The organism is Stutzerimonas azotifigens (assembly GCF_013522725.1).
Classification (GTDB): Bacteria; Pseudomonadota; Gammaproteobacteria; order Pseudomonadales; family Pseudomonadaceae; genus Stutzerimonas; species Stutzerimonas azotifigens_A.
In genome coordinates this window covers 288,358-346,028 of sequence record NZ_JAAMRF010000005.1, presented here as the reverse complement: position 1 = coordinate 346,028, position 57,671 = coordinate 288,358, and the positions used below count along the sequence as shown (strand labels likewise).

Sequence of the window (57,671 nt, the reverse complement as noted above, 5' to 3'; positions counted from 1 at the left end):
GGCTTCAAGTACGTCAAGAATTCCGCCCAGCTGGACGGCGTGCCGATCGAGCCGGACGTGGAAGGGCGACGCCTGCGCTGGCCCGGGCGAACCCTGGGCGGAGGCCAGGTGATGACGGTCAAGCTGCTTTTGGTGGTGGGTTCGGGCGTCGGCTTCAACGAGTACGTCAATCAGACCTGGGCGCTTAACCTGGCGGCCGGTCTGCGGGTATCGAACGTTGCAACCGCCTCGGTCCGCGTAGTGGCCGACCCGACCTTTGATTGCTCCGACCTCATCGGCAAGGTGTTTGATGACAAGAACCGCAACGGCTACCAGGACGAAGGCGAGCCGGGCTTGCCGGGCGTTCGACTGGCCACGCCGAAAGGTTGGCTGATTACCACCGATGCGCACGGCCGCTATCACATCGCCTGCGCCGACGTACCCAGCGAAATGCGCGGCAGCAACTTCATCCTGAAAGTGGACGAGCGGACCCTGCCGAGCGGCTATCGCATCATCACCGAGAACCCGCGTGTGGTGCGCATGACCCAAGGCCGCCTGGTCAAGGCCAACTTTGGCGCCAGCATCCACCGTGTGGTGCGTCTGGACCTGACCGGTGAAGCCTTCGAAGGGCAGCGCCTGACCGCTGTCTTCCAAGCGCGGATGGATGAAGTACTGGCCGCGCTATATGCCGAACCCTCGATCCTGCGCATTGCTTACCACCTGCCGGTGGGCGGTGACATCGACACCGCACGCTCGCGTGTCGGCTACGTGAAGGATTGGATCCAAGCGCATTGGGAGCCCCACGAGTGCTGTTACGACCTGCAACTGGAGGAAGAAATCGTAGCAGCGACTGAAAGCGTGGAGGTGATCCGATGAGCATGCGTAAATTCCTGGCGTGCGGCATCGCCGCCATGGCACTCAACCCGCTGGCCGTTGCGATCGCGCAAGCCGGTGAGTACTGCGAAGTGGGCAAGGGTTGCGGCCTGCAGGGACCGCGTGGGGCGATGGAAGATGAATCGCTGGTGCAGCGCCGGCCTTTCACCCCAGGCGGCCTGCCTGTGCTACCGCACAATGCCGAGCGCGAATTGCCCCGCGAGAAACTGATCCTCTGGCAGCGCGAGGGTGCGCTGGGCGAACGCGACCAGTTGCTCGATCTCGGCGAGGAGACGATCGACACCGTCTTGCTGCGAGATGGTCTGCCTGTGGTGCGATTTGCTTCAGGCCGTTCTGCAGTGCCTGACGAAGACAGCGAAGCTCTCGACAAGCTGATGCGGCGCCTTGCTGGCAAGCGCAACCTGCGCTTGCGTCTGGTTGGCCACACCGATCCACAGCGGCTTTCACCGCGCACCCGTGCCATCTATGGGGACAACCATGGCTTGGGCATTCAGCGCGCCAAGGAAGTCGGCGCGCTGTTCGTGCAGAGGCTGAACTTGAACCCGGACCAGTTGAGGTTCGACAGCCGCGGCCCGAGCGAGCCGCTGGTGGAGGGTGACAGCCAGCAGGCGTGGGCGATCAATCGTCGGGTCGAGGTGGAGATCTGGTACGACGAATCCATCGTCAGCACGCCTTCCAAGCCGCTGGAGTGTGCGGCCGGCAGTATGTCAGAAGAGGGCATGGCGCCTTTCCGCCTGAGTATCGATGGCCAACCTCAAGGCGGCCAGGCACCCGGCAGCGCCAACACTCAGCGCTGCGTGGATGTGGCGCTTGCGCGCGACGTGCTTCAGGTGCGCTTTGACAATCTGTCGGCCAAGCCGCGCCTGAACCTGGTATCCGGTGCCCGTCTGGCGCGCATCGGCCAGCCATTGGCGTTTGCCGGCTATAGCAACTTCCTGCATTGGGTCGATCGAGCCGAGGTGCTGATCATCGGCAAGAAGCGCCTGTTCGGAGAGCCGGAAGTGCTCGAACGCGTGGCGCTCGATAAGCAGCTGCAAGGGCAGTGGACACCGTCGGAGGGCCTGCCCGAGCGCGTCTACTACCAATTGCGTGTCTATGACGCACAAGGTCGCTACGACGAAACCAGCACGCAGCTTATAAACGTCGCCCGCGGCGAGCGGGAGGCGGATGAAGAGGCCGAGAGTGAGGCTAATCAGCTCGCCGGCTATGACGGTAATCGCCTGGTTCGCCACACCATTCCCGTCTCTGGCGGAACGGTCACCGTCAATGGCAAGCAAGTGCGTGAAGGCCAGCAGGTCTTCGTCATGGGGCGACCCGTGCCGGTGGACCGCAACGGCAGCTTCGCCTCGGCGCAGATCATCCCGCGCGGCCTGCACACCGTGGAAGTCGCGGTGCTCGACGAGCAGGGCAAGGGGCGCCTGTACCGGCGCGACCTGCGTCTGCCTCAGCAGGACTGGTTCACCGTGGCCATCGCCGATCTCACCATCGGCCAGCAAGGCACCAGTGGCCCGGCTCGATTGGTGACCGGCGAAGATCGCTATTACGACGATAAGCTCTATGCCGATGGCCGCCTGGCTTTCTACAGCAAGGGCAACATAAACGATAAATACACCGTCACCGCGAGCGTGGACACCGAAGAGGAGCCGATAGGCAGCCTGTTCAGCAATTTCAACGACAAGGATCCGCGCGAGTTCCTGCGGCGCATGGACTCCGAATCCGACAAGGGCTGGACCACTTTTGGCGACGACTCCACGCTTGTTGAGGACGCACCGACCCGCGGCAAGTTCTACGTCAAGGTCGAAGACGAAAAATCCCACGCCATGTGGGGTAATTTCCGCCAGCAGATCCGCGATACCGAACTGGCTCAGGTTGACCGCAGCCTCTACGGCGCACAGGCACGTTATCGCAGCGACACATTCACAGGCTTCGGCGAACGCCGTCTGCAGGTGGAAGGCTTCGCAGCCGAGCCGGGCACCGCTTCGGCACGGGAGGATTTTCGCGGCACTGGCGGCTCGCTCTATTACCTGCGCCACCAGGATCTGACCGTGGGCAGCGAGCGGGTGCGTATCGAAGTGCGCGACCGTGATTCCGGGCTGGTGCTGCACAGCCAGGACCTGGTTGCCGGAATCGACTATGAGATCAATGCACTACAGGGCCGCGTCATCCTCAGCCAGCCGCTGTCGGCCAGTGCCGACGGCAGCGGATTGATCCGGTCGGGCGGTAGCCTGTCTGGGCATCCGGCGTTCCTGGTGGTCGGCTACGAGTACTCGCCAGGCCTGGATCGGCTGGACGACATGGCTTATGGCGGACGCGCAGCCTATTGGGTTAACGACAAGGTGCGCGTCGGATTCACCGGTAGCCAGCAGGAGCAGACCGGTCGCGAGGACCAGACGTTGGGTGGTGGCGACCTGCTGCTGCGTCACAGCGAAGGCACCTGGCTGAAGATGGAATCGGCACGGAGCCGTGGCGACAGCCTCGATCAGCGTTTCTCTTATGACGGCGGTTTTGGCTTCGGCGAGCAGATCGCCGGCACCGATTCGCGTGCGCGCGCCAACCGCATTGAGACGGCGTTCGACCTGCGTGATGTGATGGCCGATGCCGAAGGGCGCGGTACGTTCTACTACGAGAGCCGCGACGCCGGATTCTCCGCCCCGGGACGCCTCACCGATCTGGCGGCCAATCAGGTCGGAGGGAGTTACACGACGCCGCTTGGCGAGAAGACCGAGCTGACGGTCAAGGGCGACCAGACCGAGGAAAAGGGAGGGCGCTCGCGCCGCGCCGTCGAAGGCGCAATCGCGTACGACCTCAGCGAGGCCTGGCGCCTGTCGGCAGGGCTGCGCAACGACCGGCAGACCTATGGCGGCGCCTACCGCAACCTCTACACAGGCACCTACGCCGGCTACGACAGCGGCAGCTACGACGAGGGCGAGCGCAACGATGCCATCTTCCAGGCGCTTTATCACGGCGCCGAAGACTGGTCGCTGTATGGCTTCACTCAGGGCACGGTCAGCCGCGACGAAGGGCGCCAGGCAAACAACCGACTCGGTGTAGGGGGCGATTATCGCCTCAACGAACGCACCTCGCTCAACGGCGAGCTGTCGGGCGGCAACATGGGGCTGGGCGCCAAGGCAGGCGTCAACTACGACGCGTCCGAGCGCACCAACCTGTATCTGAACTACCAGCTCGACAGCGACCGCGGCGACGACGGTTTCGCCAGCCGCAGCGGGCTGGTCGGTACGGGGCGAACCGGGCAAGTGGTAACGGGCGCCCGCTCACGTTGGACCGACAGCACCAGCGTGTATGCCGAGCAGCGCATGCAGCACGGCGAACAGGCTGGTCTGATCCAGGGCTACGGTCTGGACTTCGCGCCGGACGAGCACTGGAGCTACGGGGTGACCACCGAGTTCGGCACCTTCAATACAGAAACCGAGTATGAGCTCAAGCGTCGCGCCTATGGTGCGAAGGTCGGCTACAGCAATGGTGACATACGCTACGCCAGCCGCCTGGAGTACCGCCAGGACAGCAGTCAGGTGCAGGACCTCTCGGTGTGGCTGATGCGCAACAATTTGAGTTACCAGGTGAACCCGGACTGGCGCTTCCTCGGTCGTCTGGATTTTTCAATCGGCGACTCGGACCGTGGCGACTATTTCGATGGTGACTTCGTTGAGGCCTCGGTCGGTTATGCCTACCGACCGGTGTTGAACGACCGTTTGAACCTTTTGACCAAGTACACCTATCTGGCTGATATGCCACCGCCGGACCAGGTGTCTACCGCCACCGGTTCGAATGTCGATTACGCGCAGCGCAGCCACGTATTCGCCATCGACGGCATCTATGACCTCACCGAACGCTGGAGCGTCGGCGGCAAGTACGCCTATCGCCTGAGCGAACTGCGCATGAGCCGCGACACTTCGGCGGACTGGTTCGACAGCCGCGGTCAGCTGTTTGCCGCGCGGGTCGACTGGCATGTGGTGAAGAAGTGGGACCTGATGCTGGAGCTGCGTCGTCGTGAGGAATCCGAGGCCAGGGACAGCAGAACGGGGGCTTTGGTGGGTGTGTATCGCCACTTTGGCAACCACTTCAAAGCCGGGGTCGGCTACAACTTCAGCGACTTCAGCGATGATCTGACTGACCTGTCCTACCGCAGCCAGGGCTGGTTCTTCAACGCCATAGGTAAATACTGAGGGGGTATGCGCTGGGCATGGAGCCGGCGGATCAACGGAACTGAGTGTCTTGGGACGTTCTAATCTCCGTGTCAATGCGCCGTGTCCGGGGTTTCAGGAGGGGAACACGAATCCCCCGACGTTGAAGGTCTGAGGGTCTTCAATCGAGTGTTCGAGTAGTTTGCTGGGTCACCTATAGCGCCTGGCTCCCATGGCGCCGGAGCAATTCCGGTACGCCATGGACTGCGAGACGGAGCCCTTTATCTTCATGGATAAGTGCTACGTAGATTTCATCTTTGACCTTGAGCATTGGAGCCGGAGCAACCTCTGAGGCCGTGTCGTTACATGCACGGCCGATAGTGGATGGCGGCTGGTTCATCCAAGTGACGATCAGAGGGCGGGGCAACGGTCCGTCGAGCGTTCAAGCCCCCTAGAGACTTTGCTGCACCAACAGCACCGAACGAACCAGTACCGCAGCGCGTGTTCTACGGAGGTATGCATTGGCTTTTGCCTGCCGTTAAGATGCGCGACCTCGCGCTGCGACCCGCTCCATGCCGTCGCGCTGCCGGTCGCCCTTTATTCCCCCTTAAGGACCCTCGCTCATGTCGTCACCCGCCTTGGCTGAACTCCTGAAGCAACACGAAACGGACATTCTCGACGCCTGGATTTCGGCTCAGCGTGCTGCGGGCATTCGCACTGATCTGATCGACGAAGCCTCGGTCGTAGCCAATTCCCGCGAACTGCTCAAAGCGCTGACGCTGGGCGCCGCCGAGGGTGTCGACGACTTCGGCGATGCTCACTGGAAGCCACTGAAGAACCTGCTCGATCGCCTTTCCCGCTCCCACAGCCGGCAGGGCTTCACGCCGACCGAGACCGCGACCTTCGTCATGTCGCTGAAGGAGCCGTTGTTTGCCCTGATCCAGCGCATCGGCGGTGACGATCAGTTGCAGCGCATCTGGTCGGCCAGCCAGTTGATCGACAAAGTCGGGCTGTACAGCATGGACAGCTTCGTCGCCGGCCGGGAGGCGGTGATTCGCGAGCAGCAGGAAAGCATGCTGGAGCTGTCGACCCCGGTGGTCGAACTCTGGAAAGGCGTGCTGGCCATTCCGCTGATCGGTTCGCTGGACAGCAACCGCACCCAGATCGTGATGGAAGCGCTGCTACAGAAAATCGTCGAGACCGAGTCGGACATCGCCATCATCGACATCACCGGTGTGCCGACGGTCGACACCATGGTCGCTCAGCACCTGCTCAAGACTGTCACCGCGGCCAAGCTGATGGGCGCCAAGTGCATCATCAGCGGGATTCGCCCCCAGATTGCCGCGACCATCGTCCACCTGGGCGTGGAACTGGGCGACGTGGTGACCAAGTCGTCGCTGGCCGATGCGTTCCGTATGGCTCTGAAAGAGCTGGACGTTCGTCTCGTCTCCACTTCGCCGCGCTGAGGGATCCGAGATGGCTGATCGGATTCCGATACTCAAAATGGGTCAGTACTTGATGCTGACCATCCAGGTGGACATGCATGATCAGCTCGCGTTGGATCTGCAGGAAGACCTGACCAACCAGATCGTCAAGCACAAGGCCAAGGGCGTGCTTATCGACATCTCCTCGCTGGAGATCGTCGATTCGTTCATCGGCCGAATGCTTTCCCATATCGCCAACGTGTCGCGCATCCTTGACGCCAAGGTCATCGTGGTCGGCATGCAGCCGGCCGTCGCCATCACGCTGGTCGAATTGGGCCTTTCGCTAGAAGGCATTGCCACGGCGTTGAATGTCGAAAAGGGCATGCGCTGGCTGGAAAGGACCGTCGACCAAGACCTGAGCCTGGAGCACGAGCGTGGGGAAGACACAGACCTTTCCGCTGAAGCAGGAGACTGACATCGTCGTCATCCGCCAGCAGGTTCGCAAAGCGGCAGAAGAGGCGCGTTTGGGGCTGGTGTCGCAGACCAAGATCGTCACCGCGGCGAGCGAGATCGCTCGTAACGCGCTGATTTACGGCGGCGGCGGTGAATGCCAGCTCGAACAGCTCTTGCGTGACGGCCGCGCGGCGGTGCACCTGATCATTTCCGACAATGGGCCAGGTATCGACAACCTCGAAAAGGCGATGGTCGACGGCTACACCTCGGGCAACGGGCTTGGCCTGGGGCTCAGTGGCGCCAAACGGTTGGTCGACGACTTCGCTATTCATAGCCGCTCGGGCGAGGGCACTCGGGTGGAGTTGTGGAAGTGGAGATGAACGCGGTTTACCAGAGTTTGCAACTGACGGTATCGGACCCTGCGCATGTCGACGCGGCGCGGCGCGCCGCTGTGCGCGAGGCCGAGGCGGTCACGGCCAACGAAACGCTGCTGGGCCGCCTAACCGTGGTGGTTCAGGAGATGGCACGCAACCTGGTCAACCATGCCGACGGTGGAGAGCTGCTGGTCAATGCGACCCCGGCCGGTATCGCGCTGCTCGCGGTCGACAGCGGCCCGGGCATGACCAGCGTGGCGCAGTGCCTGGCCGACAGCTACTCGACGACCGGCACCATGGGCGCAGGCCTCGGTGCGATCAGGCGCATGTCCGACACCTTCGACCTGTTTTCACAGCCCGGCATGGGGACTGTGGTCTACGCATTCATTGCGCTGGACGGCATCGCGCCCAGCGGTTTCATGAGTGGCGCGGTGTGTACGCCACATCCTTCCGAAACGGTCTGTGGCGATGCCTGGGCGGTCAAGGGCAACCGCGTGATGATCTGCGACGGCCTTGGCCATGGCCACAATGCGAATACGGCAAGCGCACTGGCGCGCAGCCTGTTCCTCGATCACGACCCACAACTGGAGCTGGAGCAATTGCTCGAGCGCACCCACCGTGCGCTGTCCTCGACGCGTGGCGGTGCGATCGCCTTTGCCGAAATCCTGCCGGACCTGGGGCAGGTGCGCTTCTGTGGCGCCGGCAACATCGCCGGAGTGCTGCTGGGAGACCGCTCGCGCAGCATGGTTTCGGCCAACGGAACCGTCGGATACCGCATAGGTCGGATCCAGAGTTTCAGCTATCCCTGGGATCGGGACACACTGCTGGTGATGAGCTCCGACGGCATCAGTGGCAAATGGGGCAGCGCCGCCTACCCGGGGCTGCATGGTCGCCATCCGGCGATCATCGCGGCGCTGATCCACCGTGATTACAAGCGGCTCAACGACGACGCGACGGTAGTGGTGGTGAGAAGTGAGTGAAGCACGCCTGTTGACCACGGTGAGCATCCGCAGCGAAATGGACGTGGTGTCCTGTCGGCAATGCGCCAAGCAAATCGCCGATTGGCTCGGGCTGAGCAAGCTGGAGCAGATACGCATCGCCACCTCGGTTTCCGAGCTTGCGCGCAACGTCTACCAATACGCCCGTCAGGGCGGCTTCGCCTTCTACCTGAAGCACAACGCCCGGGGGCAGCTCATCGCGATGGTGATCGAGTCCAGGGACAAGGGACCGGGCATTCCCCATCTGGACCGGATTCTGGACGGCAGCTACGAGTCATTGACCGGCATGGGCGTTGGCCTGGCCGGGGCGCGCCGGCTGATGGACGACTTCGACATCGAGACTTCGCCCCAGGGCACCCTGGTGCGCATCGTCAAGCGCGTGCATCCGCCCAGGCCTTACCCGAGCGACGAGCAGACCCAGGCGCTGCGCGACACGCTGACTCGCGAGGGCACCGTCGATCCGTATCAGGAAATCCAGGTCCAAGGCGAGGAGCTGTTACTGACCACGGCCGAGCTGATGACCAAGCAGCAGGAGCTCGAAGCCACCAACCTCGAGCTGGAGACCACAAACAAGGGCGTCGTGGCGCTCTATTCGGAACTGGAAAAGACTGCTCAGGAGTTGCAGCAGGCGGGCGAGTCCAAGAGCCGCTTCTTTTCCAACATGACCCACGAGTTCCGTACGCCGATCAACATCATCGAGAACATCTCCAAGCTGCTGCTCGATGGCGTCGATGGCCAGCTCAATCAGGAACAGCTCAAGCAGGTGCGCTTCATCAGCGACGCGGCCGCCGAGCTTTCGGAGCTGGTCAACGAACTGCTGGATTTGGCCGAAGCCCAGTCCGGACGCATGGACATCCACCCGCAACGTTTCAGCCTGGTGGAATTCATGCAGCAGCTGCGCCAGTTCAGCGGCGCGCTGTCCATGCGCTATCCGCGCATCGCCTGGGTGGTGCAGGTGCCCGAGCAGGATGTCTGGCTCAACACCGACCGCAATCGCCTGTTCCAGATCATGCGCAATCTGATCGGCAATGCATTCAAGTACACCCCCCAGGGCAGCGTCACCGTACGCGTGTACCAGCCCGATGCGGATAACCTCGAGTTTCTCGTCGAGGACACCGGCGTGGGTATCGCCGAGGACGACCAGCAGCGGGTTTTCGAGGAGTTCTGCCGGATTCGCTCCCAGGGGCTGACCCATATCGAAGGCACCGGCCTGGGACTCTCGTTGGCGCAGAAGATCGCCACGCTGCTCAAGGGGCAGATCAGTCTGACCAGCAAGTTGGGGGAGGGCAGCCGCTTCTACGTGCAACTGCCCTGCGAATACGACAAGCGCGAAACCGGCACCGGCCAGCTCAGCCTCGCCGATACCACGATTCTGCTGATCGACGACAACGAAGCCGACCGCTACCTGGTGATCAAGACCCTGTCACCACACGATCCGGTGATCATCGAGGCGGAGACCGCGCGTGCCAGCATCGACCGGTTGCACTCGGTGCGTCCGGACATCATTCTGCTCGATCTCGACCTGCCGGATATCAGCGGCGAGGATCTGCTGGAGAGCATGGACTGGAGCATGCATCAGCGGGTGATCATCAACACGGCCAAGCCGCTCGACGCTGCGGATCGGGAGCGCCTGCTCACCATGTGTCACGCCATTCTCGACAAGTCCCAGGTCGATTATCACGAGGCCCTGCTGCGCAGCGTTCAGCAGCTGTGCTGGAGCCAAGCCCATGAAGGCTAGCCGGCGGCGGATCCTGATCATCGACGATATGGACGCCAATCGCTACGTGTTGAAGAAGATCCTGACGGGCGAGCCCCTCTATGAAGTGGTCGAGGCGGGCAGCGGCGCCGAAGGGCTCGAACAGATCGACGACGCCACGGATCTTGTGATCATCGACATCAACCTGCCGGACATGAGTGGCTTCGAACTGATCCAGGCGATGAAGCGCAAGCTGGGGTCGGGCAAGATGCCGGCGGTGATCAACATCTCGGCGACCTTCATGACCGGCAAGGACAAGGCGATGGGCCTGAATCAGGGCGCCCAGGCCTACCTGACCCATCCGATCAATTCGGACGAGGTGCTGGCGACCATCGCGTCACTGCTCAAGTCCAGCAACCGCTTCGAGCGCATCGAGAAGCAGCGTAACGTTGCGGTCGCTCGCAGCGAGAACCTGCGCACCGAAAAGGTCATGCTCGAGCGTTTCATGCGCTCGCTCAGTCACGACCTGCGCTCGCCGTTGTCGGCGGCGGTGATGGTCGCCGGGCTGATGCGCAAGAACCCGGCGCGTCGGACCGACGACATGATCAAGGTGCTCGAAGAGAACCTGCAGCGTATCGACCAAATGATCAGCAACGTCCTGGACATCTCCCACATGAGCCTCGGTGGAGGCTTGAGGCTCCACGGCGAGGCGATGCCCCTTGGGCGATTGCTCGGCGATGCGGTGGAAAACCTGCGCTTTCAGGTGAGCAACCCGGTGCATCTGGATGCCGACGCGGACGATCTTATGGTGTTCTGGGACAAGCAGGGTTTCCTGCGGATCCTCGACAACCTGGTGATCAATGCCGCCAAGCACGGCCAGCCAGGTATGCCGATCGAGGTCACGCAACGGCAGCAGGACGGCGGTGTGCTGCTCAGCGTGAGCAACCACGGCAGCTTCCCCGAGGACGTTCTGTCCAACCTCGCCACACCCTATTTCATCTCTACCCGCAGCGAGACAAAGGGCTGGGGCCTGGGCCTGCCGATCGTCAAGGTGCTCAGCGAAAGCTTCGGCGGCCACACGCGGTTTCGCAACGAAGCCGGCCGGGTGATCGTGGACGTACAGCTGCCTTTGAGTCTGCGAATTTGATCCGTTAGGGCGCTGTACCCACACCTATTTGAAATCAACCGCAACGGCAAGCTCATGCGTGGGGCTAGGTCGTGCCCGGAGCCTGCCGAAAATACATCGGCAGGACTTCCCACTATCAGCTCCTCGCCGTTTGACGCGCCGGCTGGCTTGACAGCGCGGAGTGCTATCCGAAGAATGTTACGATATAACATCTTAAGATACGGAAACACTCATGCGAATCGGGACCTTTTCACCACGACTGTTCGGCACTGGTGCAGGCTTTGTCCTGTCGATCCTGGGCCAGGCGGTATCTGCCGAAACCGAAAGCCGGACGGAAACGTCCACGGTGCTGGACTCGGTCACTGTCACCGGCTCCCGAGAGACCGCTGACGGACCGGTAACGGGCTATCGTGCCGCCCGTTCCGCGAGCGCGACCAGGACCGATACGCCCCTGAAGGAAATTCCCCAGTCGGTCTCCGTGGTGCCCGCCAGTGTGCTGCAGGATCTCGACGCGCCCCGTATCGAACGCGCTCTGGATTTCGCCGGCGGCGTCGCCCGGCAGAATGATTTCGGCGGCTTGACGATGTTCGAATACAGCGTCCGTGGGCTGACCACCTCAGAGTTCTACAAGGATGGTTTCAGCGCCAACCGGGGCCACATGAACCCACAGGACGCGTCCAACGTCGAGCGCGTCGAGGTGCTCAAGGGACCGGCCTCGAGTCTCTACGGTCGCGGCGACCCGGGCGGCACCGTCAACATCGTCAGCAAACGTCCGCAGCGTGATGCGTTCGTTCGGCTGGACCTGAGCGCTGGGCGCTGGGACAAGTACCGCAGCAGCCTGGACGTCAACACGCCTCTGGATGACGAAGGGCGGATGCTCTACCGGATGAACCTCGCCGTCGAAGACAACGACAGCTTTCGCGACCATCGCTCCGGTGAGCGCCAATTCTTCGCACCGGCCTTCAGCTGGGAGTTGAGTCCGGATACCCGCGTACTTGTGCAGGCCGAGGTGGTGCGCAACAGGCAGGTCTTCGACCGAGGCGTCGTGGCGCCAAACGGCGAGCTGGGCAGCGTGTCGCGTTCGGCGTTCTTCGGCGAGCCCTCCGACGGCACCATCAGCAACAACAACGAGCTGCTGCAGGTGGCCGTCGAGCATGACCTGAACGACGTCTGGAGTTTGCGCCTGGCCAGTCACTACAAGCAGGGCCGGCTCAACGGTTATGCCACCGAGGCCAGCTCCTTGGCCAACGACGGCGTCACCCTCAACCGCGAGCGCCGCTACCGCGACTTCGAGTGGCAGGACAGCATCACCCAGGCCGAGCTACACGGCCGTTTCGATACCGGCTCGATCGAACATCAGTTGCTGATCGGCACCGAGTACGAGCGCTATGCAAAGGACGAGCGGTTGCTGCGTTCGACCCCGACCTACACCCTGGACATCCGCAATCCCGTCTTTGGCCAGCCCGCGCCGCCGTTCAGCACCGGACGGACCGGGCGCAGTACCGACCGTCACGAGCTTGTCCATGCCCGCGCGCTGAATCTGCAGGACCAGATGCGCTTTACCGACAGGTTGTTCGGTGTAATCGGCGCGCGCTACGACCACTACGAACATCGCCTGGACAACGAAGTGTCGGGCGCTCGTCAGAAGCAGGCCCACGAGAAAGTGACCCCCCGTATCGGTGCGCTCTATCAGTTCACCCCAGAAGTCGGTGTTTTCGCCAACGCCTCGCGCTCGTTCAAGCCCAACGGTGGCGCCGATGCCAGTGGTCAGGCATTCGATCCTGAAGAGGGGGTGGGTTATGAAGCCGGCTTCAAGTTCGATCTGCTCGACAGTCGCCTGGGAATGACCATTGCCGCCTTCCATCTCACCAAGGAGAACGTACTGACCGCCGATCCTGCCGACAGTACCTACCAGATCGCTGCCGGCGAGGTGCGCAGCAAGGGCTTCGACCTGCAGCTGACTGGCCAGTTGACCGACCAGCTGCGGATTATCGGTGCCTATGCCTATGTCGATGCGGAGGTCACCAAGGACAACACGCTCGTCAGCGGCAGCCGACTGCTCAACGTGCCGCGCAACAGCGGCAGCCTGATGACCGTTTACGAGTTCTTCGATCACGGCCTTCAGGGACTGGAAGTGGGCGGGGCGGTGAACTACGTCGGGGATCGCCTGGGTCAGTCGGGCAGCGAATTCGAGCTGCCTGCCTACACCACCGTCGACCTGCTCGCCCGCTACCGCGCAACGCCCAGCGTGACGCTGGGGGTCAACCTCAACAACGCGTTCGATCGCACCTACTACGAGCGGTCCTACAGCAACGTCTGGGTCATGCCGGGCGAGCCGCGCAACCTCAATTTCAGCGTATCGCTGAGCCTTTGATCTCAACCCAACGGGCGTCTGTCGCCCGTAACTTCAGAAAGAGAATCTGCAGATGAAAGACAACAAGACAATCACCTTGGCGCTGGCGCTCGTTCTGGGCCTGAGCGCTGCTTCGGCCGGTGCGCACGGCCTGTGGACCGAGGAGCGCCGGGGCAACATCGAGGTGATCTACGGCCACGGCGCCGAGGACGATGCCTTCGAAGCCGCGAAAGTCTCGGGCGCATGGGCGAGCGATGCGCGTGGCGCGATGATTCCGGTCACCATCGAACGGCTGGAGGACCATGCCAGGCTCAAGCCGCTGTCCAAGCCGGCGGTGCTCTCGGTCGCTCTCGACAACGGCTACTGGACTCAGGACCCGGAGAAGAAATGGCTGAACGTCGGCGAGACCAAGGTGCCTGGCGCGCTGGATTCGGGGCGCTACTACAAGTACAGCGTGGCGATCCTGCAACAGGGCGCAAAATTGCCCGCGCTGGACAAGCTGAACCTGGCCATCGTGCCGCAGCAGGACCCTCTGGCGGTGGATGTCGGCCAGGCACTGGAAGTCCAGGTGCTGGTGGACGGCAAGCCTGCCGCCGGCATCGAACTGATCGGCGACTACGTCAACCACCCCGATCGTGTCGTGGCCACAACCGATGCACAGGGCAAGGCGCGGGTGACGGTGCGCAACCACGGCCTGAACGTGATCGCCGCCTCGACGACTGTCGACAGCGACGACCCCGATGCCCGCGTACGCGGGATGTTCGCCTCGCTGACCTTCGTCAGCGAGAGCCACCAGCACTGATGGGCTGCGAGTCGCCGAGGTGCTCCCGGCGGCCCGCTGAACTCAGAGCCAACCCTTTTCTTTATAGAAACGCTCGGCGCCCTCATGTAGCGGAGCGGTCAGGCCGACACGGATCATGTCTTCGGCTTTCAGGTCGGCGAAGGCCGGATGCAGACGCTTGAACCGGTCGAGGTTGTCGAACACGGCCTTGACCAGCTGGTAGACGACCTCAGGATCGGTCTTGCTGGTGGTCGCGAGTACTGCCTTGCCGCCGATCGACGGGATGGCCGACGCAACGCCCGGATAAAGCCCGGCGGGGATCTCGGCGGCGGTGTAGTAATTGGCTCCGGCGAGCAATCGATCGATTTCCGGGCCTGTCACCGGGACGATTCTGGCCTTCACGTTGGTCAGCGCTTCCTGAATGGCCCCGCTCGGATGGCCGACCACGTAGGTGATGGCGTCGAGGTTGTTGTCACCCAGCGCGGAGGCCATCTCCGCAGGCTTGAGCTCGGCGGCCAGGGCGAAGTCGGCGTTGCTCCAGCCCTTGGCTTTCATCACTTCCTCGAAGGTGTCGCGGCTGCCCGAGCCTGGCACACCGATGTTGACCCGCTTGCCCTTGAGGTCATCGAGGTCACTGATGCCGCTGTCATTGCGCGCAACCACGGTGAGGATTTCGGTCTGCAGGGAGAACACCGCGCGCAACTCGTCTACCGCGCCGTCCTTGTCGAAAGGCGCGAGGCCTTTGAGCGCCTTGTGCTGATGGTCGGACTGGATGAAGCCGAAGTCGTATTCACCGTTCTGCATCGACACGATGTTGGTTACGCTGCCTGCCGTGGAAGGCGCGTTGCACTTGATCGCCGGCGTGCTCTCGGCGCGATTGAGAAAGCGACAGACCGACTGGCCCGCCGTGTAATACACGCCGGTCTGGCCGCCGGTGCCGATGGTGACGAAACGCTCTTGCGCCAGGACGCTGGTGCTTGCCAGGGGGCCGGCAAGTGCGCCGGCCAGGGTGATGCCGAGCAGGCCGATACGGATCTGATGGTTCATCGTGGTTCCCTCATGTGATAAGTCGGATCAGCGGTCGCCACCGTCTCGTCCGTGACGATCCCGGCGGTGTAGGGCGGTGACTGGCGAGGGTCAGGCCCGCGCTGCGATCACCATGATTTCCACCAGCACCTGCGGCGAAGCCAGAGACGCTTGTACAGTCGCCCTGGCCGGCGCGCAGCCCTCGGGTAGCCAGGCGCTCCAGACTTCGTTCATCGCGGCGAAGTCGGCATCGATATCCTTGAGCCAGATCTGCGCGCTGAGCAGACGCCCTCGGTCCGAGCCCGCGGCCTCCAGTAGCCGATCGATCGTGGCCAGCACCTCACGGGTCTGTCCGCTAGCATCCAGGCTGCGGTCGTCGGGCACCTGGCCGGCAAGAAACACCAGGTCGGCATAGGTGACTGCTGCGGACATGCGTGGGTTGCTTTCGATACGTTGCAGGGCCATGGGGCGTCCTCGTCGTGGTTGTATTCAAGTAGTAAGTGTCAGTCCGTCCAGGGAGACGGCCGGCAGGTATCCGCCGATCAGGCTGCTGAGCAGGTCGGCGCTACCGCAGGCGAGGGTGAAGCCGAGGCTGCCATGGCCGACGTTGAGCCAGAGGTTGTCGACGCCGCTGCGTCCGAGCAGCGGCGTGCCTTCCGGCGTCGCGGGGCGCAGGCCAGCCCATTGCCGGGCGTTGCGGTAGTCGCCCGCTGCCGGAAAGGTTTCGCTGGCCAGGCGCTGCAGCGTGCCGATCCTCCCCGGGTCCAGGTCGTTGTCCCAGCCGCCGATATCCACCATGGCGGCGACTCGCAACTGGTCACCGAGGCGGGCATAGACCACCTTGTTGTCGTAATCGGTCACGTTGGTCTGCGGCACGTTCGCTTCGCCGGCCAGTGGCAGGGTCAGGCTGTAGCCCTTGAGCGGGTAGATCGACAGGTCGATACCCAGGGGCCGCAGTAGCGCGACGCTGGCGGTGCCGGCGGCAACCACCAGATGGTCGACGGCAAGCTCGCCTTCGTCGAGCATGATCGCCTGCACGCGATTGCGCTCGGTACGCAGCGCCGTCACGGCCTGGCCGGCATGCAGTCGGAATGCCGGTAACCCGCAGAGCCGTTGCAACAGCTGCTGGCAGAACTGGTGACAGTCGGCCGCCTCATCGCCCGGGGAGTAGATACCGCCCTGCAGCGCTGCAGCAAGCGGTGCCAGCGCAGGCTCCACGTCGACGCATTGCCCTGCGTCCAGCAGCCTTTGCCCAGCCGTGTCGTCAACGCCGGGCGACGCCTTGCGAAGGCTGGCGCGGTCGCGATAGATCACCAGCTTGCCGTTGGCGCGCCAGTCGAATCCGTCCAGCCGGTCCTGCTCCCGCCAGGTGCACAGAATCTGTTGGCTGTGTAGTGCCAGGCGCAGCAGATGTGCCGCGTTGCGCCGGTTGACCGAGCGTCGGCAGGCGAGCAGGAAGCGCAGGCACCAGCGCCATTGATGAGGGCTCACGCGGGGCCTGAAACGCAGCGGTGCATCGTCTCTGCGCAGCATCCAGCCGAGGGCCTGGAGCGGCACGCCGGCATCGGCCAAGGGCGACACGTAGCGGTAGCTGAGTTGCCCGCCATTGGCAAAGCTGGTTTCCAGCGCTACCTCGTCGCGTCGCTCGATCAGCTCGACCTGGTGGCCCTGGCGGACCAGAGAATAGGCCGTGGTCAGCCCGATCACACCGCCGCCGATGACTGCTATCCGCATGCCGCCACTCCCCGAATCCGATCAGCTGAGCCTAGTTCGCTATCGAGCGGAGCGGCCAATGAAAGGATGGAGGTCGTCCATAACCCAGGGTTATGCTCGGGTGACGGAAGGGAGGATAGCGGCATGCGTCTGCGTCACATCGAGCTGTTCCAGGCGATTCTGCAAACCGGCAGCCTCACCGCGGCGGCCGAGCTGCTGCACATCTCCCAGCCGGCGGCGAGCAAGATCCTCAAACATGCCGAACAGCAGCTGGGTTTCGCCCTGTTCGACCGGGTGCGTGGCAAGCTCCAGCCGACGGCCGAGGCGCGTGTTCTTCAGCAACAGACCGAACGCCTGGCGATCGACCTGCAGAACCTTCGACGGCTGGCGGACAACCTCGGCCGCGGCGAGGAGTGCGCCCTGCGTCTGATCTGCACTCCGGCGTTGGCACAGGCACTGCTGCCGCAGGCGGTGCGCGCCTGGCGCGAGCGTTATCCGCGCACCCGCTGCCAGCTCGCGACTCAGCACACGGCTGAAATCGTCGAGGCGCTCCTGCTGCGCGAGGCCGACCTCGGGTTGACCCTGCAGGCGGTCGAGCATCCTGGATTGAGCACGCGGTTGCTGACCGAGGGGCGCATGCGGGTGATCGCACCGCCGGGCTGGTGGCCGGCGGAAGAACTGTCGAATCCAGTCAGGTTGCAGGCGTTAGTGGGGGTGTCGCTGATCGGGCTCGACACACGGGACGCGCTGGGCGGCCTGCTGCGCGGGCATCTCGAGGAGCTGGATCCACCGCCGCGCATCGATACCTGGGTGCAGACCTATCAACTGGCACGCCAGCTGGTGGCTTCGGGGCAGGGCGTTGCGCTGGTCGATCCGCTCACCGCGCTGGCGGCCGATGGCGGTGAAGTTCAGGCGCGGTTGCTCGAGCCGGCCATTACCGTGCCGGTTTATGCGCTGACCCGTGTCCACGAACAACCGGTGCCGGCGCAGACGGCACTGCTCGAGCAGATCCTCGCCCAAGCGGAACGCCTGTTGGCTGCCGAGCGGCCCGCTGCCGGGGTGCGCTAACATCGCGCTTTTGCACCGTAGCCCATGATCGAAAACTCGCCGCTCAGGCGCTACCAGCAGGCCATCGACAACGCCGGCTTCGTACCCGACGAGGCGCAGCGGCGTGCGGTAATGCGGCTGGAGGATTGCCATCAGGCGCTGCATTGTCCAGGCGAGCCACCCAGGGGCGTCTACCTCTGGGGGCCGGTCGGCCGCGGCAAGACCTGGTTGATGGACCAGTTCCATCAATGCCTGCGGGTACCGGCGCGGCGGCAGCATTTCCACCACTTCATGCGTTGGGTGCACAGGCGCCTGTTCCAACTCAACGGTACCGCGGACCCGTTACGGGCGTTGGCGCGAGAGTTGGGCGGTGAGGTGAGGGTGCTCTGCTTCGACGAGCTGTTCGTCAGCGACATCGGCGACGCGATTATCCTGGGGCGGTTGTTCCAGGAGCTGTTCGGCCACGGCGTTGTGGTGATCGCGACGTCCAATCACCAGCCCGATGAGCTCTATGGCGACGGTTTCAATCGAGAACGCTTCCTCCCGGCGATCGCGGCGATCGAACGCCACATGCAGGTGGTCGCGGTCGACGGTGACCAGGACCATCGCCTGCATCCGGGTGCAGTCCAGTCGCGCTACTGGGTGCGCGAGCCGGGAATCGTCAGCGGGCTGGAGGCTGAATTCGAGCGGGTGGCGGGCGCCGAGGTGGGGCAACGGGGTCCGCTCATCGTCGGGCGCCGCCCGCTCGAGGTGGTGCGCTGCAGCGAACGCACCTTGTGGTGCCGTTATGAGGAACTCTGCGAGAAGCCGTTCGCGGCGGCCGATTTCATCGAGTTGTGCGACCGGTTCACATCAATATTCATCAGCGAGATTCCGGCGCTGGGCAGCGCGCCGCGCGAAGGGCGCATCGCCCGTGGTACCGAGGACGCGGCCGTGCAGGTGCTGGCTGGCGACCGCGAGTTACCCAAGCTCGCCCCGCAGGACGACGGGGTCAGACGCTTCATCGCGCTGGTCGACGAATGTTACGACCGCCGCGTGCCGCTCTATCTGGAAGCCGAAGTGCCGCTCGAGGCGCTCTATACCCTTGGTTATCTGTCGTTCGCCTTTCGCCGTACCTCGAGCCGCCTGCGTGAGATGCAGCTGCAACGCTTCGGCGTCCGCTGAGTCACCTCACTCGCGGTAAAACACCTGCACCAGGTGATAGCCGAACTGGCTTTTCACCGGGCCGTGCACTTCACGAAGCGCCTTCTTGAAGATTACCTGATCGATGCTGCGCACCATCTGGCCGGGGCGGACCTCGCCGAGATCGCCGCCTTTCTTGCCAGACGGGCAGGTGGAATGCTTGCGCGCCAGCACGTCGAAGGCCTCGCCGTTGGCCAGGCGCTTCTTCAGCTGCGCGGCCTCGGCTTCGGTCTTGACCAGGATGTGGCGGGCCATGGCTTTTGGCATATCGGTACTCCTCGAACGCGGACCCGATTGTAGACAGGCTCACGGCAAATCCGCAGCCCTGGCTGTGTGAGTCGATGCAAAAGCGGTTTGTCATTTGTATTTGGTAGCGCTACCATCGAGCAAAACAAACACAATGCAACACCAGATGTTGCCGGAGAGTCGCCAGTGGATTCCCCTTCTCAAACCCCGCGTTCGGCGGTCTGCCGGACATTGGTGGTGATGGGCGTCAGCGGATCGGGCAAGACCGAGACCAGTCTCGCCGTCGCCCAGACCCTGGGCTATCGCCATATCGAAGCCGATCATTTCCATCCTGAAGAAAACGTCCAGCGCATGCGCGCCGGCACGCCGCTGTCCGATGCCGACCGCATCGAGTGGTTGCAGCGGTTGACGGTCGAAATGCGCCGTGCGGTCGAGGACGGCGTCGGCTTCGTTCTTGCGTGCTCGGCGCTCAAACGCAGCTATCGAAACTTGCTGCGCGAAGCCGTACCAAACTTGTGCTTCGCGCATCTCGAAGTGGATTACGACACGGCCGTGGAGCGAGTCGGCGGGCGTGCCGGTCATTTCATGCCGATCTCCCTGGTCGATAGCCAGTTCGCCACGCTCGAATCGCCTGCAGGCGAGCAGCGCGTGTTGATTATCGATGCGAGTCAGCCGCGTGAGCGCGTCCTGACCGAAATAGTCGCCTGGGTCGAATGCACACCGGGGGAGGGCATCGAGACGCGTGTCGATCTTTCCGCACAGCCAGTTGATAGCGCTAACACTTCGCCGCGCCATGCGCCGCCCTTGACCCGCGAGCCGATCTACACCGGGATGCTGGCGCAGGGTTTCGATCGGCTTACCGATTGGCTGATGGCGGCGTTGATGGCCTTCATGGTCATCGTCGTGTTCAGCAGCGTGGTGCTCCGCTACGCCTTCGGCACCGGCTGGACCGGCGCGGAGGAGCTGTCGCGCCTGGCCTTCGTCTGGCTGGTGTTCGTCGGCGTCGCCTCGAGCATGCGCCGCGGCGAGCTGATGAGTTTCGGCATGCTGCGCGATCGTTTTCCTAACGCGTTGCGCCGTCTGGTCGACAGCATCAGCTGGCTGCTGGTGGCAGGTGCCAGCCTGCTGGCGGCCATGGGCGGCTGGAACCAGATGCAGTTCGGCTGGACCATCAACAGCCCGGTGGTGGGTTACCCGCTGGCTCTGGCCACACTGCCGATTCTGGCGAGCATGCTGGCGCTGGCGATCCTGGCGCTGGTGCAACTGGTGAACGTCTGGCGCCGGGTCGACACACCGCCGGCCGCTACCGCCAACGTCACCGCCGACTGATAACAAGACGGGCACTGCCCACCGAGGATCGAACATGACCGTCGTGGTTTTTCTCTCTTCACTGCTCGGCTTCATGGCCTTCGGCATGCCGATCGCCTTCGCGCTGATCCTCACCGGCGCGGTGCTGATGTGGTACCTCGATTTCTGGGACGTGCAACTGCTCGCCCAGAACCTGCAGGCCGGTGCCGACAGTTTTCCGCTGCTGGCCGTACCTTTTTTTATCCTAGCCGGCGAGTTGATGAATGCAGGCGGCATTTCGCGCCGCATCATCGCCATGGCGCAGGCCTATTTCGGCCACAAACGAGGTGGATTGGGCTACGTCGCCATCGCCGCCTCGGTGTTGCTGGCGAGCATGTCCGGCTCGGCGCTGGCCGACACCGCCGCACTGGCGACCCTGCTGCTGCCGATGATGCGCGAGCGCGGCTATCCGTTGAGTTCGTCTTCAGGGCTGGTGGCGGCGGGCGGCATCATCGCGCCGATCATTCCGCCGTCGATGCCCTTCGTGATCTACGGGGTGGTGACCAATACCTCGATCAGCCAGCTGTTCCTCGCCGGCATGGTGCCGGGGCTGATCATGGGCATGGGGCTGGTGGTGGCCTGGACCATCATCGCCCGCAAGATCGACGAGCCCAAGCAGGAAAAGGCCAGCGTCGCGGTGCGCCGCAAGGTACTGGTCGACGGCGCGGCGGCGCTGATGCTGCCGGTGATCATCGTCGGTGGTCTGCGCGGCGGGTTGTTCACGCCGACGGAAGCGGCGGTGGTGGCGGCGGTCTATGCGCTTGCCGTATCCACGCTGCTGTACCGCGAGCTCAATTGGGCGGGGCTGGTCGAAGTACTGACCCGTGCCAGCCGTACCACCGCCTCGGTGATGTTCCTCTGCGCCGCGGCGACCGTATCGGCGTACATGATCACCCTGGCACAGTTGCCCGACGAGATCGCTGTGATGCTCGGGCCGCTGGCGGAAAACCCCAAGCTGCTGATGATTGCCATCATGCTGCTGATGATCGCCGTCGGCATGGTGCTCGACCTGACCCCGACGATCCTCATCCTCGGCCCGGTGCTGGCCCCGATCGCCATCAAGGCGGGCATCGACCCGGTCTATTTCGGTGTGATGTTCGTGCTGATCGGTTCGATCGGCCTGATCACGCCGCCCGTAGGGACGGTGCTCAATGTGGTCGGAGGCATCGGTCGGCTGCGCATGGAAACCCTGGTGCGTGGGGTAGTGCCGTTCTTCCTGATTTATATGGCCATCGTCGTGCTGCTGGTCTTTGCGCCTTCGATCATTACCGCGCCGCTGGCCTGGCTGCGCTGAGCTTCACAGATTCCGGCCCGGGCGGTAGCGCGGGCCTGTCTCCGTCGCCCTGGCGCCGGAGGTTCCACCACCATCACACAACAACAAAAGGTATAGCGCCATGAAACGTTTCCTCATCGCCACCCTGGCGGCGGCCACTCTGGGTGGTTCCTTCGCTGCGATCAGCGCCCAGGCCGCTGACGATATCCGCCCACGGATGATCCGCTTCGGCTACGGCCTCAATGAAGACAGCAACCAGGGACGCGCGGCCAAGCTGCTCGCCGAGGAGGTCGCCAAGGCCTCGGGTGGCAAGCTGAAGATGCGCACTTTTGCTTCCGCCAGCCTCGGTTCCGACGATCAGATGCAGAACGCGCTGATTGGCGGCGCCCAGGAGATGATGGTGGGCTCGACCGCGACGCTGGTCGGCATCGCCAAGGAAATGGCCGTGTGGGACACGCCGTTTCTGTTCATCAACGAGAAGCAGGCCGACCACGTGCTTGACGGCCCGGTTGGGCGCCAGGTGATGGACGCGCTGGAAGCCAAGGGCATGGTCGGTCTGGTCTATTGGGAAAACGGCTTTCGCAACCTGACCAACAACGTCCGCCCGATCGAGAAGATGGAAGACTTCAACGGCGTGAAACTGCGGGTGATGCCCAACCCGGTGTTCATCGACACCTTCCGTCAGATGGGCGCCAACGCCGTGCCGCTGCCGTTCTCCGAGTTGTTCACCGCGCTGGAAACCAAGGCGGTCGATGGCCAGGAAAACCCCTACAACACCATCCTTTCTTCCAAGTTCTACGAGGTGCAGAAGTACCTGAGCGTGACCAACCACGTCTACAGCCCCTGGATCGTGACCGCGTCCAAGCGCTGGTGGGACGGCCTGTCCAAGACCGAGCAGGACATCATCATGCAGGCGGCCGTGAAGGCGCGTGACTCGGAACGCGAAGACACTCGCGCCGAAGCGCGCGAGGCACTGGCGTCGATCAAGGAACGGGGCATGCAGATCAACGAGGTCACCCCCGAAGAGGTCGCGCGGATGCGCGAGAAAGCCAAGCCGGCGATCCAGACGGTGATCGACACGGTAGGCCAGTCGCTGTTCGACCAGGTTCAGGCCGAAATCGAAAAAGCACCGCAGTAAGCGTCTCGGCGCCTCTTCGGAGGCGCCTGCCAAACGGTAGAATCGCGCCTCCCCAGCTTCTGGATCCGTCATGAGTTCTCGTCGTCGCCGCTCGCCGGAGCGAGCCACCCTGTCCGATGTCGCCAAAAGCGCCGGCTGTTCGCTGATGTCCGCATCGCGGGCGCTGTCGCAGCCCGAGCGGGTATCCGATGCCCTGCGCGAGCGGGTCATGGAGGCGGTGCGGGCGCTGGGCTACGTGCCGCACCCGGCCGCTCGAAGCCTGGCGAGTGCGCGTTCCAATCTGGTGGCGGTGATCATTCCGTCGCTATCCAACGCGGTGTTCGTCGATACCGTCGAAGCCATCCAGCGGGTGCTGATGCCGGCAGGCTATGAGTTGATGATCGGCGTAAGCCACTACCGTCCCGAGGAGGACGAGCGCTTGCTGCGGGCTTATCTGGCGCATCAGCCGGCCGGGCTCTTGGTGACCGGCTTCGAGCGCAGCGATGCGGCGCGCGAGGTGCTTGGCAATTACGACAGCCCGATCGTCACCCTGATGGAGCTGAGCGACGCCGAAGAGGATTACTGCGTCGGCTTTTCGCAGTTCGATGCCGGTGCGCAGATGACGCGCCATTTGCTGCAGCGCGGCTATCGGCACATCGCGTTCGCCGCGGCGCAACTCGATCCGCGCACCCTGCAGCGCGCCGAAGGCTACCGCCAGGCGATGCGCGAAGCAGGGCGCCATGAGCCGGCGCTGGAACTGCTGACGCCTGCGATGTCTTCCATTGGTCTGGGCGCCGAGCTGCTCGACCAGTTGCTGGCCCGGCATCCGGAAATCGATGCGGTGTTCTTCAACAACGACGACCTGGCGCTGGGGGCCCTGTTTCGTGCTCGCCAGCTACAACTCGAGGTGCCGCAGCGGCTCGCCATTGCCGGGTTCAACGACCTGCCGGCAGCGGCCTGGATGCATCCTGCACTGACCACCGTGCGCACGACCCGGGGGCGGATCGGCGAGCTGGCCGGACAGATGCTGCTGAGCCTGATGCGCGGCGAGCAGCCGCCGCAGCGGCGCATCGATGTCGGCTTCGAGGTAGTGATGCGCGACAGCGCCTGAGGCGCTGCGCGTGCTCACTCAGCCCGGTTGGCCTGGGCGGTGACTTGCTGGGCGATCTCGATCATCTGCTCACGCATCCAGCGGTTGGCCGGATCCTGGTCAGTGCTCTCATGCCAGTAGATGTGCGTTTCCAATATCGGGATATCCACGGGCAACGGCGTTTGATGAAGGTCATGACGACGGGCGAAGCGCTCCGGCACGGTCACCGCCATGTCGGTCTGCTGGATCACCTGGGTCGCCATCATGTAGTGCTGCGAGCGCAGGGCGATCTTGCGTTGCTGGCCCATCTTGCCGAGGGCCAGGTCGACCATGCCCAAGCCGCTGCGGCGGCTGGAAATGTGGATGTGAGACAGCGACAGATACTCTTCGACGCTGAGGCGCTCCTTGGCCAGCGGATGCCCGCGGCGCATGGCACAGACGTAGCGGTCCTCCAGCAATTTGACATGGCGGACCTGCGGGTCGGTGTTGAGCGGCGCATCCATGGCGAAATCCAGTCGACCGGCGGCGAGCTCCTTGGTGGTTTCGCGACGCTTGGCCAGCATGCTTTCGATTTTCACGTTTGGCGCAAGCCGGCGCAGCCGCTGGAACAGGGGCGGCAGGACCACCGCCTCGGTGAGGTCGGTCATGCTGATGCGGAAGGTCTTGTTGGCCTGTAGCGGATTGAAGGTGCGGCTTTCCTGAACCGAAACCCGCAACAGCTGCAAGGCGTTGCGCACCGGGCCAATGATGTTCTGAGCCATTGGCGTAGGCACCATGCCTTGCGCGGTGCGTACGAACAGCGGGTCGTTGAAGGTTTCGCGCAGACGCGCCAGTGCGTTCGAAACGGCCGGCTGAGTGATGCCGACGATCTGCCCGGCGCGGGTGAGATTCGCCTCGGTGTAAATCGCATCGAACACGATGAACAGATTGAGATCGACCTTGTTCAGATTCATTTCCGTATGTGCTCCGCTTCTATTTGTTTTGCTGATCATATATCGGTGATGAATGTTAATACACACCGAAAATAGCTTAGATAAATTAAAGGCCCTCAACTAGCATTCCAGCCACAACACCCACCCGCAGAAGGTAGTTCCCATGGATTTCGCCTACTCCCCCAAGGTTCAAGAGCTGCGAGAGCGCGTCCAGGCGTTCATGGATACACACGTCTATCCGGCCGAAAAAGTCTTCTATCAGCAGGTCGGCGAGGGGGATCGCTGGCAGCCCACCGCGATAGTCGAAGAGCTCAAGGAGAAGGCAAAAGCCGAGGGGCTGTGGAACCTGTTCTTGCCCGATTCGGAACTCGGCTTCGGCCTCACCAACCTCGAATACGCACCGCTTGCCGAGATCATGGGCAGCTCGGGCCTGGGCTCCGAAGCCTTCAACTGCTCGGCACCGGACACCGGCAACATGGAGGTCCTGGTGCGCTACGGCAGTGAGGCTCACAAGAAACAGTGGCTCGAGCCATTGCTGCGCGGCGAGATCCGGTCGGCCTTCGGCATGACCGAGCCGGCCGTGGCGTCCTCCGACGCGACCAACATGCAGGCCCGCGCCGTGCGCGAGGGTGACGAGTGGGTCATCAACGGCCGCAAGTGGTGGACCTCGGGTGCCTGTGATCCGCGCTGCAAGGTGATGATCTTCATGGGGCTGACCAACCCGGATGCGCCGCGTCATCAGCAGCACTCGATGATTCTCGTGCCGATGGATGCGCCCGGCCTGAAGGTGATCCGCCCGCTGCCGGTATTCGGTTACGACGATGCACCGCACGGCCATGCCGAAGTGCTGCTGGAAAACGTGCGCGTGCCATACGAGAACGTGCTGCTGGGCGAGGGCCGTGGTTTTGAGATCGCCCAGGGTCGCCTTGGGCCGGGCCGCATTCACCATTGCATGCGTTCGGTGGGTGTCGCCGAGCGCGCCCTGAAGCTGATGTGCGAGCGCTCGGTGAGCCGCACGGCGTTCGGCAAGCCGCTGGCGCGCCTGGGTGCCAACCTCGACCATATCGCCGAGTCGCGAATCGAGATCAACATGGCGCGCATGTTGACGCTCAACGCCGCGTACATGATGGATACGGTCGGCAACAAGATCGCTGCCAGCGAAATCGCCCAGATCAAGGTCGTGGCGCCAAACGTTGCGCTGAAGGTGATCGACCGTGCCATCCAGATCCACGGCGGTGCCGGTGTTTCCGATGATTTCCCGCTGGCCCACTGGTATGCGATGCAGCGCACCCTGCGTCTGGCAGACGGGCCGGACGAAGTTCACCGCGCATCGATCGCCAAGATGGAGCTCGGCAAGTACGTACCACGCGAAATGTTGCGCAGCCACTGATCGAACGATATGAAGACAAGGCCCGCAGATGCGGGCCTTTTCATGTCAGCGAGCAAGACACCAGGCCTTGCAGCACCGCGAAGATTTTGCGTACGTCAGCCGTACAGCGCCTCGATGTGCCCCCGGTAGCGCCGGTAGGCCTCGTCATATAGCGGCACGTTGCGCTCGATTGGCCGCACCGCACTGCTCGCGTCCAGCCGCACGCATCGCTCGCAGATATCGACCAGGCTGGCATCCGGGTCGTCCTGACGGGCCAGGCACCAGGCTGCCTGTATCGCGCCACCGAGGGCGGCCGCCTCGCTGTGCTCGGTGCAGATGACCGGCATCGCCATGCTGTCGGCCACCAACTGACGCCAGAGCGGGCTTTTCGCGCCACCGCCGATCAGCCGAATGCTGTCGCTGTCGATCCCGTTGTCGTGCAGCAGGTCCAGGCCGAAACGCAGACCGAAGGTGGTGCCCTCGAGCACGGCGCGGCACAGGTTGGCGCGGGTCAGGTTGTCGGTGGTCAGCCCGAGCAGGGTGCCGGTGGTGTTCGGCAGGGGCGGTACCCGTTCACCGTTGAGAAAGGGCAGCATGCTGATGCCTTCGGCCCCGATTGGCGCCTGCGCTACCAGCGCGCTGAAACCCTCCAGATCCAGTTGTAGCAGCTCGCGCACCACGGCGTTGGCGTTGGTCAGGTTCATGGTGCAGATCAGCGACAGCCAGCCGCCCGAGGACGAGCAGAACGCGGCCACCTCCGGATGACGGCTCACCGCTGGCCGATCGGTATAGGCATAGAGCGTTCCCGAGGTGCCGAGGCTCATCGTGATCATGCCTGGCGCGATGTTGCCGGTGCCGATGGCGCCCATCATGTTGTCGCCGCCGCCGCTGGAAACCAGCGCGTGAGGATTGAGGCCAAGGCGTTCGGCTATCTCGGGGCGAAGCGTGCCGACCGGTGCGTGCGGTTCGATCAGCTCGGGCAAGGCCCGCTCGAGGCGCCCGCTGGGGTCGATCTGGCGCAGCAGCGGCAGGTCCCACTGGCGGGTGCGCACGTTGAAGTAGCCGCTGCCGGAGGCGTCACCGTATTCGGTGCAGCAGCGCCCGGTGAGCCAGTAGTTGAGGTAGTCGTGGGGCAGCAGGATGTGAGCGATGCGCTCGAACAGCGCCGGGTGATGGCGCCGTGTCCAGAGCAGTTTGGACAGTGTGTAACCCGGTGCGATGGCGACCCCGAGGCGCTGCAGGGAACCTTGCTCTCCGCCCAGCAGCGCCAGCAGCTCATCGTTCTCCGGCGTTGACTCGGTATCGCACCAGAGCTTGGCTGGACGCAGCACCTGGCCGGCTGCATCCACCGCGACCAGCCCGTGCTGCTGGCCCGAAACGCCGATGCCGAGTACGTCCAGGCCTGATCGACCCGCCTGAGCGAGCGCGATACGGGTGGCCTGCTCGAAGGCGTCGACCCATTGCGTCACCTCCTGTTCGCGGTGGCCGTTCGGCCCGCTGATCAACAGGTGAGAGGCCGAGCCTTCGCCCAGTACATGCCCGGTTTCGGCATCGAGCAGGATCGCCTTGGTGCCTTGGGTGCCGCAGTCGATGCCGAGGTACATGAAGCGCCTCCTGTTCAGTAGGTGAGCAACAGCTCGAGTGTGCCTTTGACCCCCAGGCTGCGCAGGCGCTGCAGGCCGCGTTCGAAGGCTTCGACGAAGGCGGGGGAGCGAATCAGGTGCGGGCCGAAGATTTCCTCGCGACCGAGCAGACGCTGGGCCAACCCCTCGTCCTCATCGACCAGCGCCTGGCAGAAATCCGCTCGCGGATCGGGAATCCGGTAGCGATTGCCGAGTTCGTCTACGCCCTTGAGATAGAGCGCCCAGGCGGCCACCACTAATGCAGCGCGATCGAGTTGGGCGTTATCTGCGATCAGGCGGTTGATAGTCGGTATGGTGAACTTGGGAAATTTAGACGACCCGTCCGAGCAGACGCGCTCGAGCTGATCGGCGATCGCCTGATTGGAGAAGCGTCTGATGAGGGTGTCCTTGTACTCGGACAGGTCGATGCCCGGGACCGCAGCCAGTTGCGGAGTCACGTCCAGATTCATGTAGGCGCGGATGTAGCCGACGAACAACGGATCGGCCATGGTTTCGTGGACGAAGCGGTAGCCGCGCAGCCAGCCCAGGTAGGTCAGGGCCAGGTGGCTGCCGTTGAGCAGCTTGATCTTCATCTCTTCGTAGGGGGTGACGTCATCGGTGAACTGTACGCCGACCTTTTCCCAATCGGGCCGGCCGTTGACGAACTTGTCTTCCAGTACCCACTGCAGGAACGGTTCGCACACCACCGGCCAGGCATCGTCGATGCCGTGCTCGTCATGCAGGTCGAGGCGGTGCTGGGTGCTGGTCATCGGGGTGATGCGATCGACCATGGCGTTGGGGAAGCTCACGTGCTCGGCGATCCAGTCGGCCAGCTGCGGGTCGAGCAGGGTGGCGAAGGAAATTAGCGCTTTGCGCATGACCTCGCCGTTATGCGGCAGGTTATCGCAGGACATCAGGGTGAACGGCGGGACACCGGCGTCCCGGCGAGCGGCGAGGGCGGCGCAGATCAGGCCGAACACGCTGACCGGCTCGTCGCGGTTCATCAGGTCGTGCTGGATCAGGGGCAGCTCGGCGTTGAACTCGCCGGTGCTGTCGTCCATGCAGTAGCCGCCCTCGGTGATGGTCAACGAAACGATGCGAATGGCGGGGGCGGCGAGCTTGGCGATCACCGCGCGGGAGCCGTCCTCGACCAGCAGCATGTCGCGGATCGCGCCCATCACCTGCACGTTGGTATCGGGGCGATCGTCGAGTTCGACCAGGGTATACAGGTAGTCTTGGCCGGCCAGCGCGTCGCGCATGGCGCGCTCCTCAGGGCGTGTGCCGATGCCGCAGATGCCCCAGTCCAGGCCTTCGCCGGCATTCATCAGGGCTTCGGTATAGACCGCCTGATGGGCACGATGGAAGCCGCCCACGCCGATGTGGGCGATGCCGGCGGTCACGCTGTCCAGGCGATAGGTCGGCTGGCGCACATGGGCGTCCAGGTTCGGCAGGTTGTTCTGGTTCAGCTTCATGATCGGTCTCGCTGGCGTAATTAGGTCGGTGCAGCGCCGTCGCCGGCACGGGGTTGCGGCAACGGGTCCACGAAAGACAGGCCGCCGCAGCGGCCCGGATTCAAGCGGCCTGCTCGAGCGGTTGGCCGATCGCCTGGCCTCGTTCGTCGAACAAGTGGCAGTGCGTGGCCTCGAGGGTCAGGTTCAGCTGCTCGCCATAGCGCGGGGTGAAATCGCCGCGGATGCGCATCGTCAGCGCCTCGCCCGAGCGTGTGACGACGTGGCAATAGGTGTCGCTGCCCAGGCGCTCGCTGACGTCAGTCTTCACCTGCAGCTGACATTGGCCTTCGCTGCCACGGTTCAGGTGCTCGGGGCGAATGCCGAGGGTCACCGGGGCACCGACGCTCAATGAGCCGCCGTCGACCGGCAGGAACAGGCGGCACTGGGCGTCGAGTTCGACTTCGCAGCCGCCGGACTCGATACGGGCGACCTTACCCTTGAGAAAGCCCATCTTCGGGGTGCCGAGGAAGCCGGCCACGAACAGGTTGGCCGGGCGGTGATAGAGCTCCATCGGCGAGCCGACCTGCTCGATGCGTCCTCCGTTGAGGACCACCACCTTGTCCGCCAGGGTCATGGCTTCGACCTGGTCGTGGGTCACATAGATCATGGTTGCCTGCAGCTCCTTGTGCAGGCGCGCCAGCTCCAGGCGCATCTGCACGCGCAGGGCGGCGTCGAGGTTCGACAACGGCTCGTCGAACAGAAAGATCTTCGGGTTGCGCACGATGGCGCGGCCGATGGCGACGCGCTGGCGCTGGCCGCCGGAGAGCTGGCGCGGCTTGCGCTCGAGCAGCGGCTCGAGTTCAAGAATCCGCGCCGCCTCTTCGATCTTGCGCGACACCTCCTGCTTGTCGGCGCCGGCGAGGTCGAGGGCGAACGACATGTTCTTGCGCACCGTCATGTGCGGATAGAGCGCATAGGTTTGGAACACCATCGCCAGGTCGCGCTTGGCCGGGCTCAGGTCGGTGATGTCGCGGCCATCGAGTTCGATGCGACCGTTGCTGACTTCCTCCAACCCCGCGATCAACCGCAGCAGGGTCGACTTGCCGCAGCCCGAGGGGCCAACGAAGACGACGAATTCGCGGTCGCGGATGTCCAGGTCGATGCCCTTGATGATCTCGTGACCATCGAAGCCCTTCTTGAGGTTATGAATCCTGAGGTCTGCCATGGGAGTTCCTCTTCAGAGAGCGTCATGACGCGCGGCGGCTGCCGCGAGCGATGGAGTGATCGGGCGGCCGGTCATTTCACGGCGCCGAAGGAAAGGCCGCGAACCAGCTGCTTCTGGCTGATCCAGCCGAAGATCAGGATGGGTGCGCAGGCGAGGGTGGACACCGCCGAGAGCTTGGCCCAGAACAGCCCCTCGGGGCTCGAGTAGGACGCGATCAGTGCCGTCAGCGGGGCCGCGTTGGCCGAGGTCAGGTTGAGTGACCAGAAGGCCTCGTTCCAGCACAGGATCAGCGACAGCAGGACGGTCGAGGCCAGGCCACCCTTGCTGATCGGCAGCAGCACACGGGTCATCTCCTGGAAGATCGTGGCGCCGTCCATGCGGGCCGCTTCGAGGATGTCGCGGGGGACGTCCTTGAAGTAGGTGTAGATCATCCAGACCATGATCGGCAGGTTGATCAGCGTGTAGATCACGATCAGTACGCTGCGGCTGTCGAGCAGGCCGAACTGTTTGGCCAGCAGATAGATCGGGACCAGTACGCCGACCGGCGGCAGCATCTTGGTCGAGAGCATCCAGAGCAGGGTGCCTTTGGTGCGCTTGGTTTCGTAGAAGGCCATGGAGTAGGCCGCCGGGATAGCGATCAGCATGCCCAGCGCGGTGGCGCCGAAGGAGATGGTCACCGAGTTCCAGGCGTACCTGAAGTAGCCGCTGCGGTCCTGGATGTGCAGGTAGTTTTCCAGCGTCGGGGTGAAGATGAACTGCGGCGGCGTGGCGAAGGCGTCGATCTCGGTCTTCAGGCTCGTCAGCAGCATCCAGAAGATCGGGAAGAACAGCAGCAGCGCCACGGTCCAGGCCGCGATGCCGACCAGCGTGGTGTTCAGTCGGCGGCTTTGTTTGAGCGTCAGCATGGGTTCTGGCCTCAGTATTTTTCGGTGAGGTTCTTGCCGAGCATCCGCACCAGGATGATCGCTGCGATGTTGGCGATGACCACCGCGATCAGGCCGCCGGCCGAAGCCATGCCGACGTCGAACTGCAGCAGCGCCTGGTTGTAGATCAGGTAGGCGAGGTTGGTCGAGGCGTAGCCCGGCCCGCCACTGGTGGTGGTGAAGATTTCGGCGAACACCGAGAGCAGGAAGATCGTCTCGATCATCACCACCACCGCGATCGGCCGCGCCAGATGGGGCAGCGTCAGGTGCCAGAAGATCGCGATCGGGCCGGCGCCATCGAGGCGGGCGGCTTCCTTCTGCTCCTGATCGAGCGACTGCATGGCGGTCATCAGGATCAGGATTGCGAAGGGCAGCCACTGCCACGAGACGATGATCACGATCGACAACAGCGGGTGCTGGGCCAGCCAGTCCACCGGCTGCGCGCCGAAGAACCGCCAGACCGCGGCGAGGATGCCCGAGACCGGGTGGTAGATCAGGTTCTTCCAGACCAGCGCGCTCACCGTCGGCATGATGAAGAACGGCGAGATCAGCAGGACGCGGGTGATGCCCCGTCCGGCGAAGTCGGCCGCTTCCAGCAGCGCCGAGATCAGCACGCCGAGCACGACGCTGATCAACAGGACGCTACCGACCAGGATCAGGGTGTTGAGCATGCCGGGCATGAAGCCCGCGTCGGTCAGAAAGTATTCGAAGTTCTCCAGCCCGACGAAATCGTTTTCGCCGGGGTAGAGCAGGTTGTAGCGGATGACGGAGAAGTACACCGTCATCCCCAGGGGCACGATCATCCACAGCAGCAGCAACGCCACCGACGGGCTGACCAGAAACCAGCCGGGCTTTACGCGGCGCCGGGACGCGGGCCGATCCTGCGGGGCGCCGGCCCGCTCGGTATCGAGGGTCGTGGTGCTAGTCATGGGCTGTGCTCCGGGGACAGCGACGCGCAGCGGACCGGATCGAGGCGACCCGGCCATGCGTATGTCCGTTACAGAAGTGGGAGTGGCTTATTTCGGGTAGCCGGCGCGTTTCATTTCCCGGGTCGTCGACTGCTGCACGGCGTTGAGCATCTGCTCGACGGGCATCTGGCCGGTCAGCGCCGCGGCGAACATCTTGCCGACCTGGGTGCCGATGGCCTGGAACTCGGGAATGGTCACCAGCTGGATGCCGACATAGGGCACCTTCTTGGCCGACGGATCGGCTGGATCGGCCTGCTTGAGTGATTCCAGCGTCACGCGAGCGAAGGGCGCGGCCTTCATATACTCGTCGCTGTAGGTCGACTCGCGGGTGCCCGGTGGCACGTTGGCAACGCCATCGGTCTTGGCGACCAGTTCGGCATATTCCTTGGAAGTCGCCCAGGCGGTGAACGCTTTGGCCGAGTCCTTGTTCTTGGAGCTGGCGGGGATCGCAAGCGACCAGGAGTACAGCCACGCCGAGCCTTTCTCGGTGGTTTCATGGGGCGCGAAGGTGAACCCGACCTGATCGGCGACGCGGCTCTGGGAGGTGTCGGTGACGAACGAGCCGGCCACGGTGGCGTCTACCCACATGGCGCACTTGCCACTGTTGAACAGGGCGAGGTTTTCGTTGAAACCGTTGCTCGAGGCGCCGGGCGGGCCGTACTTGCGCAGCGTGTCGACGTAGAAGTTCGCCGCTTTGGTCCATTCCTCGCCGGTGAATTCCGGTTGCCACTTCTCGTCGAACCAGCGCGCGCCGAAGGCGTTTGCGACGGTGGTCACCAGCGCCATGTTCTCGCCCCAGCCTGCTTTGCCGCGCAGGCAGATGCCGTACTGGTCCTTGTCGGGCTGGTGAAGCTTTTCGGCGAACTCGGCCATTTGCGTCCAGGTCGGGCGCTCGGGCATTTCGATACCCGCCGCCTCGAACAGGTCGGTGCGGTAGTAGGTCATCGAGCTTTCGGCGTAGAACGGCAGCGCGTACAGCGTGCCGTCGACGGACAGGCCTTCGCGCACGGAGGGGAAGACGTCGTCGAGCTCGTAGTTCTGCGGCAGGTCCTGCATCGCTTCGAGCCAGCCTTTGGCGCCCCACAGCGAGGCCTCGTACATGCCGATGGTCAGCACGTCGAACTGGCCACCCTGGGTGGCGATATCGGTGGTCAGGCGCTGGCGCAGCACGTTCTCCTCGAGCACCACCCAGTTGAGGTTGATGTCGGGGTGCTGTTGCTCGAAGGTCTTGGAGAGGCGCTGCATGCGAATCATGTCAGCGTTGTTGACGGTGGCGATGGTCAGGGTTTCTGCCGACGCTGTGCTGGCCAGAACCAGGCAGACGGTGCCAATGCAGGCGGTACCGAGAAGAGTTTTGCCGATATGCATGTCGGACTCCTTTTCCACGCCGACCTCGGCGTCGGAAGTTTTTATTGTTGTTGTGGATGCCACGCTAGAAGCGCGGCCCTCTCGCAGCCATTACAACGCTGGCGGCTCTCGGCAACAAAGCCGTGAATACACTCGAACTAGTACTATTTTGCACTCGTCAGCAATTTGGCTTTCGCGCGAATACGCAGTCTGAGCCGCAGCGCGGGGCGGCAAACGAATTTTTGACGGGAAATGCGTATCAGGTCGCCAGCGCCCGCTCCGTCGTACGCACCATCGCAAGGCGTCGATAACGCGACGGGGTCATGCCCTTGAGCTGCTGGAAGCGGCGATTGAAGTTCGAAAGGTTGTTGAAACCGGATTCGAAGCAGACATCGGTAACGGGCTTGTCACTCTCCACGAGCAATTCACAGGACTTGCTGATGCGTAGGCTGTTGACGAACTCGACGAAGCACCGGCCCGTGGCGCGTTTGAAGAAGCGAGAGAAGTAGGTTGGCTTCATGCCCAGGTGGGCGGCGACTTCTTCGAGCGGCAGCTCGCGCATGTAGTGCTCGAAGATGTAGTTCACCGCGAGGTTGGTGCGATCGGCGTGGTGTTCGTCGCCCAACTGCGCGGAGGTGGCGCCGGAGAGCAGCTGATAGTCGTCGCAGCGAGCCAGCAGCTCGAGCATGATCAGGAAGTAGCCCAGGCGGGTGACGCCCTGGCTGTCGGCGACCTGCTGCATCAGCTCTCGAGCCAGGCGGATGGTACGCGGGCAGCGGAATTCGATGCCGTAGCGCGACCGCTCGAGCATCGGCGCGAGCAGCCGCAGTTCCGAAAAGACGCTGTTGCCGGCCTCGAAGAGTTCGTCGGTAAAGTTGACCAGCATGTCGCGCTTATGGACGACTTCGCCGTCGTCGACCTGGCTGATCCAGTTGTGCGGCAGGTGGGGGCCGGTGAGGAACAGGCTGTCAGGCCCGAAGTTGCCGACATAGTCGCCGATGAATACCTTGCCGGAGCTGGCGACGATCAGGTGCAGCTCGTACTCCTTGTGGTTGTGCCAGCGCACCAGCGGACAGGGGAAGCCGTGCTCCCGGTAGATCAGGGAGTTGCCGTTGTGGTCGTCCATCAGTTCGTAGGACGGATCAGTCGTTCTTATATTTTTCATGGCGCCACTGTCATGAGCCCAATCCGCAGAGGGTATAGCGCTTTTACCCATGATTTCCAGGCGGGTGCTCCAGGGTTGTGAGTTCGCGGCGGTAGGGCAGCTCGGGGCCGGTCCGCGAGCAGGTGATCGCCGCGGCCTCCATGGCGAAGGCGAGCATCTGCATGAGGGTCTCTCGATCGAGCATGGCCAGTGCTTCGGGCCGATCGAGCTGGCGTTCGTAGAGGAACGTCAGCATCGCCGCCTGGAAGGTATCGCCCGCGCCCACGGTATCGCGCAACTGCACCGGCAGCGCCGGGCTGTGCAGCATGCCAGCGCGTCGACTGAACGCTTGCGCCCCGTCGGCACCGCGGGTGAGTACGACCAGCTGGCAGCGGTCGGTCAGCCAGTCTTGCGCGACATCCTCTGCGCTGCGGTCGGGGTAGAGCACTTCGAGATCTTCCAGGCTGACCTTGATCAGATGGGCCTGCTGCGCCAGGTGCTCGATGCGTTCGCGCCAGATCGGCAAAGCCGGCTCCACGTTCAGGCGCACGTTGGGGTCGAGCGAAATCAGTCGACGTCCGCTCTCGCGTGCCACCAATGACGAAATCGTATCGGCGACCGGCTGTACGACCAGCGAGTAGGAGCCGATGTGAATACCCCTGACTCGCTCGTCGAGCATCGGCAGATGCTCCTCGCGCAGCAGGCGGTCGGCACACCCTTCGCCGCGAAAGCTGTATTGCGGAGAGCCGTCGAGACCTACCGCGACCATCGCCAGCGTGGTGGGTGCGTCGAACGGGATCAGGTATCGCTCGTCGACCTGTTCGTGCGCGAGTACCTGGCGCAACTGGCGGCCCAGCGAATCGCTGGAGAGGCCGCCGAAGAGTGCGGCGGGGACGCCGAGACGGCTAAGACCGACCGCGACGTTGAACGGCGATCCGCCCGCGACGGCTTCGAGGGACAGACGATTGCTGCGCTCCGAGGTGGGTGCGCCAGCAAAGACATCGAACAACGCTTCGCCACAGACCAGGTACATACAGGTGCTTCCATCCGCGATAGGTGCGGGGAGCTTAGTCCGGGCATGGCTCGGACAACAGTACGAAACGGCTGTGCCAGTGATACGTTCTTGTCATTAGAGCAGCGCTGTTTAATTTAAAAACAGCACGAGATTAGTCTTATAAGTTACTGAAAAATAACGATTCTGGTCTAATTACTAGAGAAAATCTAGAAGATCCTTCTATCTCCTTGAAAATACAGCATTAATCGAAATTGTTACCTGCCCCCGACTGGATGCTTTGCGGGACTTCAATAGACCCAGATTTCAACTCGCCGGTTGCGGATTCGCCCGTTCGCGTCGTCATTCGAAGCGACTGGAAGTTCGTCTCCCAATCCGCTGATTTCCTTGAATATTACGCCACCTTTTGCGAGCTCACGCCGGACTGCCATGGCCCGCAGACGGGATATCAATGCGGCGCGAGAGGGATCCGAATTGGAGTCGTCGAAGCCGACCAGTACTGCACGCTGGCGGAGCAGGTCATGTTCGCGCAGGTAGGCGATCACTCGTTCGATGTCACGCTGGGCCTTGTTGTCGAGGCGCGCACTGCCATCGTCGAAACGAAAGTTGACGGTCAACCGCTTGGCTTCGCGCGCCATCTGGCGATAAGCCGCCGGCATGCTCGGAGCCGGTGTCTGGCTCACGGCCTGGACACTCTGGGCGATGTAACCAGCCTTTATCACGACCGCCTGGCCAGCATCGCTGTGGGCAAAGTCGATGAAACGGCGGACCCAGGCGGAACTGCCAGATGGGTCTGCGTAAAAGAACAGGCGGCGCGACAGCGGGTAGTCTTCGGTGGCAACGGTCGTCGTCTCCGGCAGCATCGGCAGCGAATTGCCGTCGGTAATCGCCAACGCCTTGGCCCGGCCGACCGACGCCAGCCCGACGAAGCCAACGGCTCCAGGATCACCCACCACGGCGGCGGACAGTTCATCGTTGGACTCGTAGCGCAGTGCGCTGCTGTGCAGTGATGTCGAGTGGCTGGCCAGGACCAGCTCCTTGAATGTGTCATAGGTGCCCGACATGTCGTCGCGTGCGTGCAGCCTCACGGAGAGATCGGCGCCGCCGATCTCGGACCAGTTCTTTACCTGGCCGGCGAACAGACGCGCCAGTTGAGCAGAAGAGATGCTTTGCATCGGGTTGGAGGGGTGCACGATGATCGCCAACCCGTCGATGGCGACGACCTGCTCGGCCTGCACGCTCTTGAGATCGCCGAGAAACGCCAGGGCGGCCAGTTCGCTGTCCTTGATCGGTCGTGAGGAGGCCGCAAGATCGGTTGTGCCGTTTTTCAAACCGACGAAGCCGGTGCTCGAACCATGTGCGGCAACGGTCGCTATGATCGGCTGACCCTGCGCGTCCCTGGCGCTGACCTGTTGCTCGTTTTCGACCCCGCTGGGGCGGATGGCTACGTCCGTGAAGCCTTCGGATCTGAACAGCTCCGCAACGAGCATCGGGGCGAGCTTGGCGCCGACGGTGTTGGAGCCTTGAATGCGCAGTACCGGCTGGGCAAGGTTCTGTGCCGCCGCCTGGCCTAGCGGAAGCAGTCCCAGCAGCGCCAGCGACAGGCTGCGCAACGTGTTGTGCCAACTGCGACCCTTATCCCCGTTGATGTCCATGCCGAGCTCTCTCCTCCCAAGAAGGCGGGGAGAATAAGTCAGAACGATGACCGATTCATGACGGGGTGCGGCCTGTCGGAAGGGCGTCACATTTCTCGATCAGGCCAGTTCGACCCAGACCGGGCAATGGTCGGAGGGTTTGTCCATGGCGCGGATCTCGTAATCCACCCCGGTGTCCTTCAGGCGTGGGCGCAAACCGCTGGAGGTCATGATCAGGTCGATGCGAAGGCCGCGCCGAGGCGTGTCTTCGAAGCCGCGGCTGCGGTAGTCGAACCAGCTGAAGCGATCGTTCACCTCGGCATTGAGCGTGCGGAAGCTGTCTTCCAGGCCCCACGCCTTGAGTTTGCACAGCCATTCGCGCTCTTCGGGCAGGAAGCTGCATTTGCCGGTGCGCAGCCAGCGCTTGGCGTTCGCCTCGCCGATGCCGATGTCGCAATCCTCCGGCGAGATATTGAAGTCGCCCATCACGGCGATGGCCTGATCGGGCGTGAAGCGCTCCTCGATGAAGGCTTGCAGGTCGGCGTAAAACTTTGTCTTGGCGGGGAACTTGATGGGATGGTCGCGGCTTTCGCCTTGGGGGAAATAACCGTTCATCACGGTGACGGGCGAGCCGTTGGCATCGGCGAAGCGGCCCCAGATGAAGCGCTTTTGCGATTCCTCACCGTCGTTTGGCAGCCCCTTGTGGATTTCCAGCGGCGCCTGGCGCGAGAGCAGGGCGACGCCGTAATGACCCTTTTGGCCGTGGTAATGGACGTGGTAGCCCAGCGCCTCGACCTCCGCCTGGGGGAACTGCTCGTCGGAGACCTTGGTCTCCTGAAGGCCTATGACGTCGGGCTGGTGTTTGTCGATCAGGGTGGCCAGCTGATGGGGGCGAGCACGCAGGCCGTTGATGTTGAATGAAACGAGTTTCATGGGCTGTCCGGTTCGCAAAAGCGCAGATTCTAGAGGCTCAGGGCCCTGTCGGCGAGCCCGACAGGACGGCTTGGGCTTCATCCGACGCCGGTCCGGACGCGTGGCGAGCCACCTGTCGCGGTGCTACCGTCCCTGTAACCCTCATGCGAGAACTGCCATGCCGACCACCGCCGAAATTCGCATGCTCGATAGCGGTTATGCCCGGGAAACCTGCTCGCTGCTGTATCACGCCTACCGGCATGAACCGACCTTCTCCTACCTGTTCGAGGCCGACCGTCCGGGTTACGACCACCGGGTACGGGCAACGGTGCGTGAGCTGGTGCGTCAGCATTTCTTTCAGGACCAGCCGGCGTTGGGGCTGCTGGTGGATGATCGTCTGGTGGCCGCTGCGCTGATCGTGCCGCCGCAGCGCAGACTCGATGTCACCGAAAGCTGGGCCTGGCGTATGCGCATGCTGCTGTCGGCCGGTTTTCGCTGCACTCGGCGTTACCTCGACTACCGCGCCGCCGTGCTGAGCTGCCTGCCGCCAGGCGCCTTTCACGTCCTACCGCTGATGGGCGTGCACCCCAAGTACCAGGGGCATGGTTACGGCGAGCAGTTGCTCGAGGCGTTGCATGACTGGTGTGCCGACGATCCCAATTCCGAAGGCCTGGTGATCGACACCGGCAACAGCCGATACCGAAATTTCTACGAACGCCAGGAGTACCAAGAGGTGGGCGAGGTGGCCATCGGGCCGGTAGTCGAGCAGTTGTTCTTTCATCCCGCGCCGCGACAACGGCAGACGGCAGGCGGCTGAGCCATTGCCGCACCGAGAATTTTCGTCGACCGCGGCAGTCTCAAGCTGCCGCATACCTTCAAGATGTACATCATGTCCTCCATGCGGCCGCCGCTTTTGAGCCTCCCACGCGCCCCAGCGGCAAGCGCCGTGCTAGCATCCGCCGCCATGTGGTTATCGAACAGAAGCCGTCTGGCAGTCCTCGGCGTGCTATCCCTTTTTGCTGGCAACCTGATCGCCGCAGAACTTGAGGTTCGCGTGCAGCCTGGCAGCCGCGCGGTGCGTGAGAACATCGAGAATTACATCGGCGGCCTCGGCGAGCGCGACGAACGGGAGCTGCTGCGCTACAGCCGTATCGCCCAGCAGCAGGCCGAAAAAGCGCTTCAGGCGTTGGGCTATTACCGCAGCGAAATCATCAGTGAAGTGGTGGGTGGCGAGAATCCTCGCCTGATCCTGACGGTCAAGCGTGGCGAGCCGGTACGCCTTCGCCACGTGACACTGAAGCTCGAAGGCCCAGCTTCGGAATTCCAACCGTTCACCGTGCCTCGCCGCGTGCTGGTGGCGGGGGAAGTGCTCAATCATGGGCGCTACGAAGAGGTGAAGCAGCAATTTCTCAACCAGGCCTCCCGCTACGGTTACTTCGACGGGCGATTCTCCGCGCAACGGATCGCCGTCGATCCAGCGGAGAATGTCGCGGACGTGGAGCTGGTGTTCGTCAGCGGACCGCGCTATCGGCTCGGCGATGTCCGCTTCGAGGGCGACGCGCCCTTCGATGACGACCTGCTCGAGCGCATGGTGACGTTCGAGCCCGACACTCCCTACGATTCGGAGCTGATCGCGGAATTGAGCCGCGCCTTGCAATCGAGCGGCTATTTCGAAGGCGTGCGTGTCGATGCCAATCCGGCCAACAGCGAGGCGCAGCGCATCCCGGTTGCGATCCAGCTGACCACGCGACGCCCGCGAACCCTTGGCGTCGGGCTTGGCTATTCCACCGACATCGGCCCGCGCGTGCGGCTGAACTGGACGCGTCACTGGGTCAACCCGCAGGGCCACAGCTACGGTGCGGAGACCGAACTCTCTGAACCCCGGCAGAATGTCGGCTTCTGGTACGACATTCCGGGCGATCCGCCGCTGACCGACAAGCTCAGGCTGGCCGGCGGTTACCAATATGAAGAGCTCGCCGGTACCGACACCCTGAGTCGCCTGCTGACGATCGGCCCGGAGTGGCACAGCCAGCGACCCAACGGCTGGCAGCGGGTATTTTCGGTCAAGTGGCTGCGTGAGGAGTACCGACTGGGTGACGACTCGGGTCTGAGCACGCTGTTGATGCCGGGCGTGTCCTACAGCTACCTGCGCAGCGACAACCGGGTCGATCCGAGCCGGGGGTACCGGTTGCAGTTCGAGCTGTCCGGGGCCAAGGAAGGGCTGTTGTCGGATGCCGACCTGATCCACGGCAACGCGATGTTGCGCGGGTTGACCACCCTCGGTGGGCGGCACCGCTTTCTCGGCCGCGTACAGTTTGGCGGCAACCTCACCGACGAGTACAAGGCCGTCCCGCCCTCGCTGCGCTACTTTGCCGGCGGCGACCAGAGCGTGCGCGGTTATGACTACCAGACCCTGTCGCCGACCAACAGCGATGGCGACCGCATCGGCGGGCGCTACATGTTCGCCGTCAGCGCCGAATATCAGTATTCGGTAGCCGAGCGCTGGCGTATCGCGACGTTCGTCGACCAGGGCAACGCGTTCAATTCCCTCGATTTCCCCACCCTGAAAAGTGCCGTAGGCGTCGGTGTGCGCTGGGTGTCGCCCGTGGGGCCGATCCGCGTCGACCTGGCGCATCCATTGGATGGCGAGGGTGGTGTAAGGCTGCATTTCTCCATGGGCCCTGAGCTGTGAGGCGGGTTCTCAAAGGCCTCGGATGGACTCTGCTGGCGCTCATCTTGCTGCTGGTACTCGCCGTGGGGGTGATCCTGGGAACCGCCGCTGGCAGTCGCTGGGCACTGTCGCAGGTGCCCGGCCTGGAGCTGGAAGGTTTCGAGGGGCGGCTGGGCGGCAGCTGGCAGGCGGAGCGGCTGGTCTGGACCCAGGACGGCAATCGCGTCGACATCAGCGAGCCCGCGCTGGCCTGGCGGCCTGGGTGCCTGTTGAAGCGCACGCTCTGCGTGGATGAGCTGCGGGCGGCGGCGGTCGATCTGCAGTTTCCGCCCAGCGACGAGCCGCAGACGGACGAGCCCCTGACACTGCCCGATATCGACTTGCCGCTGGCCTTGCACATCGAGCGCATCGACATCGGGCCGCTGCGCCTGAACGATGTTGAGCAGCTGCAATCGCTACAACTGCGGGCGGACTGGAATGCGGATGGACTCGACATCCACGCGCTGCAGGTGCGCCGCGAGGATCTTTCGCTGGAGGCGACTGGGCGGCTCGAACCCACGGGGCAGTGGCCGCTGCGATTGCAGGGCGATGCCGCCGTCCGATCGCCCGACGAGCAACCCTGGGCGCTGAAATTCCTGGTCGACGGCGAGGTGCGCGACCGGGTGCGACTCGACGTGGAAAGCCAGGGTTATCTCGATGGCCATCTGCAGGGTGAGGTCCGGCCCCTGGACGACCGTCTGCCTGCCACCGTGCGCCTGACCGCCAGCGGCTTCAAGGCGAGCCCTGAATTGCCCGATACCTTGCGCGTCGACGACCTGGAGTTGACCGCCGACGGCAATCTCCAGGACGGTTACCGTCTGCTGGCCACCAGCCGCCTGCCGGGCGAGGGCGGCGATGTGCGCGTCGCGCTGGAGGGGCTGGTGAACCTCGCCGGCGCGCGGCTCGACAGCCTCGAGCTGGACGCCGGTGGCAATCGCTGGGTTCGCTTCAACGGCAATCTCGACTGGGAAGAGGCGATCACGGCCGATGCGCGATTGGCGTGGCGCGAGTTTCCCTGGCGCCGGCTGTATCCGGAAATCGACGAGCCGCCGGTGGCCTTGCGCGAGCTGACCGCCGAGGCGCATTACGACGACGGCAATTACCTGGGCAATTTTGCCGCGGCGCTGACCGGGCCGGCAGGGGACTTCAGCCTGGTCAGCCCGTTCAGCGGCGATCTCGGTGCGATTCACCTGCCGCAGCTGGAATTGAAGGCGGGACAGGGCAGGGCGGCAGGCAGCGTCAGCGTCGGTTTCGCCGAACACATCGAGTGGAAGGCCGACCTTTCCCTCGACCAGATCGATCCCGCCTATTGGGTGGCCGAGCTGCCGGGCCGTCTGGCCGGCTCGCTGAACAGCCGTGGCGCGCTGCGCGACGACGCGTTGCAGGCCGATGCCGCGCTCGACATCAACGGACGCCTGCGCGGCCAGGCGACCCGCCTGCAGCTTCAGGCCAGCGGGGAGGGCGATACCTGGACGTTGGCGGGCCTGGATCTACGCATGGGCGACAACCGTGTCCAGGGCGACGGTCGACTCGCCGGCGAGGCCTTGAGTGGGCAACTGGCGTTGAACCTGAGCCGGTTGGCGCAGCTCTGGCCCGGGCTGGAGGGGCGCATCACGGGTCGCGCAAGCGCCGGCGGAACCTTGCAGCAACCGCAGGGACAAGTGAGCCTGAATGGGCAGGCTGTCCAGTTCGAGGGCAACAAGCTGAGCCAATTGCGTCTCACGGCGAACCTCGCCGAGGGTGAGCGCGGCAGCTTGGACCTCGTCGCCAGCGGTATCGAGGCGGGTGAGAACGAGCTGGGTGAACTGAGGGTGACCGCCAACGGTACGCGCGCGCAGCACCAGGGCAACCTCGACCTGACGGGGCCGACCGCCAATCTGTCGTTGGCATTGGATGGCGGCCTGCGTGGCGACGATTGGCGAGGGCGACTGCTGCGCGCGAGGCTGGATGCCTCCGGTCAGGACTGGCGCCTGCAGGAGCCCGCGACGCTGGAGCGCCTGGCCAATGGCAGGATCAATCTGGGAAGCCATTGCTGGGCGTCCGGCCCGGCCACACTGTGCGCCGAAGATCAGCGGCTGATGCCCGATCCGCGTATCCGCTATCGCCTGCGCAATTTCCAGATCGCCAGCCTCGCCGACTATTTTCCCGAGGAGCTGTCCTGGGACGGTGTGGTGAGCGCCGACATCGCGCTCGATCTGCCCAGCGCAGGGTCGAGCGGCAGCATCCGCGTGGATGCCGGACCGGGTACCTTTCGCATGCGCGAAGAGGATCGCTGGCACGATTTCCCCTATAGCACCCTGACGCTGGACAGCGACCTGACGCCCCAGCGCGTCGACAGCCGCCTGAGCTTCGACGGAGGCGAGCTGGGCGAATTGGAGATGAGGCTCGGCCTGGACCCGCGCACCGATGCCAAACCGCTCGACGGCGAGTTTCGCCTGCGCGGGCTCAACCTTGCGGTGGGCCGGCCCTTTATTCCGCAGGTCGACCGTATGGAAGGACAACTGAACGGCAGTGGCGTCATCGGCGGGACCTTGCTCGATCCGCGCATAAACGGCCAGCTGCTGCTCAGCGGTGGAGAGGTCTCGGGCAGCGAGCTGCCCATGAGCTTCGAGGCACTGCAAGTCCGCATGTTGGTCGAGGGGCAGCAGGCGAACATCGACGGCGACTGGCGCAGCGGCCAGCAGGGCAGTGGCCGATTGGGCGGTACGGTGTCCTGGGCTAACGAGCTGGATGTGGACCTGATGATCGCCGGCACGCATCTGCCGGTGGTCGTCGAGCCGTTCGCCGAACTCGAAGTGGAGCCCGATCTTCGGATTCGAATGGACGAGCGTCGACTCGCCATCAGCGGCAAGGTCAGCGTGCCCCGTGGGGATATCACCGTGCGCGAGCTGCCACCGACAACGGTCAGGGTGTCGGAGGACGCGGTGATCGTCGGAGAGGAGGCCGAGGAGCCCGCCATGCCGATGGAGCTGGCGATGGACATCAACGTCGAGGTCGGCCAGGACCAGCTGCGTTTCAGCGGTTTTGGCCTGACCGCCGAGCTGGTCGGCTATCTGCACATCGGCGACAACATGGATGCGCGTGGCGAACTCAACCTGCGCAACGGCCGCTACAGCGCCTATGGCCAGCGCCTGATCATCCGCCGCGCGCAGCTGTTGTTCACCGGGCCGGTGTCGCAGCCCTTCCTCAACATCGAGGCGATTCGCCGGATCGATGCGGACAACGTCATCGCCGGGCTGCGCATCACCGGCAGCGCCGAGCAACCGCGTACCGAGGTCTTCTCCGAACCGGCGATGAGCCAGGAACAGGCCCTGTCCTACCTGGTCCTGGGGCGCGCCCTGGGCGCCGACACAGGGGACAGCAATCTGCTTGCCCAGGCGGCCCTTGGCCTCGGCCTGGCGGGCAGTTCATCACTCACCGGCGGCGTGGCGCAGCGCCTCGGCATCCAGGATTTCCAGCTCGATACCGAAGGCAGTGGTGCCGCGACCAGCGTGGTCGCCAGCGGTCGGCTGACCGAGCGCCTGTCGCTGCGCTACGGGGTGGGCGTGTTCGAGCCGGCCAACACCTTCGCATTGCGCTATGAACTGACGCGGCGGCTCTTTCTTGAGGCGGCCAGCGGGCTGGCAAGTTCTCTGGATCTTTTCTATCGGCGCGATTTCTGACGCTGCCAGGCGTTTCGGCAGCCCGGGCCGGGAAAAGTGGTGGTAGCATCGCGCGGCAATCTCCCGTAGAGGCGTTACAGCGCCTCTAGCGCGGCACTGCTGCGCATGCGGCGGCAGGATCCCGGTCGTTCGCAACGGCATACCCACTGGGCGCGCACAACGTGCCTTTCAAAATAAGAAGGAGCCTTGAATGGAATCCCTAGAAAATCTGGTCAACAGCATCAACGGACTCGTCTGGGGGCCGCCGATGCTGGTGCTGATCCTGGGCACCGGTCTGGTGCTGATGTTGATGCTCAAGTTCATGCCGCTTACGCGAATCGGTACCGGTTTCGCGCTCATGTGGCGCGGGCGGGCCAAGGGCGATAGCGATACCGGCGAGATCAGCCCGTTCCAGGCGCTGATGACCTGTCTGGCCGCAACGGTGGGTACCGGCAACATCGCCGGTGTGGCCACTGCGATTTTCCTCGGAGGACCCGGCGCGCTTTTCTGGATGTGGTGCACCGCGCTGGTCGGCATGGCTACCAAGTATTGTGAAGTGGTGCTGGCGGTTCACTACCGCGAGAAAGACGACCGCGGCGAGCACGTTGGCGGCCCGATGTATGCGATCAAGAACGGGCTCGGCAAGAAATGGCTGTGGCTTGGCGGCGCTTTCGCCATCTTCGGCGGCTTCGCGGGCTTCGGTATCGGCAACATGGTGCAGGTCAACAGCATGGCCCATGCGCTGGAGACCACCTTCTCGGTACCGCTCTGGGCGACCGGCCTGGTGACCATGGTCGTGGTCGGCCTGGTGATCCTCGGCGGCATCAGGCGCATCGGTAAAGTGGCGGCCTCTCTGGTGCCCTTCATGTGCGTGGCTTATCTGATCGCGGCCGCCGTGGTGCTGGTGGTCAATGCATCGGCCATTCCGGATGCGTTCGCCCTGATCTTCACCCATGCGTTCAGCCCGGCTGCGGCAACTGGCGGCTTTGCCGGTGCGGCGGTGATCGCGGCAATCCGCTTCGGCGTCGCCCGCGGCATCTTCTCCAACGAAGCGGGTCTGGGCACCGCCGGTATCGCGCAAGCCGCCGGCACCACCAGCAGCCCGGTACGTTCGGGCATGATCGGCATGCTCGGGACCTTCATCGACACGCTGATCGTCTGCACCATGACCGGCCTGGCGATCATCTGCTCCGGCGTCTGGACCAGCGGGCAGAGCGGGGCGGCGCTGTCGGCGGCGGCCTTCGAATCGGCGATGCCCGGCGTGGGCGGCGCGATTCTGACCATAGCGCTGGTGGTGTTTGCCTTCACGACCATCCTCGGCTGGAGCTATTTCGGCGAGAAGTGCTGGGAATATCTGGTCGGCACCAAGTCCATCCTGCCGTTCCGCATCATCTGGGTGCTGGCGGTACCCTTCGGCGCCGTGGCGCAGCTGGACTTCGCCTGGCTGCTGGCCGATACGCTCAACGGATTGATGGCTATCCCCAACCTGCTGTCACTGCTGTTGTTGAGCCCGGTCGTGGTGAAACTGACCAGGGACTACTTCGCTCGCACCTGAGCGGCATTCGTTTCATTCAGTGGTCGCGCGGGGAGCCGCGCGACCTTTTCAAATACTCAACGAGGAATCGGACATGACTGAAATTACCCACCGTGGCAACCCGATCCAGGTCGTCGGCGATTTCCCCCAGCCGGGTCAGAAGGCCAAGGCGTTCCGTCTGGTCGGCGCAGGCCTGGCCGACGTCGAGCTGTCGTCTTATGCCGGCAAGCGCAAGGTGCTGAATATTTTCCCGAGCATCGATACCCCGACCTGCGCCACCTCTGTGCGCAAGTTCAACGCCCAGGCCAGTTCGCTGGAAAACACGGTCGTGCTCTGCATTTCGGCTGACCTGCCGTTCGCCCAGGCGCGCTTCTGTGGCGCCGAAGGCCTGGAGAATGTGGTGAACCTGTCGACCATGCGCGGTCGTGAATTCCTGACCGACTATGGGGTGGCCATCGCCAGCGGTCCGCTGGTCGGTGCAGCGGCACGCGCCGTGGTAGTGCTCGATGAGCAGGACCAGGTTCTTCATAGCGAGCTGGTGTCCGAAATCGGCACTGAGCCCAACTATGACGCCGCGATAGCCTCGCTCAAATAAGCTGCGGGAGCGGGCGCGCCATGCGCGCGCCGCTCGTCCGAGATTGCCCGTTCCTTATACCTTTTGTCGCCCCGTTGGTCGGCACAACGTGATGCCCTCCCGTTCAATACTAGGCTCATAAGCAGCTGGAAGCAGTAAATAGCGCCGCCTGTCACATCTACGTGACATTTACTGGCCAAGGGCCAGAGATTTCGAAGAAATCACAAAATCTTTTTCGAAGTTGGCGGTCCTATCCCTTGATGCCCATTTGAACGGATTCGCTTTATGTCTACTTCCTCGCAAGTCAAAAGGGTCGGCGTGTCTGGTACGGGGATGATCGCTCATTGCTTCATCCGCCTGGTCAAGCAGCACTACAAAGACCTGCAAATCTCGCGTGTCCTGACACGTCGTCAACTGACAACCCTTTCCGACTTCCCGCTCGATGGCGTACTCACCAACTCCATCGATGAGCTCATCGATAATTCCGACATTATCGTCGAGTGCAGCGGAGACGTTTTCCACGGTACCGATGTCATCGAGCGAGCCTTCCAGGCGGGACTTCCGGTGGTCACGGTCAACGCCGAACTGCAGGTAACGACAGGCTCGTACCTTGCAGGCTTGGGGTTGCTCACCGAAGCCGAAGGCGACCAGCCAGGCTCGCTCGCGGCGCTGCGGGAAGATGCGCTGCAGATGGGTTTCAAGCCGCTCGTCTACGGCAATATGAAGGGTTACCTGAACCTCGACCCTACGCCCGAAGACATGGCGTACTGGTCGCGTCGACAGGGCATCAGCATCGATCAGACCACGTCCTTCACCGATGGCACCAAGGTGCAGATCGAGCAGGTCGTCGTGGGTAATGGCTTCGGCGCGACGATCACCCGGCAAGGGCTCGAAGGCCTGGCATCGACAAACCTCAATGACAGCGCCAGCGTGCTCGGCATGATGGCCGAGCGGCTGGATCAGCCGATCGTCGATTACGTGATTCCCAGCGGTTACCCCGCGGGGGGCGTGTTCCTGGTGTGTCGCCATGATGATGATCAGGTTCCGGCCATCGAGTACTTCAAGCTCGGCCCAGGCCCCTACTATGTACTGGTCCGCCCTTACCACCTGTGCTCGTTGGAGGTCGGCAAGACCGTCCGCCGCGTGCTGGCTGGTGGCGGTGTGCTGCTGAACAACTCGACCGCACCGACCCTCAGCGTAGGTGCCGTGGCCAAACGTGCGATGAAGCCCGGAGAGTTGATCGAGCGCGGCATCGGTGGCTTCCAGTTCCGCGGCGAAGCGGTGAAGATCGCCAACAACCCGGACCACGTGCCGATTGGCCTGCTGCGCAAGACTGCACTGATTCGCCCGGTCGAGCCCGGCCAGATGATCACCTTCGACGATGTGGACATCCTGCCGAGCCGTGCGCTGGACATCGTGTTGCAGGAGCGCCAGCAGTTGCTCAATCCGGGTGAGCCGCAGGCCTGGCCAAGTGTTGGGCATCTGAAGATCGCGCTGGGCTGACAGTCAGGGCGACAAACGAAAGCCGCTGCTTCCTGCAGCGGCTTTTTTGTGCCTGTCGTTCAAGGTCGTGGTGATCGTGGCGTAGTGCTTGGCGGACGGGGAGGCCGACGCATTAGCGCTATATCTGCACCGGTCGAACAGAGAGCAGCAGAATCGCGCGGCGCATAGGCAATGCCGGGAGGCAGGAGGGCTGGGCGATACAGGATGCAGCTGGTGTCTGGGAGGGTCGCTAAAAGAGCAGGGCGGTGAAGGCCGCCCGCAGCGTTCTTGTCGGTCAGGCGCGCTTCATCGACCAGTAGCTGGGCTTGAATAGATCACGTTCACCGAGGAGCACGACGCCCACCACGAAGCTCACCAGAACCAGGCAGATGTAGCCGACCAGCTCGTAGAAACCGACCGGTTGGGGCAGGTAGCGCAGGGTTGTGACAATTACCGCGGCCGTGACGATCCAGCGTGCCAGCAGCGAAAGGCCAAGCCCCGCCGGAGATGAGCGATAGACGAAAAAGCCCATCAGCACAGCCTGCAGCACAGCCCCGATGGAGAAGGCCATGGCCAGGCCGTCCGGGCCGAGCGGGCGGTAGAGCAGGGCATCGAGGCCGATGGTAGTGCCCGAGCTGATCAGCGTCAGTCCGAGAAACAGGCGTGCGCGGTGCTGAGCAAGCAGCGCGCGGCCCCAGAGCAGAGCCAGTCCCATGGCCGGCAGGCCGAAGCCGTAGGCCACCACCAGCGAAGCGGTGGCCTCGGTCTGGGCGACGCCGAATTCGCCTCGTTCGAGCAGCACCTGCACGACGGTTTCCGGGAACGAGCAGAGCACCACCGAGGCGGGCACGAGGAACAGCAGGGTCGCGAGCAGCCCTTTGCGGATCGAGGCGGCATAGGCATCGTGGGCGTCGTTGTTCCAGCTCTCGGCGAACTGCGGGAACAGCACCGCCAGCACCGACAACGCGTAGAGCGTCAGCGGGATGGTGACGATACGGAACGCGAAAGACAGCATCGAAATGCTGCCTTCATCGAGGAACGAGGCGAACATACGCTCGGCCAGGATGCACGCCTGCTGCGCGCCAGCGGCCAGTAGGATCGGCGCGAAAGCCAGGCCGAAATCCGTGCTCCGTCCCTTGCCTTCGATCTTCACCGGCCCGTTGAGATAGCCGATTCGTCGGTGCTGGACGACGATCAGCGCCAGCTGTGGCAGTAGCATGCCGATGAAAATCACCATGCCGGTGGGTTCGAACAGCAGAATGCCGATGATCGCACCGGCGTTGAGCAATACCGGTCGGAGCACCGGTAATACGAAGATTCGGTCTAGATTGAGCAAGGCGCCCTGACAATAAAGAGCGGCTTGCACAGCGATCAGCAGAGTACCGACGCAGAACACCACCCGGCCGGCTTCGATCTGCTCGGGTGTCCAACCGGGAGCGAGAAATTTCATCAGCCAGTAGCTGCCGAGTATCGCAACCACGCTGGTCAGTACGCCCATGATCAGCACGCGCCAGTAGAGCCAGCGGCTCACGTTGACGAACAGCTCTTCGGATTGGCTGCGTAGTTTCTGCAGGTAAGGAATCATGGTGTCGCGCAGGGCGAGGCCGAGAAAATTCTCGAAGAACACCGGCAGGATCAGGGCGACGAAGATAAGGTCGGCTTCCCAGCTCAGTCCGAACGTCTTGGCGATGAACAGGTCACGCAGGAAAGCCAGCAGGAAACTGGCGACGGTAAGCGCCAGGATGATGATTGATGCGTTCATTCCTTGATCCCTTTTGACGGCACGATAGCGCGAGTGCCGGCGCCTATGCCAAGCTGCTCCCGTTTGGCGAGCGAGTGCGCAGAAACGTAGCGCTTGCCGCCGAACGCTACATAGACTTTGGCACTCCGGCTTGGTTCCAGCCGCTGCGAAGCACAAGGCCATCAGCGATGCGCGCTGTTACGTAAAAATGCCGTAAAGCCTCTTTGCTCAGGGGCTGTCACTGCTTATGGTTCACGCTCCTTTCAAAGCGATCCGAGTTCATGTCCGAGGCACATCCTTCTTCTTCGCGATCAGGCCGTCGCTGGCTGGTCGTCCTGCTCGTCGTTGCAGTCGTCGCACTGCTGGTCTGGTGGTTCTGGCCCAAGGCTCCCGAAACGTCACCTCAACGCGCGGGAGGAGGGCGGCCGGCATTCGGCGCAGCCGGGCCGACGCCGGTGCGCGTTGCGAAGGTCGAGTCCGGCGAGTTCCAGGTGTTCTACAAGGCCTTGGGCTCTGTCACGCCTTTGAACACGGTGAACGTGCGCAGCCGCGTCGCCGGCGAGTTGAAGGAGATTCGCTTCGAGGAAGGTCAGCGGGTCAAGGCCGGCGACGTGCTTGCCATCATCGATCCGCGCAGCTACGAGGTCGCGCTGCAGCAGGCTGAAGGCACCTTGCAGCAGAACCGAGCGCTGCTCAGGAATGCCCAGGTCGACCTGGAGCGCTATCGCGGTCTGTATGCCGCCGACAGCATTGCCAAGCAGACCCTCGATACCCAGCAGGCACTCTACAACCAGTATGAAGGCACTCTGGCGGCCAACCAGGCGGCAGTGAACGAAGCGAAGCTGAATCTCGACTTCACCCGAATCCGCGCGCCGATCGATGGCCGCCTCGGGCTGCGTCAGCTCGACAAGGGCAACCTGGTCGCCGCCAACGACACCACGCCGCTGGTGGTCATCACCCAGACCCAACCGACCGCCATCACCTTTACCTTGCCCGAAGGCAACCTGACGCCGGTGCTGTCTCGCTTTCGTGGCGGTAATCAGCTGACGGTCGAGGCCTGGGATCGCGGCGAGACGAACCAGCTCGGGAGTGGCGTGTTGCAAAGCGTCGACAACCAGATCGACGCAACCACCGGCACCCTGCGGCTGAAGGCGCAGTTCGACAACGAGCAGGAACTGCTCATCCCCAATCAGTTCGTCAATGTGCGTTTGCACGTGCAAACGCTCGAGAACGTCGTACTGGCCCCTTCGGCTGCGCTGCAGTTCGGTAATCGCGGTACCTTCGTCTACGTCGTCGGCGAGGAGGACAAGGTGGAGCTGCGTCTGATCAAGACCGGCCCCAGCGACGGTGCGACCACGGTCGTGACCGAAGGTCTGCAGCCAGGCGAGCGCATCGTCATGGAAGGCACCGACCGCCTGCGCGACGGCAACCGTGTCGAGGTGGTCGGTAGCCGGCGGATGGCCGAGGACGCCGCCGAGCGTCCGGTACTGGGCGGCGAGGAAGCGGAGCGCCGCGAGCAATGAACATCTCGCGGTTGTTCATCCTGCGGCCGGTCGCGACCACCCTCAGCATGATCGCGATCCTGCTGGCCGGCTTGATCGCCTACCGGCTGCTGCCGGTCGCGGCCCTGCCTCAGGTTGACTACCCGACCATTCGAGTGATGACGCTTTATCCGGGCGCTAGCCCGGAGGTCATGACGAGTGCGGTGACGGCGCCGCTGGAACGCCAGTTCGGGCAGATGCCCGGGCTGCAGCAGATGTCGTCGACCAGCTCCGGCGGCGCCTCGGTCATCACGCTGCGCTTCTCGCTGGATGTGCCGCTCGATGTCGCCGAGCAGGAAGTCCAGGCCGCGATCAACGCTGGGTCCAACCTGCTGCCCAATGATCTCCCGGCCCCACCGGTATACAACAAGGTCAACCCGGCCGACACGCCTGTGCTGACCCTGGCGATCACCTCCGAGAGCCTGTCGCTGCCGGCACTGCACGATCTGGTCGATACGCGCATGGCCCAGCGGCTGGCGCAGATCAACGGAGTCGGCATGGTCACCCTGGCCGGCGGACAACGTCCGGCGGTGCGTATCCGCGCCAACCCCGAAGCGCTTGCGGCGTACGGTCTGTCGATGGCCGACGTGCGCACGCTGATCACCAGCGCCAACGTCAACCAGCCCAAGGGCAACTTCGACGGCCCGACCCGGGTGTCGATGCTCGATGCCAACGATCAACTGCGCTCGCCCGCCGAATATGGCGAACTCATCCTGGCCTATCAGGACGGTGCTGCGCTGCGCCTGAAGGATGTCGCCACCATCTTCGACGGCGCCGAAAACGAGCGCCTCGCCGCTTGGGCCAATGAAAGCCGTGCGGTGCTGGTGAATATCCAGCGCCAACCCGGCGCCAATGTCATTGACGTGGTAGAGCGGATCCAGGCGCTGTTGCCCGAAGTGTCCAAGAGCATGCCGGCCGGTCTCGATGTGGTGGTACTCACCGACCGCACCCAGACCATCCGCGCGTCGGTCCGCGACGTGCAGCACGAACTGTTGCTGGCCACGGCGCTGGTGGTGATGGTGACCTTCGTGTTCCTCAAGCGCCTGTCGGCGACCATCATTCCGTCGATCGCAGTGCCTCTTTCGCTGGTCGGCACCTTCGCGGTGATGTACCTGTGCGGGTTCTCGCTGAACAACCTCACGCTGATGGCGCTGACCATCGCCACGGGATTCGTGGTGGATGACGCCATCGTCATGCTGGAGAACATCGCCCGGCACCTGGAGGAGGGCGAGACACCGCTGCAGGCGGCGCTCAAGGGCGCGCGACAGATCAGCTTCACGCTGATCTCGCTGACCTTCTCGCTGATCGCCGTGCTGATTCCGCTGCTGTTCATGCAGGACGTGGTTGGCCGCCTGTTCCGCGAGTTCGCCATCACCCTGGCCGTGGCCATCCTGATCTCGCTGGTGGTGTCGCTGACACTGACGCCGATGATGTGCGCCAAGCTGCTCAAGCGCGAAACCGACGAGCATCGCAAGCCCGACTGGGTCGAGCGATTGATCGGCGGCTACTCGCGCTGGCTGACCTGGGTGCTGCGGCATCAGACCCTGACCTTGCTGGTCGCGGTCGCGACCTTGGGCCTTACTGTTCTTCTCTATCTGGTCGTGCCCAAGGGCTTCTTCCCGGTGCAGGACACCGGCGTGATCCAGGGCATCAGCGAGGCGCCCCAATCGATTTCCTTCCGCGCCATGAGCGAGCGCCAGCAGGAGTTGGCCAAGATCATTCTCGCCGACCCGGCAGTGACCAGCCTCTCGTCCTACATTGGCGTCGATGGCGACAACGTCACGCTCAACAGCGGACGGCTACTGATCAATCTGTTGCCGCATGGCGAGCGCACCGAGACGGCCAGCCAAGTGATCGAGCGCCTGCGCCCGCAACTGGCGGAACTGCCCGGTATCCAGCTCTACCTGCAGCCGGTGCAAGACCTCTCCATCGAAGATCGCATCAGCCGCACGCAATTCCAGTTCAGCCTCGAGTCGCCCGACGCCGAGCTGCTCGCGGAGTGGACACCGCGTCTGGTCGAGGCCCTTCGCGAGCGGCCGGAGCTGACCGACGTGGCCAGCGACCTGCAGAGCAACGGCTTGCAGGTCTATCTGGACATCGACCGCGACGCGGCGGCGCGGCTGGGGATCAGCATCTCGGCCATCACCGATGCGCTCTATGACGCCTATGGCCAGCGCCAGATATCGACCATCTTCACCCAGGCCAGCCAGTACCGTGTGGTGCTCGAGGCCGAGGCCGGCAGCCGCCTCGGGCCCCAGGCGCTGGAGCAGCTGTTCGTCGACAGCGAAGGCGGCACACCGGTGCGCCTGTCGAGCCTGGCGCGGATCGAGCAGCGCTCAGCGCCGCTGCTGATCAATCACATCGGCCAGTTCCCGGCGGTCACGCTGTCGTTCAACCTGGCGCCGAGGGTTTCGCTGGGGCATGCGGTCGAGATCATCGAGCAGGTCGAACAGGAAATCGGCATGCCCGGCGGCATCCAGACGCGCTTCCAGGGTGCTGCGGAAGCCTTCCGCGCATCGCTGTCGAGCACGCTGCTGTTGATCCTGGCGGCAGTGGTGACGATGTACATCGTGCTGGGGGTGCTCTACGAGAGCTACATCCATCCGATCACCATCCTGTCGACGCTGCCGTCGGCCGCGGTCGGCGCGCTGCTGGCGCTGCTCATCAGCGGCAACGACCTGGGTCTGATCGCGATCATCGGGATCATTCTGCTGATCGGTATCGTCAAGAAGAACGCGATCATGATGATCGACTTCGCGTTGGAGGCCGAGCGTCACCAGGGCATGACGCCTGAACAGGCGATTTTCCGTGCCGCACTGCTGCGCTTCCGGCCGATCCTGATGACGACGCTGGCAGCGCTGTTCGGCGCCATTCCGCTGATGCTCGCCTCCGGCTCGGGGGCGGAGCTGCGGCAGCCGCTGGGGTTGGTGCTGGTGGGCGGGTTGCTGGTGAGCCAGGTGCTGACGCTGTTCACCACACCGGTGATCTATCTGTTTTTCGATCGCCTCGGGCAGCGCTTCCGGCGCAATGAGGAAGACAGCGTGGAGGCGCAGGCATGAGGTGCAGGCTGCAGGCGAGTGGCAAGTGGTGCATACCGCTTGCTGCGTCGCCCCTTACAACGGTTGTCCGCAATCTTGCCGGTGCTGGGCTCGTCGCCTCATCCAGCTTGCGGCTTGAAGCTCGCCGCTCACCGCTATGAATCTTTCGGCTCCCTTCATTGCGCGTCCGGTGGCGACCATGCTGCTGAGCCTGGCGATCCTGCTACTGGGCGGGGTCAGCTTTGGCCTGCTGCCGGTCTCGCCGCTGCCGAACATGGATTTTCCGGTGATCACGGTGCAGGCCAGTCTGCCCGGCGCCAGCCCTGAAATCATGGCCTCCAGCGTGGCGACGCCCCTGGAACGGGCCCTGGGCTCCATCGCCGGTGTCGACCAGATGAACAGCCGCAGCAGCCAGGGTTCGACGCGCATCACCATTCAGTTCGATCTCGGGCGCGACATCAATGGGGCAGCGCGAGACGTGCAGGCGGCCATCAACGCATCGCGCAACCTGTTGCCCAGTGGCATGCGCAGCATGCCCACCTACCGCAAGATCAACCCGTCCCAGGCACCGATCATGGTGCTGTCGCTGACGTCCGAGGTGCTCGACAAGGGGCAGCTCTACGACATCGCCTCGACCATCATGGCGCAGAAGCTTTCCCAGGTGGTTGGCGTCGGCGAAGTCCAGGTCGGTGGCAGTTCGCTGCCTGCGGTGCGCGTCGAGCTGCAGCCGCAGCAGCTCGAGCAATATGGCGTCTCGCTGGACGAGGTGCGGCGCACCATCGCCGATGCGAACGTGCGACGGCCCAAGGGCATGGTCGAGGACGATACCCAGCACTGGCAGATCCGCGCCAGCGACCAGCTGCGCAAGGCGGCCGACTACGTACCGCTGATCATCCGTTACCAGGATGGCGCGAGCCTGCGGCTGGGCGACGTAGCCAAGGTGCAGGATGCGGTCGAGGACCGTTACAACGCCGGCTTCTTCAATAACGATCAGGCCGTGCTGCTGGTGATCAACCGCCAGGCCGGCGCCAACATCATCGAGACCATCGAAGGGATCCGCGCCGAGCTCCCGGCCTTGCAGGCGATACTGCCCGGCAACGTCAACCTGAACGTTGCGATGGATCGCACGCCGGTGATCCGCGCCACGCTGCACGAGGCCGAGCGCACGCTGCTGATCGCCATCGTGCTGGTCATTCTGCTGGTGTTCCTGTTCCTCGGGCGTCTGCGCAGTGCGCTGATCCCCGCGCTGGCCGTGCCGGTCTCGCTGGTCGGCACCTTTGCCGTGATGTACCTGTTCGGCTTCTCCCTCAACGTGCTTTCGCTGATGGCGCTGATCCTGGCGGCCGGGCTGGTGGTGGACGATGCCATCGTGGTACTGGAGAACATCGCCCGACACATCGACGAGGGGATGCCGCCGATGAAGGCGGCTTATGTCGGCACGCGCGAGGTGGGATTCACGCTGCTGTCGATGAACCTGTCGCTGGTCGTGGTTTTCGTCTCGATCCTTTTCATGGGTGGGATCGTCGAGCGGCTGTTCCGCGAGTTTTCCATCACCCTGGCCGCTGCCATCCTGGTTTCTCTGCTGGTCTCGCTGACCCTGACGCCGATGCTCTGTGCACGCTGGCTCAAGCCGCATCGGCAGGAAGATGAAGGGCGCTTGCACCGCTGGAGCCATCAGGCGCACCAGTGGCTGCTGGGCTACTACGACCGTTCGCTGAGCTGGGCGCTGCGTCACCGGCTGATCACGCTGATCAGCCTGCTCGCGACCATCGTGCTGAACGTCGTGCTCTATGTCATGGTGCCCAAGACCTTCCTGCCGCAGCAGGACACCGGCCAGATCACCGGTTTCATTCGCGGCGACGACGGAATGTCGTTCCAGGTGATGCAGCCGAAGATGGAGGTCTTCCGCAAGGCGGTGCTGTCCGATCCTGCGGTCGAAAGCGTGGCTGGTTTCGTCGGCGGGCAGGGTGGCATCAACAACGCCTTCATGATCGTGCGGCTCAAGCCTCTGGCCGAGCGCGAGATTTCAGCACAAAAGGTGATCGAGCGAATCCGCGCGGAACAGCCGACGGTACCGGGTGCGCGGATGTTCCTGATGGCCGACCAGGACCTGCAGTTCGGCGGCGGCGGGCGTCAGCGCAGCTCCGAATACTCCTATACGTTGCTCAGCGGCGATCTCGACCAGCTGCGCACCTGGCTGCCGCGGGTCAATCAGGCGCTGCGCGAGCTGCCGGAGCTGACCAGCATCGACGCCAACGAGGGCGAGGGGGCTCAGCAAATCAGCCTGAAGGTCGATCGGGACGCTGCTCGACGCCTAGGCGTGGACATGGCGACCGTCACCACCCTGCTCAACAACGCCTTCAGCCAGCGGCAGATCTCCACCATTTACGAGAGCCTCAACCAGTACCGGGTAGTGATGGAGATTGACCCCAAGTTCGCCCAGTACCCCGAAGTCCTCGAGCAGGTACAGGTGATCACCAGCGACGGTCGTAGGGTGCCGCTGTCGGCTTTCGCCCGTTACGAGCGCAGCCTGGAGAACGACCGGGTCAGCCATGACGGACAGTTCGCCGCCGAGAACATCGATTTCGATCTGGCGCCTGGCGTCAGCCT

42 protein-coding genes (2 of these 42 only partly in view) are annotated in these 57,671 nt (G+C 63.7%); 26 read left to right on the top strand and 16 right to left on the bottom strand.

Translation table 11 applies throughout. The annotated features are described in order from the left end of the window. The 10 genes from G7026_RS12260 to G7026_RS12215 all read left to right on the top strand — a co-directional run. Positions 1-855 carry the 3' end of a DUF7933 domain-containing protein gene (locus tag G7026_RS12260; protein ID WP_181071149.1) on the top strand. Its footprint begins 6,408 nt before the window's first position, so the window shows 855 of its 7,263 coding nt (coding positions 6,409-7,263); its start codon lies beyond the left edge, outside the window; its stop codon occupies positions 853-855. Then, on the top strand, positions 852-5,057 hold the full coding sequence (locus G7026_RS12255; RefSeq protein ID WP_181071147.1) for an OmpA family protein: 4,206 nt from the start codon (positions 852-854) through the stop codon (positions 5,055-5,057). The genes G7026_RS12260 and G7026_RS12255 overlap by 4 nt, the downstream gene beginning before the upstream one ends. Before the next feature lie 581 nt (positions 5,058-5,638). Then, a complete protein-coding gene (locus G7026_RS12250; RefSeq protein WP_181071145.1) occupies positions 5,639-6,481 on the top strand; it encodes an STAS domain-containing protein in 843 nt (280 codons plus the stop codon). Between the two features lie 10 nt (positions 6,482-6,491). Further along, positions 6,492-6,914, top strand: coding sequence for an STAS domain-containing protein (locus G7026_RS12245; protein ID WP_138408994.1), 423 nt, complete (start codon positions 6,492-6,494; stop codon positions 6,912-6,914). After that, positions 6,874-7,272, top strand: coding sequence for an ATP-binding protein (locus G7026_RS12240; protein ID WP_181071143.1), 399 nt, complete (start codon positions 6,874-6,876; stop codon positions 7,270-7,272). Before G7026_RS12245 ends, G7026_RS12240 begins: the two co-directional genes overlap by 41 nt. Then, entirely contained in the window at positions 7,269-8,246 is a 978-nt protein-coding gene (locus G7026_RS12235; protein WP_181071141.1) for an ATP-binding protein, read from the top strand. Before G7026_RS12240 ends, G7026_RS12235 begins: the two co-directional genes overlap by 4 nt. Next, on the top strand, positions 8,239-10,002 hold the full coding sequence (locus tag G7026_RS12230) for an ATP-binding protein (protein WP_181071139.1): 1,764 nt from the start codon (positions 8,239-8,241) through the stop codon (positions 10,000-10,002). Before G7026_RS12235 ends, G7026_RS12230 begins: the two co-directional genes overlap by 8 nt. Then, positions 9,992-11,107: an ATP-binding response regulator gene (locus tag G7026_RS12225; protein WP_181071137.1), complete on the top strand. Its 1,116-nt coding sequence runs from the start codon at positions 9,992-9,994 to the stop codon at positions 11,105-11,107. Before G7026_RS12230 ends, G7026_RS12225 begins: the two co-directional genes overlap by 11 nt. 211 nt (positions 11,108-11,318) lie before the next feature. Beyond that, positions 11,319-13,460: a TonB-dependent siderophore receptor gene (locus G7026_RS12220; protein ID WP_181071135.1), complete on the top strand. Its 2,142-nt coding sequence runs from the start codon at positions 11,319-11,321 to the stop codon at positions 13,458-13,460. Between the two features lie 52 nt (positions 13,461-13,512). Next, positions 13,513-14,241 (top strand): DUF4198 domain-containing protein, encoded by a 729-nt coding sequence (locus tag G7026_RS12215; protein WP_181071133.1) that lies wholly within the window; start codon positions 13,513-13,515, stop codon positions 14,239-14,241. Between the two features lie 42 nt (positions 14,242-14,283). Here the strand turns inward: G7026_RS12215 and G7026_RS12210 are convergent, their stop codons facing one another. The 3 genes from G7026_RS12210 to G7026_RS12200 form a co-directional block, all read right to left on the bottom strand. Further along, on the bottom strand, positions 14,284-15,267 hold the full coding sequence (locus tag G7026_RS12210; RefSeq protein WP_181071131.1) for a TAXI family TRAP transporter solute-binding subunit: 984 nt from the start codon (positions 15,265-15,267) through the stop codon (positions 14,284-14,286). A gap of 90 nt (positions 15,268-15,357) precedes the next feature. Beyond that, positions 15,358-15,711: a RidA family protein gene (locus tag G7026_RS12205; RefSeq protein WP_181071130.1), complete on the bottom strand. Its 354-nt coding sequence runs from the start codon at positions 15,709-15,711 to the stop codon at positions 15,358-15,360. A gap of 24 nt (positions 15,712-15,735) precedes the next feature. Then, a complete protein-coding gene (locus G7026_RS12200) occupies positions 15,736-16,980 on the bottom strand; it encodes a D-amino acid dehydrogenase (RefSeq protein ID WP_181071128.1) in 1,245 nt (414 codons plus the stop codon). 123 nt (positions 16,981-17,103) lie between these two features. Here G7026_RS12200 and G7026_RS12195 point away from each other — a divergent pair, with 123 nt between their 5' ends. Then, complete coding sequence (locus tag G7026_RS12195; protein ID WP_181071126.1) at positions 17,104-18,027, top strand: LysR family transcriptional regulator; 924 nt, start codon at positions 17,104-17,106, stop codon at positions 18,025-18,027. A gap of 24 nt (positions 18,028-18,051) precedes the next feature. Beyond that, positions 18,052-19,170 (top strand): cell division protein ZapE, encoded by a 1,119-nt coding sequence (zapE, locus tag G7026_RS12190; protein ID WP_181071124.1) that lies wholly within the window; start codon positions 18,052-18,054, stop codon positions 19,168-19,170. Between the two features lie 6 nt (positions 19,171-19,176). Here zapE and G7026_RS12185 read toward each other — a convergent pair whose 3' ends face one another. After that, positions 19,177-19,455: a peptidylprolyl isomerase gene (locus G7026_RS12185; RefSeq protein ID WP_181071122.1), complete on the bottom strand. Its 279-nt coding sequence runs from the start codon at positions 19,453-19,455 to the stop codon at positions 19,177-19,179. Positions 19,456-19,674: 219 nt separating this feature from the next. On the opposite strand from G7026_RS12185, the gene G7026_RS12180 reads away from it, so the two are divergent. The 4 genes from G7026_RS12180 (at position 19,675) to G7026_RS12165 (ending at position 24,282) form a co-directional block, all read left to right on the top strand. Further along, on the top strand, positions 19,675-20,763 hold the full coding sequence (locus G7026_RS12180; RefSeq protein WP_181071225.1) for a gluconokinase, GntK/IdnK-type: 1,089 nt from the start codon (positions 19,675-19,677) through the stop codon (positions 20,761-20,763). Positions 20,764-20,797: 34 nt separating this feature from the next. Then, on the top strand, positions 20,798-22,075 hold the full coding sequence (locus tag G7026_RS12175) for a TRAP transporter large permease (protein WP_181071120.1): 1,278 nt from the start codon (positions 20,798-20,800) through the stop codon (positions 22,073-22,075). Between the two features lie 100 nt (positions 22,076-22,175). Then, positions 22,176-23,192, top strand: coding sequence for a TRAP transporter substrate-binding protein (locus tag G7026_RS12170; protein WP_181071118.1), 1,017 nt, complete (start codon positions 22,176-22,178; stop codon positions 23,190-23,192). A gap of 70 nt (positions 23,193-23,262) precedes the next feature. Further along, positions 23,263-24,282, top strand: coding sequence for a LacI family DNA-binding transcriptional regulator (locus tag G7026_RS12165; protein WP_181071117.1), 1,020 nt, complete (start codon positions 23,263-23,265; stop codon positions 24,280-24,282). A gap of 14 nt (positions 24,283-24,296) precedes the next feature. Here G7026_RS12165 and G7026_RS12160 read toward each other — a convergent pair whose 3' ends face one another. Continuing rightward, positions 24,297-25,214, bottom strand: a complete 918-nt coding sequence (locus G7026_RS12160; RefSeq protein WP_181071115.1) for a LysR family transcriptional regulator — start codon at positions 25,212-25,214, stop codon at positions 24,297-24,299. A 142-nt stretch (positions 25,215-25,356) separates the two neighbouring features. On the opposite strand from G7026_RS12160, the gene G7026_RS12155 reads away from it, so the two are divergent. After that, entirely contained in the window at positions 25,357-26,583 is a 1,227-nt protein-coding gene (locus G7026_RS12155; protein WP_181071113.1) for an acyl-CoA dehydrogenase, read from the top strand. Positions 26,584-26,678: 95 nt separating this feature from the next. Here the strand turns inward: G7026_RS12155 and xylB are convergent, their stop codons facing one another. From xylB to xthA, 10 genes are all read right to left on the bottom strand, one after another. Continuing rightward, complete coding sequence (gene xylB / locus G7026_RS12150; protein ID WP_181071111.1) at positions 26,679-28,166, bottom strand: xylulokinase; 1,488 nt, start codon at positions 28,164-28,166, stop codon at positions 26,679-26,681. 14 nt (positions 28,167-28,180) lie between these two features. Continuing rightward, a complete protein-coding gene (locus G7026_RS12145) occupies positions 28,181-29,656 on the bottom strand; it encodes a mannitol dehydrogenase family protein (protein WP_181071109.1) in 1,476 nt (491 codons plus the stop codon). Between the two features lie 100 nt (positions 29,657-29,756). Beyond that, a complete protein-coding gene (locus G7026_RS12140; protein ID WP_181071107.1) occupies positions 29,757-30,860 on the bottom strand; it encodes an ABC transporter ATP-binding protein in 1,104 nt (367 codons plus the stop codon). 71 nt (positions 30,861-30,931) lie between these two features. Further along, a complete protein-coding gene (locus G7026_RS12135) occupies positions 30,932-31,765 on the bottom strand; it encodes a carbohydrate ABC transporter permease (RefSeq protein ID WP_181071105.1) in 834 nt (277 codons plus the stop codon). Between the two features lie 11 nt (positions 31,766-31,776). Next, the gene (locus G7026_RS12130; protein ID WP_181071089.1) at positions 31,777-32,712 is read right to left on the bottom strand and encodes a carbohydrate ABC transporter permease; all 936 of its coding nucleotides are present in this window, start codon (positions 32,710-32,712) and stop codon (positions 31,777-31,779) included. An 87-nt stretch (positions 32,713-32,799) separates the two neighbouring features. Beyond that, positions 32,800-34,119 carry an ABC transporter substrate-binding protein gene (locus G7026_RS12125; protein ID WP_181071087.1) on the bottom strand — a complete coding sequence of 440 codons (1,320 nt, stop codon included), beginning with the start codon at positions 34,117-34,119 and terminating at the stop codon, positions 32,800-32,802. A 238-nt stretch (positions 34,120-34,357) separates the two neighbouring features. Further along, the gene (locus G7026_RS12120; protein WP_181071085.1) at positions 34,358-35,263 is read right to left on the bottom strand and encodes an AraC family transcriptional regulator; all 906 of its coding nucleotides are present in this window, start codon (positions 35,261-35,263) and stop codon (positions 34,358-34,360) included. A 43-nt stretch (positions 35,264-35,306) separates the two neighbouring features. Beyond that, positions 35,307-36,275 (bottom strand): carbohydrate kinase family protein, encoded by a 969-nt coding sequence (locus G7026_RS12115; protein WP_181071083.1) that lies wholly within the window; start codon positions 36,273-36,275, stop codon positions 35,307-35,309. Between the two features lie 269 nt (positions 36,276-36,544). Next, a complete protein-coding gene (locus tag G7026_RS12110) occupies positions 36,545-37,909 on the bottom strand; it encodes a substrate-binding domain-containing protein (RefSeq protein WP_181071081.1) in 1,365 nt (454 codons plus the stop codon). 99 nt (positions 37,910-38,008) lie between these two features. Beyond that, on the bottom strand, positions 38,009-38,821 hold the full coding sequence (gene xthA, locus G7026_RS12105) for an exodeoxyribonuclease III (protein ID WP_181071079.1): 813 nt from the start codon (positions 38,819-38,821) through the stop codon (positions 38,009-38,011). Between the two features lie 157 nt (positions 38,822-38,978). Here xthA and G7026_RS12100 point away from each other — a divergent pair, with 157 nt between their 5' ends. The 6 genes from G7026_RS12100 to G7026_RS12075 all read left to right on the top strand — a co-directional run bounded on the left by G7026_RS12100 (position 38,979) and on the right by G7026_RS12075 (position 48,762). Further along, entirely contained in the window at positions 38,979-39,617 is a 639-nt protein-coding gene (locus G7026_RS12100; protein WP_181071077.1) for a GNAT family N-acetyltransferase, read from the top strand. 147 nt (positions 39,618-39,764) lie between these two features. Next, entirely contained in the window at positions 39,765-41,492 is a 1,728-nt protein-coding gene (locus tag G7026_RS12095) for an autotransporter assembly complex protein TamA (protein WP_181071076.1), read from the top strand. Continuing rightward, positions 41,489-45,172 carry a translocation/assembly module TamB domain-containing protein gene (locus G7026_RS12090; protein WP_181071075.1) on the top strand — a complete coding sequence of 1,228 codons (3,684 nt, stop codon included), beginning with the start codon at positions 41,489-41,491 and terminating at the stop codon, positions 45,170-45,172. The genes G7026_RS12095 and G7026_RS12090 overlap by 4 nt, the downstream gene beginning before the upstream one ends. Before the next feature lie 190 nt (positions 45,173-45,362). Next, positions 45,363-46,706 carry an alanine/glycine:cation symporter family protein gene (locus G7026_RS12085; protein WP_181071073.1) on the top strand — a complete coding sequence of 448 codons (1,344 nt, stop codon included), beginning with the start codon at positions 45,363-45,365 and terminating at the stop codon, positions 46,704-46,706. A gap of 73 nt (positions 46,707-46,779) precedes the next feature. Then, positions 46,780-47,280, top strand: coding sequence for a thiol peroxidase (gene tpx / locus G7026_RS12080; RefSeq protein WP_181071071.1), 501 nt, complete (start codon positions 46,780-46,782; stop codon positions 47,278-47,280). A 312-nt stretch (positions 47,281-47,592) separates the two neighbouring features. Continuing rightward, the gene (locus G7026_RS12075) at positions 47,593-48,762 is read left to right on the top strand and encodes an NAD(P)-dependent oxidoreductase (protein ID WP_181071224.1); all 1,170 of its coding nucleotides are present in this window, start codon (positions 47,593-47,595) and stop codon (positions 48,760-48,762) included. 274 nt (positions 48,763-49,036) lie between these two features. Here G7026_RS12075 and G7026_RS12070 read toward each other — a convergent pair whose 3' ends face one another. Further along, positions 49,037-50,503, bottom strand: a complete 1,467-nt coding sequence (locus G7026_RS12070; protein WP_181071069.1) for a lipid II flippase MurJ — start codon at positions 50,501-50,503, stop codon at positions 49,037-49,039. 260 nt (positions 50,504-50,763) lie between these two features. Here G7026_RS12070 and G7026_RS12065 point away from each other — a divergent pair, with 260 nt between their 5' ends. The 3 genes from G7026_RS12065 to G7026_RS12055 form a co-directional block, all read left to right on the top strand. Beyond that, positions 50,764-52,005, top strand: a complete 1,242-nt coding sequence (locus G7026_RS12065; RefSeq protein WP_181071067.1) for an MdtA/MuxA family multidrug efflux RND transporter periplasmic adaptor subunit — start codon at positions 50,764-50,766, stop codon at positions 52,003-52,005. Beyond that, positions 52,002-55,082: an MdtB/MuxB family multidrug efflux RND transporter permease subunit gene (locus tag G7026_RS12060; protein WP_181071065.1), complete on the top strand. Its 3,081-nt coding sequence runs from the start codon at positions 52,002-52,004 to the stop codon at positions 55,080-55,082. Before G7026_RS12065 ends, G7026_RS12060 begins: the two co-directional genes overlap by 4 nt. Before the next feature lie 136 nt (positions 55,083-55,218). Further along, positions 55,219-57,671, top strand: the 5' portion of a protein-coding gene (locus tag G7026_RS12055; protein WP_181071063.1) for a multidrug efflux RND transporter permease subunit. The gene runs 655 nt beyond the window's last position; 2,453 of the gene's 3,108 nt are visible here — the first part of the coding sequence; the start codon lies at positions 55,219-55,221; the stop codon falls past the right edge of the window.

Bases quoted from the DNA above. Each gene is read 5' to 3' on its own strand.
- G7026_RS12255 (WP_181071147.1), top strand. From the start codon at position 852: ATGAGCATGCGTAAATTCCTGGCGTGCGGCATCGCCGCCATGGCACTC.
- G7026_RS12250 (WP_181071145.1), top strand. From the start codon at position 5,639: ATGTCGTCACCCGCCTTGGCTGAACTCCTGAAGCAACACGAAACGGAC.
- G7026_RS12245 (WP_138408994.1), top strand. From the start codon at position 6,492: ATGGCTGATCGGATTCCGATACTCAAAATGGGTCAGTACTTGATGCTG.
- G7026_RS12235 (WP_181071141.1), top strand. From the start codon at position 7,269: ATGAACGCGGTTTACCAGAGTTTGCAACTGACGGTATCGGACCCTGCG.
- G7026_RS12225 (WP_181071137.1), top strand. From the start codon at position 9,992: ATGAAGGCTAGCCGGCGGCGGATCCTGATCATCGACGATATGGACGCC.
- G7026_RS12220 (WP_181071135.1), top strand. From the start codon at position 11,319: ATGCGAATCGGGACCTTTTCACCACGACTGTTCGGCACTGGTGCAGGC.
- G7026_RS12215 (WP_181071133.1), top strand. From the start codon at position 13,513: ATGAAAGACAACAAGACAATCACCTTGGCGCTGGCGCTCGTTCTGGGC.
- G7026_RS12210 (WP_181071131.1), bottom strand. From the start codon at position 15,267: ATGAACCATCAGATCCGTATCGGCCTGCTCGGCATCACCCTGGCCGGC.
- G7026_RS12205 (WP_181071130.1), bottom strand. From the start codon at position 15,711: ATGGCCCTGCAACGTATCGAAAGCAACCCACGCATGTCCGCAGCAGTC.
- G7026_RS12200 (WP_181071128.1), bottom strand. From the start codon at position 16,980: ATGCGGATAGCAGTCATCGGCGGCGGTGTGATCGGGCTGACCACGGCC.
- G7026_RS12195 (WP_181071126.1), top strand. From the start codon at position 17,104: ATGCGTCTGCGTCACATCGAGCTGTTCCAGGCGATTCTGCAAACCGGC.
- zapE (WP_181071124.1), top strand. From the start codon at position 18,052: ATGATCGAAAACTCGCCGCTCAGGCGCTACCAGCAGGCCATCGACAAC.
- G7026_RS12185 (WP_181071122.1), bottom strand. From the start codon at position 19,455: ATGCCAAAAGCCATGGCCCGCCACATCCTGGTCAAGACCGAAGCCGAG.
- G7026_RS12180 (WP_181071225.1), top strand. From the start codon at position 19,675: ATGGGCGTCAGCGGATCGGGCAAGACCGAGACCAGTCTCGCCGTCGCC.
- G7026_RS12175 (WP_181071120.1), top strand. From the start codon at position 20,798: ATGACCGTCGTGGTTTTTCTCTCTTCACTGCTCGGCTTCATGGCCTTC.
- G7026_RS12170 (WP_181071118.1), top strand. From the start codon at position 22,176: ATGAAACGTTTCCTCATCGCCACCCTGGCGGCGGCCACTCTGGGTGGT.
- G7026_RS12165 (WP_181071117.1), top strand. From the start codon at position 23,263: ATGAGTTCTCGTCGTCGCCGCTCGCCGGAGCGAGCCACCCTGTCCGAT.
- G7026_RS12160 (WP_181071115.1), bottom strand. From the start codon at position 25,214: ATGAATCTGAACAAGGTCGATCTCAATCTGTTCATCGTGTTCGATGCG.
- G7026_RS12155 (WP_181071113.1), top strand. From the start codon at position 25,357: ATGGATTTCGCCTACTCCCCCAAGGTTCAAGAGCTGCGAGAGCGCGTC.
- xylB (WP_181071111.1), bottom strand. From the start codon at position 28,166: ATGTACCTCGGCATCGACTGCGGCACCCAAGGCACCAAGGCGATCCTG.
- G7026_RS12145 (WP_181071109.1), bottom strand. From the start codon at position 29,656: ATGAAGCTGAACCAGAACAACCTGCCGAACCTGGACGCCCATGTGCGC.
- G7026_RS12140 (WP_181071107.1), bottom strand. From the start codon at position 30,860: ATGGCAGACCTCAGGATTCATAACCTCAAGAAGGGCTTCGATGGTCAC.
- G7026_RS12135 (WP_181071105.1), bottom strand. From the start codon at position 31,765: ATGCTGACGCTCAAACAAAGCCGCCGACTGAACACCACGCTGGTCGGC.
- G7026_RS12130 (WP_181071089.1), bottom strand. From the start codon at position 32,712: ATGACTAGCACCACGACCCTCGATACCGAGCGGGCCGGCGCCCCGCAG.
- G7026_RS12125 (WP_181071087.1), bottom strand. From the start codon at position 34,119: ATGCATATCGGCAAAACTCTTCTCGGTACCGCCTGCATTGGCACCGTC.
- G7026_RS12120 (WP_181071085.1), bottom strand. From the start codon at position 35,263: ATGAAAAATATAAGAACGACTGATCCGTCCTACGAACTGATGGACGAC.
- G7026_RS12115 (WP_181071083.1), bottom strand. From the start codon at position 36,275: ATGTACCTGGTCTGTGGCGAAGCGTTGTTCGATGTCTTTGCTGGCGCA.
- G7026_RS12110 (WP_181071081.1), bottom strand. From the start codon at position 37,909: ATGGACATCAACGGGGATAAGGGTCGCAGTTGGCACAACACGTTGCGC.
- xthA (WP_181071079.1), bottom strand. From the start codon at position 38,821: ATGAAACTCGTTTCATTCAACATCAACGGCCTGCGTGCTCGCCCCCAT.
- G7026_RS12100 (WP_181071077.1), top strand. From the start codon at position 38,979: ATGCCGACCACCGCCGAAATTCGCATGCTCGATAGCGGTTATGCCCGG.
- G7026_RS12095 (WP_181071076.1), top strand. From the start codon at position 39,765: ATGTGGTTATCGAACAGAAGCCGTCTGGCAGTCCTCGGCGTGCTATCC.
- G7026_RS12085 (WP_181071073.1), top strand. From the start codon at position 45,363: ATGGAATCCCTAGAAAATCTGGTCAACAGCATCAACGGACTCGTCTGG.
- tpx (WP_181071071.1), top strand. From the start codon at position 46,780: ATGACTGAAATTACCCACCGTGGCAACCCGATCCAGGTCGTCGGCGAT.
- G7026_RS12075 (WP_181071224.1), top strand. From the start codon at position 47,593: ATGATCGCTCATTGCTTCATCCGCCTGGTCAAGCAGCACTACAAAGAC.
- G7026_RS12070 (WP_181071069.1), bottom strand. From the start codon at position 50,503: ATGAACGCATCAATCATCATCCTGGCGCTTACCGTCGCCAGTTTCCTG.
- G7026_RS12065 (WP_181071067.1), top strand. From the start codon at position 50,764: ATGTCCGAGGCACATCCTTCTTCTTCGCGATCAGGCCGTCGCTGGCTG.
- G7026_RS12060 (WP_181071065.1), top strand. From the start codon at position 52,002: ATGAACATCTCGCGGTTGTTCATCCTGCGGCCGGTCGCGACCACCCTC.